The sequence below is a fragment of the Pseudomonas sp. GG8 genome (genome assembly GCF_052976945.1).
The window spans coordinates 3,514,898-3,557,500 of sequence record NZ_JBRIIP010000001.1; the positions used below are offsets into that span (position 1 = coordinate 3,514,898).

40 protein-coding genes, 2 rRNA genes and 1 pseudogene (2 of these 43 only partly in view) are annotated in these 42,603 nt (G+C 57.0%); 27 read left to right on the forward strand and 16 right to left on the reverse strand.

Annotated elements, in window-relative coordinates:
* The 5 genes in view from serS to ftsK are tightly spaced (at most 56 nt apart) and all read right to left on the reverse strand, a layout consistent with a single transcriptional unit that may run on beyond the window.
* A protein-coding gene (gene serS, locus ACVBEG_RS17065; protein WP_322178425.1) for a serine--tRNA ligase crosses the window boundary here: on the reverse strand, positions 1–147 show its 5' end (the start). The gene continues 1,134 nt to the left of window position 1, outside the view; the window shows 147 of its 1,281 coding nt (coding positions 1–147); its start codon is at positions 145–147; the stop codon falls past the left edge of the window.
* Positions 148–163: 16 nt separating this feature from the next.
* Positions 164–538 carry a fluoride efflux transporter CrcB gene (crcB, locus tag ACVBEG_RS17070; protein WP_219064433.1) on the reverse strand — a complete coding sequence of 125 codons (375 nt, stop codon included), beginning with the start codon at positions 536–538 and terminating at the stop codon, positions 164–166.
* Positions 538–1,860 (reverse strand): replication-associated recombination protein A, encoded by a 1,323-nt coding sequence (locus ACVBEG_RS17075; protein ID WP_322178424.1) that lies wholly within the window; start codon positions 1,858–1,860, stop codon positions 538–540. Before ACVBEG_RS17075 ends, crcB begins: the two co-directional genes overlap by 1 nt.
* A gap of 19 nt (positions 1,861–1,879) precedes the next feature.
* Positions 1,880–2,503, reverse strand: coding sequence for an outer membrane lipoprotein chaperone LolA (gene lolA / locus ACVBEG_RS17080; protein ID WP_322178423.1), 624 nt, complete (start codon positions 2,501–2,503; stop codon positions 1,880–1,882).
* 56 nt (positions 2,504–2,559) lie between these two features.
* Entirely contained in the window at positions 2,560–4,992 is a 2,433-nt protein-coding gene (gene ftsK / locus ACVBEG_RS17085) for a DNA translocase FtsK (protein WP_322178422.1), read from the reverse strand.
* A 239-nt stretch (positions 4,993–5,231) separates the two neighbouring features.
* Here ftsK and ACVBEG_RS17090 point away from each other — a divergent pair, with 239 nt between their 5' ends.
* The 4 genes from ACVBEG_RS17090 (at position 5,232) to infA (ending at position 7,173) form a co-directional block, all read left to right on the forward strand.
* The gene (locus ACVBEG_RS17090; RefSeq protein ID WP_330201770.1) at positions 5,232–5,405 is read left to right on the forward strand and encodes a hypothetical protein; all 174 of its coding nucleotides are present in this window, start codon (positions 5,232–5,234) and stop codon (positions 5,403–5,405) included.
* Between the two features lie 4 nt (positions 5,406–5,409).
* Positions 5,410–6,102, forward strand: a complete 693-nt coding sequence (aat, locus tag ACVBEG_RS17095) for a leucyl/phenylalanyl-tRNA--protein transferase (protein ID WP_447108142.1) — start codon at positions 5,410–5,412, stop codon at positions 6,100–6,102.
* 44 nt (positions 6,103–6,146) lie between these two features.
* Positions 6,147–6,854, forward strand: a complete 708-nt coding sequence (locus ACVBEG_RS17100; RefSeq protein ID WP_322217075.1) for an arginyltransferase — start codon at positions 6,147–6,149, stop codon at positions 6,852–6,854.
* Between the two features lie 100 nt (positions 6,855–6,954).
* Entirely contained in the window at positions 6,955–7,173 is a 219-nt protein-coding gene (infA, locus tag ACVBEG_RS17105; protein WP_322178418.1) for a translation initiation factor IF-1, read from the forward strand.
* A 149-nt stretch (positions 7,174–7,322) separates the two neighbouring features.
* Here the strand turns inward: infA and clpA are convergent, their stop codons facing one another.
* Together clpA and clpS are read right to left on the reverse strand one after the other, a co-directional pair.
* On the reverse strand, positions 7,323–9,593 hold the full coding sequence (gene clpA, locus ACVBEG_RS17110) for an ATP-dependent Clp protease ATP-binding subunit ClpA (RefSeq protein WP_219064426.1): 2,271 nt from the start codon (positions 9,591–9,593) through the stop codon (positions 7,323–7,325).
* A 29-nt stretch (positions 9,594–9,622) separates the two neighbouring features.
* Positions 9,623–9,982: an ATP-dependent Clp protease adapter ClpS gene (gene clpS / locus ACVBEG_RS17115; RefSeq protein WP_219064425.1), complete on the reverse strand. Its 360-nt coding sequence runs from the start codon at positions 9,980–9,982 to the stop codon at positions 9,623–9,625.
* A 220-nt stretch (positions 9,983–10,202) separates the two neighbouring features.
* On the opposite strand from clpS, the gene cspD reads away from it, so the two are divergent.
* Positions 10,203–10,490 carry a cold shock domain-containing protein CspD gene (gene cspD, locus ACVBEG_RS17120; protein ID WP_322178417.1) on the forward strand — a complete coding sequence of 96 codons (288 nt, stop codon included), beginning with the start codon at positions 10,203–10,205 and terminating at the stop codon, positions 10,488–10,490.
* A gap of 98 nt (positions 10,491–10,588) precedes the next feature.
* On the opposite strand, the gene icd is transcribed toward cspD, so the two are convergent.
* On the reverse strand, positions 10,589–11,845 hold the full coding sequence (gene icd, locus ACVBEG_RS17125; RefSeq protein WP_322178416.1) for an NADP-dependent isocitrate dehydrogenase: 1,257 nt from the start codon (positions 11,843–11,845) through the stop codon (positions 10,589–10,591).
* Between the two features lie 325 nt (positions 11,846–12,170).
* On the opposite strand from icd, the gene ACVBEG_RS17130 reads away from it, so the two are divergent.
* The 21 genes from ACVBEG_RS17130 to nuoN all read left to right on the forward strand — a co-directional run bounded on the left by ACVBEG_RS17130 (position 12,171) and on the right by nuoN (position 35,982).
* Positions 12,171–12,617 carry an NUDIX hydrolase gene (locus ACVBEG_RS17130; protein ID WP_322178415.1) on the forward strand — a complete coding sequence of 149 codons (447 nt, stop codon included), beginning with the start codon at positions 12,171–12,173 and terminating at the stop codon, positions 12,615–12,617.
* Positions 12,618–12,667: 50 nt separating this feature from the next.
* Positions 12,668–13,813: a tRNA 2-thiouridine(34) synthase MnmA gene (mnmA, locus tag ACVBEG_RS17135; protein WP_322178414.1), complete on the forward strand. Its 1,146-nt coding sequence runs from the start codon at positions 12,668–12,670 to the stop codon at positions 13,811–13,813.
* On the forward strand, positions 13,813–14,433 hold the full coding sequence (gene hflD, locus ACVBEG_RS17140; RefSeq protein ID WP_322178413.1) for a high frequency lysogenization protein HflD: 621 nt from the start codon (positions 13,813–13,815) through the stop codon (positions 14,431–14,433). The genes mnmA and hflD overlap by 1 nt, the downstream gene beginning before the upstream one ends.
* 143 nt (positions 14,434–14,576) lie before the next feature.
* Positions 14,577–15,947, forward strand: coding sequence for an adenylosuccinate lyase (purB, locus tag ACVBEG_RS17145; protein WP_322178412.1), 1,371 nt, complete (start codon positions 14,577–14,579; stop codon positions 15,945–15,947).
* 61 nt (positions 15,948–16,008) lie between these two features.
* Positions 16,009–17,175: a ribosomal protein uL16 3-hydroxylase gene (locus tag ACVBEG_RS17150; protein ID WP_322178411.1), complete on the forward strand. Its 1,167-nt coding sequence runs from the start codon at positions 16,009–16,011 to the stop codon at positions 17,173–17,175.
* Entirely contained in the window at positions 17,168–17,593 is a 426-nt protein-coding gene (locus ACVBEG_RS17155; protein ID WP_322178410.1) for a GNAT family N-acetyltransferase, read from the forward strand. The genes ACVBEG_RS17150 and ACVBEG_RS17155 overlap by 8 nt, the downstream gene beginning before the upstream one ends.
* A 174-nt stretch (positions 17,594–17,767) precedes the next feature.
* Positions 17,768–18,556, forward strand: a complete 789-nt coding sequence (locus tag ACVBEG_RS17160) for a secretin N-terminal domain-containing protein (protein WP_322178409.1) — start codon at positions 17,768–17,770, stop codon at positions 18,554–18,556.
* Positions 18,557–19,090: 534 nt separating this feature from the next.
* Complete coding sequence (gene aceA, locus ACVBEG_RS17165) at positions 19,091–20,416, forward strand: isocitrate lyase (RefSeq protein WP_322178408.1); 1,326 nt, start codon at positions 19,091–19,093, stop codon at positions 20,414–20,416.
* A gap of 615 nt (positions 20,417–21,031) precedes the next feature.
* A complete protein-coding gene (locus ACVBEG_RS17170; RefSeq protein ID WP_219064414.1) occupies positions 21,032–21,445 on the forward strand; it encodes an NADH-quinone oxidoreductase subunit A in 414 nt (137 codons plus the stop codon).
* A 10-nt stretch (positions 21,446–21,455) separates the two neighbouring features.
* The gene (locus ACVBEG_RS17175) at positions 21,456–22,130 is read left to right on the forward strand and encodes a NuoB/complex I 20 kDa subunit family protein (protein ID WP_219064413.1); all 675 of its coding nucleotides are present in this window, start codon (positions 21,456–21,458) and stop codon (positions 22,128–22,130) included.
* A 74-nt stretch (positions 22,131–22,204) separates the two neighbouring features.
* Complete coding sequence (gene nuoC, locus ACVBEG_RS17180) at positions 22,205–23,986, forward strand: NADH-quinone oxidoreductase subunit C/D (protein WP_322178407.1); 1,782 nt, start codon at positions 22,205–22,207, stop codon at positions 23,984–23,986.
* Positions 23,987–23,988: 2 nt separating this feature from the next.
* On the forward strand, positions 23,989–24,486 hold the full coding sequence (nuoE, locus tag ACVBEG_RS17185) for an NADH-quinone oxidoreductase subunit NuoE (RefSeq protein ID WP_322178406.1): 498 nt from the start codon (positions 23,989–23,991) through the stop codon (positions 24,484–24,486).
* On the forward strand, positions 24,483–25,841 hold the full coding sequence (gene nuoF, locus ACVBEG_RS17190) for an NADH-quinone oxidoreductase subunit NuoF (protein WP_322178405.1): 1,359 nt from the start codon (positions 24,483–24,485) through the stop codon (positions 25,839–25,841). Before nuoE ends, nuoF begins: the two co-directional genes overlap by 4 nt.
* A 137-nt stretch (positions 25,842–25,978) precedes the next feature.
* A complete protein-coding gene (gene nuoG, locus ACVBEG_RS17195) occupies positions 25,979–28,696 on the forward strand; it encodes an NADH-quinone oxidoreductase subunit NuoG (RefSeq protein WP_322217078.1) in 2,718 nt (905 codons plus the stop codon).
* The gene (gene nuoH, locus ACVBEG_RS17200) at positions 28,693–29,700 is read left to right on the forward strand and encodes an NADH-quinone oxidoreductase subunit NuoH (RefSeq protein ID WP_219064408.1); all 1,008 of its coding nucleotides are present in this window, start codon (positions 28,693–28,695) and stop codon (positions 29,698–29,700) included. The genes nuoG and nuoH overlap by 4 nt, the downstream gene beginning before the upstream one ends.
* A 12-nt stretch (positions 29,701–29,712) precedes the next feature.
* Positions 29,713–30,261 carry an NADH-quinone oxidoreductase subunit NuoI gene (gene nuoI, locus ACVBEG_RS17205; protein ID WP_219064407.1) on the forward strand — a complete coding sequence of 183 codons (549 nt, stop codon included), beginning with the start codon at positions 29,713–29,715 and terminating at the stop codon, positions 30,259–30,261.
* A 9-nt stretch (positions 30,262–30,270) separates the two neighbouring features.
* Positions 30,271–30,771: an NADH-quinone oxidoreductase subunit J gene (gene nuoJ / locus ACVBEG_RS17210; RefSeq protein ID WP_322178403.1), complete on the forward strand. Its 501-nt coding sequence runs from the start codon at positions 30,271–30,273 to the stop codon at positions 30,769–30,771.
* A gap of 4 nt (positions 30,772–30,775) precedes the next feature.
* Positions 30,776–31,084, forward strand: coding sequence for an NADH-quinone oxidoreductase subunit NuoK (nuoK, locus tag ACVBEG_RS17215; protein ID WP_219064405.1), 309 nt, complete (start codon positions 30,776–30,778; stop codon positions 31,082–31,084).
* Positions 31,081–32,934, forward strand: a complete 1,854-nt coding sequence (nuoL, locus tag ACVBEG_RS17220) for an NADH-quinone oxidoreductase subunit L (RefSeq protein ID WP_322178402.1) — start codon at positions 31,081–31,083, stop codon at positions 32,932–32,934. The genes nuoK and nuoL overlap by 4 nt, the downstream gene beginning before the upstream one ends.
* Positions 32,935–32,973: 39 nt before the next feature.
* Positions 32,974–34,506: an NADH-quinone oxidoreductase subunit M gene (nuoM, locus tag ACVBEG_RS17225; RefSeq protein ID WP_322178401.1), complete on the forward strand. Its 1,533-nt coding sequence runs from the start codon at positions 32,974–32,976 to the stop codon at positions 34,504–34,506.
* 6 nt (positions 34,507–34,512) lie between these two features.
* Entirely contained in the window at positions 34,513–35,982 is a 1,470-nt protein-coding gene (gene nuoN / locus ACVBEG_RS17230; RefSeq protein ID WP_322217080.1) for an NADH-quinone oxidoreductase subunit NuoN, read from the forward strand.
* A gap of 251 nt (positions 35,983–36,233) precedes the next feature.
* Here nuoN and ACVBEG_RS17235 read toward each other — a convergent pair whose 3' ends face one another.
* The 6 genes and pseudogenes from ACVBEG_RS17235 to ACVBEG_RS17260 all read right to left on the reverse strand — a co-directional run bounded on the left by ACVBEG_RS17235 (position 36,234) and on the right by ACVBEG_RS17260 (position 40,772).
* A complete protein-coding gene (locus ACVBEG_RS17235) occupies positions 36,234–37,076 on the reverse strand; it encodes a methyl-accepting chemotaxis protein (RefSeq protein WP_416350683.1) in 843 nt (280 codons plus the stop codon).
* A 15-nt stretch (positions 37,077–37,091) separates the two neighbouring features.
* Positions 37,092–37,916, reverse strand: a pseudogene (locus tag ACVBEG_RS17240) (cache domain-containing protein); the annotation flags it as partial.
* Between the two features lie 216 nt (positions 37,917–38,132).
* Entirely contained in the window at positions 38,133–39,485 is a 1,353-nt protein-coding gene (locus tag ACVBEG_RS17245; protein ID WP_322178398.1) for an ATP-binding protein, read from the reverse strand.
* Positions 39,482–40,150, reverse strand: a complete 669-nt coding sequence (locus tag ACVBEG_RS17250) for a response regulator transcription factor (protein WP_447108143.1) — start codon at positions 40,148–40,150, stop codon at positions 39,482–39,484. The genes ACVBEG_RS17245 and ACVBEG_RS17250 overlap by 4 nt, the downstream gene beginning before the upstream one ends.
* Entirely contained in the window at positions 40,150–40,464 is a 315-nt protein-coding gene (locus tag ACVBEG_RS17255) for a PepSY domain-containing protein (protein ID WP_322178396.1), read from the reverse strand. The genes ACVBEG_RS17250 and ACVBEG_RS17255 overlap by 1 nt, the downstream gene beginning before the upstream one ends.
* Positions 40,464–40,772, reverse strand: coding sequence for a PepSY domain-containing protein (locus ACVBEG_RS17260; RefSeq protein WP_322217084.1), 309 nt, complete (start codon positions 40,770–40,772; stop codon positions 40,464–40,466). Before ACVBEG_RS17260 ends, ACVBEG_RS17255 begins: the two co-directional genes overlap by 1 nt.
* Positions 40,773–41,004: 232 nt before the next feature.
* On the opposite strand from ACVBEG_RS17260, the gene queD reads away from it, so the two are divergent.
* Positions 41,005–41,361 (forward strand): 6-carboxytetrahydropterin synthase QueD, encoded by a 357-nt coding sequence (queD, locus tag ACVBEG_RS17265; RefSeq protein ID WP_322178394.1) that lies wholly within the window; start codon positions 41,005–41,007, stop codon positions 41,359–41,361.
* 200 nt (positions 41,362–41,561) lie between these two features.
* Here the strand turns inward: queD and rrf are convergent.
* Together rrf and ACVBEG_RS17275 are read right to left on the reverse strand one after the other, a co-directional pair.
* Positions 41,562–41,677: ribosomal RNA gene (gene rrf, locus ACVBEG_RS17270) — 5S ribosomal RNA — on the reverse strand.
* 146 nt (positions 41,678–41,823) lie between these two features.
* Positions 41,824–42,603, reverse strand: a 23S ribosomal RNA gene (locus tag ACVBEG_RS17275) (it continues 2,111 nt past the right edge of the window).

Here is a 42,603-nt window from a genome sequence, read left to right on the forward strand (position 1 = left end):
GGCCTGCAACTGTTCTGTGCGGGTCTGGACGGTCTTGCGCTGGTTTTCCAGCGCTTCGATGCGGGCCACGTCCAGGGTAAAACCACGGGACGCCAGGCGATCCGCTACGTCCTGAAGTTGGGTACGTAACAGTTTGGAATCGAGCATATCGTTCTCTCGTCTATCAAAGTTTGGTCAAGGACAGGCCAGCCCACGTCGCGAGCAGCCCGCCGAATACGGTGATTGCCGCGTAGCCCAGTGCCAGCGGCACCTGCCCGCTTTCCAGCAAGCGCAGCGTATCCAGTGAAAAAGATGAAAATGTCGTCAGGCCACCCAAAAAACCTACCATCAGGCCTGCACGAAGCTCGATCGGTACTTCGGGACGCAACAGGAACAGTCCGTACAGATAACCAATCAGCAAGCAGCCGACGATGTTAACGGCCAATGTTGCGGTGTAGAAGTGTCGCGGCCAGTTCGCCGAGATCCAGCTGGCGGTGGCGAAGCGCAATAATGTACCAGCGATACCCCCGGCGGATACTGCAAGAATCAATCGAATCACTACTTTCTCCGCTTACGTGGGCTTGCTTTGTCCAGTGCCGCCAGGTGATTAAGCTTTTCTCCGATCTTCAGCTCAAGGCCACGCGGTACCGGCTGGTAGTACTGGCGCGGCTCAAGATCGTCCGGAAAGTAGTCTTCGCCAGCGGCATAAGCGTCGGGCTCATCGTGGGCGTAACGGTATTCTTCGCCATAGCCCAGCTGCTTCATCAGCTTGGTCGGCGCATTACGCAGGTGCAGCGGAACCTCCAGCGAACCATGTTCGGTCGCTTCGCGCATCGCTGCCTTGAAGCCCATGTACACGGCGTTACTTTTTGGCGCGCAGGCCAGATAAACGATGGCCTGTGCCACCGCCAGCTCACCCTCGGGGCTGCCCAGACGCTCCTGCACATCCCACGCCGACAGGCATAACGTAAGCGCCCGAGGGTCAGCATTGCCGATGTCTTCACTGGCCATGCGCACAACACGGCGCGCCAGGTACAACGGATCGCAACCGCCATCGATCATCCGCGCGAACCAGTACAACGCCGCGTCAGGGTTGGAACCGCGAATCGACTTATGCAGCGCTGAAATCTGATCGTAAAACGCTTCGCCGCCCTTATCGAACCGACGACGACTGTCGCCAAGCAGGCTTTGCAGCAGCTCGACACTGATCTCGGTGCCATCTTCGGCGAGGTCGGAAGCGTTCTCCAGCAGGTTGAGCAAACGCCGGCCGTCACCATCAGCCGCAGCCAGGAGCATCTTGAAACCTTCGTCGCTCAGGCTCAGTTGATGTTTGCCCAGACCACGCTCTTCCGTCAGTGCACGCTGCACCAGTTTGTACAACGCCGCTTCGTCGAGGCTTTTCAGGACATAAACCCGCGCACGGGAAAGCAAGGCGTTGTTCAGTTCAAAAGACGGATTCTCAGTGGTCGCGCCGATAAAAATCAGAGTGCCGTCTTCTACGTAAGGCAGGAAGGCGTCCTGCTGCGACTTGTTGAAACGATGCACTTCGTCGACGAACAGAATGGTTCGGCGACCGTATTGCCCCGCCTGCTGCTTGGCAATCTCGACGGCTTGACGGATTTCCTTGACCCCGGCCAACACTGCCGAGACCGTTTCGAAATGCGCATCCGAGACTTTCGCCAACAGCCGTGCCAGCGTGGTTTTACCCACGCCCGGCGGCCCCCAGAAGATCATCGAATGCAAAGCGCCCTGCTCAAGCGCCTCACGCAGAGGCTTGCCATGAGCGAGCAGATGTTCCTGACCGACGTATTCATCCAGATTGGCCGCACGCAAGCGCGCGGCCAAGGGCTGAGCTATCGGATCGCTACGAAACAAGTCCATGGGCCGCGGTTAAAACCTCTTATTCCTGAATGACATCAGCGCCTTTCGGGATATTGAATTTGAATTTGCCGGCAACAATCGGCTCGTTGGCTTTCACGCCCGTGAACAGGATATTGGTGCGCTGGCCGACGCTGTCAATCAACTGCATGTCATTGATGACGCCATTGCGAAAAGACAGCCGCAGGCTGTCGAACAGTGTGTCCTTGGTCTTGGGTTTGAGCACAAAGTCGATCACGCCGCCGGCTTCCTTCGCGCTGATGTCAAAGCTTTCGCTGATCTTGGACACATCACCGGACAACAGCAATGCAGGGGTCTGGGTCAGCCGCTGGTCGAGGGTCTTGATTGTCACCTGTTCCAGATCCGGGTCCCACAACGAGACTTTTTTCCCGTCGGATACCATCAACTGTTCCTGAGGCGCGTCTGTATGCCAATAGAACAGGCCTGGACGCTGCAACGCCATGTCACCGGCTGTTTCCTGCAATTGGGTACCGCCGCCGTCCAGTGTCAATTGAGAAAACCGGGCGGTCAGGGTTTGTGATTTTTCAAGCAACTGAGTGAGTCGCGCGACATCTTTGCTATCGGCATAGGCCGGGATAGCGGAAAAAGCCAGTGCAGATACCAACAGCATGCGGATAAGACGCATGGGAGTCCTCATTGAATTCAGTGGAGCCCAGACAGCGCACTGTCGCGCTGTCTGGGTTAGTCGCGCATTGGGCTCGGTGCGATGACCTCACGCGAGCCGTTGGTGTTCATGGACGTCACAACGCCCGCCATTTCCATTGCTTCGATCATTCGGGCGGCGCGGTTGTAACCGATCTTCAGCTTGCGCTGCACCGCGGAAATGGAAGCGCGGCGGCTTTCCAGGACGAAACGTACCGCTTCGTCATACAGAGCATCGCTTTCGCTGTCATCCGAGCCTTCGCTGCCGCCATCAAAGCCACTACCGGGCTCTTCAACGCCCGCAAGGATGTCTTCGTTGTAGTCAGGTGAGCCACGCAACTTCCAGGCCTCCACGACGCGGTGGACCTCTTCGTCAGACACAAAAGCACCATGGACACGAATGGGCAGACTGGTACCCGGCGGCATGTACAGCATGTCACCGTGACCGAGCAGTTGTTCGGCGCCGCCCTGATCGATGATGGTCCGCGAATCGATCTTGCTCGATACCTGAAACGCCATGCGAGTAGGAATGTTGGCCTTGATCAAACCAGTGATCACGTCCACCGATGGCCGCTGGGTCGCGAGAATCAAGTGAATACCAGCTGCCCGGGCTTTCTGGGCGATTCGGGCGATCAGCTCTTCGACCTTTTTGCCGACGATCATCATCATGTCGGCGAATTCGTCGACCACTACCACGATGGTCGGCAATTTGGTCAGCAGCGGCGCTATGTCGTGCATGCTTTCGCGTTTGTACAACGGATCTTCGAGCGGCGTGCCGGCGTCTTGAGCTTCTTTGACCTTGTGATTGAAACCCGACAGGTTACGCACCCCCATCTTCGCCATCAGTTTGTAACGCCGCTCCATCTCGGCGACGCTCCAGCGCAGGGCGTTGGCCGCGTCCTTCATGTCGGTGACGACAGGGCACAGCAGATGCGGAATGCCTTCGTAGATCGACAGCTCAAGCATTTTCGGGTCGATCATGATCAGTTTGGCGTCTTCCGGCCCCGACTTGAACAGGATCGACAGGATCATCGCGTTGACCCCCACCGACTTACCGGAACCGGTAGTACCGGCCACCAGCAGGTGCGGCATCTTCGCCAAGTCGGTAATCACCGGCCTGCCGCCAATGTCATGCCCCAGGGCCAGAGTGACCGGGGACTTGGCGTCATCGAATTCCGGAGTGGACAACACCTCGGAGAAGCGCACGATCTGCCGGTCTTCGTTAGGAATCTCGATGCCGACGGTGGTCTTGCCCGGGATGACTTCAACCACACGCACACTGGTCACGGCCAGCGAACGCGCCAGATCCTTGGCCAGGTTGGAGATTCGACTGACCTTGACCCCGGCGGCGGGCTGAATTTCGTAGCGCGTGATCACCGGTCCCGGATGAATGGAGTCAACGGTGACTTCCACACCAAACTCTTTGAGTTTGATTTCCAGAAGATGACCGACGGCAGCCAGCGATTCGGGGGAGTAGTTGAGCTTTTTCTTCTCTGCCGGATCAAGGATCGAAATCGGCGGCAAGGTACCTTCCACCGCGCTGTCGATGAACAATGGCGCCTGTTTCTCTTTCTGCACGCGCTTGCTCGGCTCCACCACTTTGGCCGGCGCCGGAGCAATCACCGCGGGTACGTGATTTGCGCGCTCGGTCATGTGTTTGCTGAGGGCTTGTTCGCGCTCGATCAAACGCTCTTTGGCCTTGGCCTGCTCCCGGCGATCAGGGGCGACAGGCGCCACCACTTCACTGACACGGGTATCAACCTCACGCAGTTGCGCAACCATCTGCTTGCGCTCGCCACGGGCCGTCCACCAGCGATTGGCCGCGCCCTGAAACAACTCGAACAGGTCAAGCGTGATCTTGCCGGTGACATCCATCACCTTGAACCACGAAAGATCGGTAAAAACCGTCAGGCCAAACAGAAACAGCGCAATGAACATCAGGGTGCTGCCCTGGATATTCAACGCGTTTTTTGCCAGATCGCCCAGACTTTCGCCCAGCGCACCACCGGCCGATGCTGGCAGGCCCGCAGTGAAGTGAAAGTGAATATGGGCCAAGGCCGCACCAGACAATACCAGGAAGACCAGGCCGATCAGGCGCCAGGAGAACAACCAACCGCTCCACTGCCACGGCTCATGACGCTGACGAAAGATTTGATACGTCTTGACCGCCAACAACAGCGGGAAGATGTACGCAAAATAACCCAACACCATGAACAATATGTCAGCCGAGAATGCGCCAGCGCGCCCCGCAGCATTCTGCACCTGCCGGGCACTACTGGTATGGCTCCAACCGGGGTCGGCCTGATCGTAGGTCAATAACGCCATCATCAGATACAGGCACAGGGCGCCGATAGCGATCAGCGCACCTTCCTTGAGCCGGTAGTGCAACTGTTGACGCCAGAGCGGAATGGAACTGGATGCTACGGTGGATTTCTTCAAAACGCTTCTTTTCCTGCGCCTTAGCGCGAACATCTGATGATTGACTACGAAATACTGCTGTCTAGCGTTCGGTAAAAATGAAACAAATGGATACGCTTATCTACAACCCGGCTAATCACTTGAAAAAACACCAATAAGGGCGGCATTGTACGGGTTTGCACCGCCGTTGCCACGCTAGTCTGGCTTGCGTGTAGCATATCTTCAAGCGCCGGACGAACGACTCAATTTGAGCATGCATTGTCTTTCGTGACAAAGGCTTATGGAGTGTTTTTATGAACGACATCAAACATCCGGATCCTGCCGTGTCGCACACCCAAGCCATTGATTGCATCGTTTGGCTACACACATCGGCCTCAGGTTTCGTCAACGGGACCGTCTACGACCACACCGACGCCATAGAGTTGCAGCCGTCGAGTGTACCGCCCTCCCCCTTCGATAAGTCTTGATACCATGCTGACCTGGTTACAACGTAACGACCTGACCTTTCCTCCACTGGAAAAAGCCATGCGTGAGCCGAACGGCTTGCTGGCCGCAGGCGGTGATCTATCCGCCGACCGCTTGATTCAGGCTTATCGTCATGGCTGCTTTCCCTGGTTTCAGGAGGGACAGCCGATCCTGTGGTGGTCACCAGATCCGCGCACGGTATTATTTCCCGAGGAACTGCACATTTCTCGCAGTTTGGGCAAAGTGTTGCGCCAGGGGCGCTACCAGGTGACATTTGATCAGGATTTCACAGCCGTCATTCAAGCGTGCGCCGCGCCGCGCGATTACGCCGATGGCACCTGGATCACCGACTCGATGCAATCGGCCTACCTTGAACTGCATCGACGCGGCTATGCCCACAGCGTGGAGGTTTGGGAGCAGGATGCCTTGGTCGGAGGCCTTTATGGCCTGGCAATAGGCCGGCTGTTTTTTGGCGAGTCCATGTTCAGTCGGGCGGACAACGCCTCGAAAGTCGGCTTTGCCACGCTGGTCGAGCGCCTGAAGGCGTGGGGTTTCGTACTGATCGACTGCCAGATGCCAACCGAACATCTGCACAGCTTCGGCGCCAGAGCGATTACCCGCACCACATTTGCCGACTACCTTCGCCAGCACCTGGATCAACCTAATATCGCCGACTGGCTGCCTAGGCGAGTTTCATAGCCTGACATACACTCTTAACTAGAGATTTTATCCGAGGGTTGATCATGACAGAGCTGGCGCGGCTTAAGTTTTATGCCACTCAACCCCATTCCTGCAGCTATTTGCCTGAGGAACAAGCGACGACGCTGTTTCTGGACCCTAGCCAGCCGATGGATGTTCAGGTGTACGCCGATCTTTCCGACATGGGTTTTCGCCGCAGCGGAGACCATCTTTACCGGCCTCACTGCCAGAATTGCAGCGCGTGCGTTCCTGCTCGCATTCCTGTGGGACTGTTTGTTCCAGATCGTCAGCAAAAGCGCATTTTCAAGCGCAATGCCGATCTGCAGGTGACCCCGACTCAGCCACGATTCAGCGAAGAGTACTTCGACCTGTATCAGCGCTATATCGAGCAGCGGCATGCTGATGGCGACATGTACCCCCCTAGTCGTGACCAGTTTTCAACATTTCTGGTACGCGACCTGCCTTTCTCGACATTCTACGAATTTCGCCTCGACGAACGCCTCTTGGCAGTCGCCGTTACTGACCTTTTACCCACCGGCCTTTCGGCGGTTTATACATTCTATGAACCAGGCGAAGAGCGCCGCAGTCTGGGCCGCTACGCGATTCTCTGGCAGATCGCCGAGGCGACCAGATTGCAGCTCCATGCGGTCTACCTGGGCTACTGGATAAAGAACTGTAAAAAGATGAATTACAAAACCCAATATCGGCCCATTGAGCTGCTTACGAACCAGAGATGGGTCACTCTTTATTGAAGCACTTGGCTTAACCCCTATTTTTCGGGCACAATGCACGCCGCTTTTGCCTGGAGCAGTTGCACCAGGCCACTCATCGGATACCGAGGCCTTTTACTACATGGCGAAAGAAGAAGCTTTTGAACTGGAAGGCACGGTCGTCGACACCCTGCCCAACACCATGTTCCGTGTGGAGTTGGAAAATGGGCACATTGTCACCGCGCATATTTCCGGCAAAATGCGTAAGAATTACATCCGTATTCTTACCGGCGACAAGGTCCGCGTCGAGTTGACGCCCTACGACTTGAGCAAAGGGCGTATCACTTACCGCGCCCGCTAACAGGTCTTAACAAAAACGCCCGGCCTGTGCCGGGCGTTTTTGTGTGAGCGGGATTTGGCTTCCCGCACTGTCGCGCAACACAGATTTCGCCCATGAAAAGCCCCGTACCACCCGATCAAAGGTGAGATACAGGGCTTTTTGGTTTTGGCTTAAGCCATTTCTGCCGTTGTTTCGAAGTCGAAGGTCATTTCTCCGTCCTTGACGTCGATATGCACCACGCCACCGTGCTCGGCCAACTCACCGAAGAGAATCTCTTCAGCCAGCGGACGCTTGATCTTGTCTTGGATCAAACGAGCCATGGGTCTTGCACCCATCTGCGCATCGTAGCCACTTTCAGCCAACCAGGTTCTGGCGGCGTCAGTCACTTCAAGCAGCACACGCTTGTCTTCCAGCTGCGCCTGCAGTTCGGTAAGGAACTTGTCCACCACACTTTTGATGACCTCATGATTGAGGCGACCAAACTGGATAATGGTGTCCAGACGGTTACGGAATTCCGGCGTGAAACTTTTCTTGATCACTTCCATTGCATCGGAAGAGTGATCCTGATGCGTGAAGCCAATCGAGGCACGCGCAGCAGTTTCTGCGCCAGCGTTGGTGGTCATGATCACGATCACGTTGCGGAAGTCCGCCTTGCGCCCGTTGTTATCAGTCAGCGTACCGTGGTCCATGACCTGCAGCAGCAGGTTGAAGACTTCCGGATGCGCCTTCTCGATTTCATCGAGCAGCAGTACGCAATGCGGCTGCTTGGTAATCGCCTCGGTCAGCAAACCACCCTGATCGAAGCCAACATAACCCGGCGGTGCACCGATCAAGCGCGAAACGGTATGACGCTCCATGTACTCGGACATATCGAAACGCACAAGTTCAATGCCCAAGGCTTTGGCCAACTGCCTAGCCGCTTCGGTCTTGCCGACCCCCGTAGGACCTGCAAACAGGAACGAACCGACCGGTTTATCCGGCGATTTCAGACCGGCGCGCGACAACTTGATCGCGGTCGACAGCGAATCAATCGCTGCATCCTGACCAAACACGGTCATTTTGAGGTCGCGCTCAAGATTACGCAGCAGTTCCTTGTCGGAGCTGTTGACATGCTTAGGCGGAATACGCGCAATCTTGGCAACGATATCTTCAACCTGAGCCACTTCGATACGCTTCACGCGCTTCTCGATGGGCTGCAAGCGCTGATAAGCCCCGGCTTCGTCGATAACATCAATGGCCTTGTCCGGCATGTGCCGATCATTGATGTAGCGCGATGCTAGCTCGGCAGCGGCGCGCAATGCCTCGTCGCTATACTCGATACCATGATGCTGCTCGAAACGCCCCTTGAGCCCTCTCAGGATGCCAATGGTGTCTTCCACGGACGGTTCGGACACATCAACCTTCTGGAAACGCCGCGCCAAAGCCCGATCTTTTTCGAAGATCCCGCGAAATTCCTGGAACGTTGTCGAGCCGATGCAGCGGATATCCCCCGAAGACAGCAGCGGCTTGAGCAGATTCGATGCATCCATCACACCACCAGAAGCAGCACCTGCGCCGATGATGGTATGAATTTCGTCAATGAACAAAATCGCCTGCGGACGCTTTTTCAGCTCATTGAGCAACGCTTTGAAGCGCTTCTCGAAGTCGCCACGGTATTTGGTCCCGGCCAAGAGCGCACCCAGGTCGAGGGAATACACCACGCTATTGGCGAGCAGGTCAGGCACTTGATTGTCGACGATACGCTTAGCCAGACCTTCGGCGATGGCGGTTTTACCCACCCCGGCCTCACCGACAAGCAGCGGGTTGTTTTTGCGACGACGCGCCAGAATCTGCGCCACACGCTCGACTTCCATCTCACGTCCGACCAATGGATCAATCCGGCCCTGACGCGCCAATTCATTCAGGTTGCTGGCGTAGGCATCCAGAGGATTGCCTGAAGAAGAAGACTCGCCGCCCTCGTCATCCTGCATATCTTGCTCACCTTCCGAGTGATCGCCATGCCCTGGCACTTTGGAAATACCATGAGCGATGTAATTGACGACATCAATCCGTGCAACGCTCTGCTGTTTGAGCAGAAACACTGCCTGGCTTTCCTGCTCGCTGAAAATGGCAACCAGAACGTTAGCGCCAGTGACTTCACGCTTGCCCGAGCTTTGGACGTGAAAGACAGCACGTTGCAGTACCCGCTGAAAGCCCAGGGTCGGCTGGGTTTCGCGATCCTCGTCATGGACAGGAATCAACGGTGTCGTGGAGTCGATGAACTCCTGCAGATCATGCTTGAGTTTGTCGAGGTTTGCGCCACAAGCGCGCAAGACGGTCGCGGCAGCCTCATTATCCAAAAGAGCCAGCAAGAGATGTTCAACCGTCATGAATTCATGACGCTTGGAACGTGCCTCCTTGAAGGCAAGATTGAGGGTGACTTCGAGCTCACGGTTCAACATAGCTTCACCTCATACCCAAGTGGTCGGCGTTAACCGTCCTTCTCGATCTCACAGAGTAGCGGATGCTGGCTTTCCCTGGCGTATTGGTTGACCTGCATTGCCTTGGTCTCGGCGATATCGCGGGTAAACAATCCACATACTGCCCGTCCCTCTGTATGGACGGCCAGCATGACCTTCGTCGCCAGCTCGCGATTCAGGTTAAAAAACACCTCGAGCACTTCGACGACGAAATCCATCGGTGTGTAATCATCATTAAATATAACCACCTTGTACATCGGTGGCGCCTGCAGTGCTGGCTTGGCCTCCTGTAGCACCACTCCAGCAGCACCATCCTCGTGTGTCGGACGGTCCTGATTGAATGTTAGTCGAATCTGGCTGAATGCATGCATGGAAAGAAAGGTTCGTAGGTGGGCGGGTTCAGTAATTAGTCGCAGTCTGACCGGTTTTCAAGTGGACCGCCGCATGACCTTGACTATCGGCAAAACGGTGTTACAAAGAATAGAACCCACATTGGGTAAAAAGGGTCCGTGCAGTCAACCAAATTTTTTTCGGTCCGGCGGATGAGGTGGATCATACTCCAGACGGAGTCCTTTGCAGAGGGATGTGAGCATGGCAAGCAGTAACCCCAAGCGCGGCAAGGTTAAGTGGTTCAACAACGCAAAAGGCTACGGATTCATTATTGAAGACGGCCAGAGCGAGGATTTGTTCGCCCATTACTCGGCGATAAAGATGGACGGCTACAAGACCTTGAAAGCAGGTCAGGCCGTTAATTTTGACATCATTCAGGGGCCCAAAGGTTTGCACGCTGTAGAGATTGCAGCTGCGAGCGAGACCCAAACCTCCTCCCCTGTCGACGTTCCAAATCTGACCCATCAACCGCTGGATGTAACTGCCTGATTCGTCAGCAATCAGGCCGCTAAACCAAAAACCAGCCGAAAAAAAACCGGCCAGTTCAAGTTAATTGAACTGGCCGGTTTTGCTTAGCGCCGATCAGCTCACATGTGAGAGATCAGGGCATCGCCGAACGCAGAAGAAGACAGCAGTTTAGCGCCATCCATCAGACGTTCGAAGTCATAGGTCACTGTCTTGGCCGAGATTGCGCCGTTGGTGCCTTTGATGATCAGGTCAGCAGCTTCGACCCAACCCATGTGGCGCAGCATCATTTCAGCAGACAGGATCAACGAACCTGGGTTCACCTGATCTTTGCCAGCGTACTTCGGTGCAGTACCGTGGGTCGCTTCGAACATCGCAATGGTGTCGGACAGGTTAGCGCCCGGAGCGATGCCGATACCGCCAACTTCAGCAGCCAGTGCGTCGGACAGGTAGTCACCGTTGAGGTTCAGGGTCGCGATCACGTCGTATTCGGCCGGGCGCAGCAGGATCTGCTGAAGCATGGCGTCGGCGATGGCGTCTTTAACGATAACGTTCTTGCCGGTTTTAGGGTTCTTGAACTGCATCCAAGGACCGCCGTCAAGCAAGGTAGCGCCGAATTCTTCAGCAGCCACTTCGTAGGCCCATTCTTTGAAGGCACCTTCGGTGAACTTCATGATGTTGCCTTTGTGCACAATGGTCAGCGAGTCACGGTCGTTGTCGACGATGTACTGCAGAGCCTTGCGTACCAGACGCTTGGTGCCTTCCAGAGAAACCGGCTTGATGCCGATACCGCAGTTTTGATCAAAGCGGATCTTGGTAACACCCATTTCCTCTTTGAGGAACTTGATGATCTTGATCGCTTCCGGCGAACCGGCTTTCCACTCGATGCCAGCATAAATATCTTCGGAGTTTTCACGGAAGATAGTCATGTCGACGTCGCCTGGCTTCTTGACCGGGCTAGGCACGCCTTCGAACCAACGCACTGGGCGCAGGCAGACGTACAGGTCCAACTGCTGACGCATGGCAACGTTCAGGGAACGAATGCCGCCGCCGACTGGAGTGGTCAGCGGGCCCTTGATAGAAACGACGTAGTCTTTAACAGCGTCCAGGGTTTCCTGAGGCAGCCAGGTATCCTGATCGTAGACTTGAGTGGCCTTCTCGCCAGCGTAGACTTCCATCCAGGAGATTTTGCGCTCGCCGCCGTAAGCCTTTTTAACTGCAGCATCAACAACTTTCATCATGACCGGGCTGATGTCGACGCCGATACCATCACCTTCAATGAAAGGGATGATCGGGTTGTTCGGCACATTAAGAGAATGGTCTGCGTTGACGGTGATTTTGTCGCCGACTGCTGGAACCTGAATCTTCTGGTATCCCATGCTGGACTCCGTTTCTTTCGTGGTCTGACATCTGCTGCGCGGATAGCGCAACGGATGGATATTTGGGTCGCGAAAAGGCGCATCATTCTTGTAGCTTTTCTACAGAAAGTCACGCACTTTTCCATCGTCCGATGTCACCCTCACCTGCTACAACCCCCTGAATGCAGGGCATGTAGCCACACTACAAAGCGACTACATCGCTGCTTTGGATGAGCTGACATCACTCCAGAACCAAACGTCGGTTCGCTGAAAAACAGGGCGAACAGCTATTATGGCTCCTCTCGCGGCCAAGCGACGCCGCTTAATTAAAGGAGATCCACCTTTCATGCGTTTTATTCCGCACGTGACCGTGGCAACCGTCATCGAAGACGAGGGCCGTTTCCTGATGGTCGAGGAAGTCGCTGAGGGCCGAGCCGTATTTAATCAGCCTGCCGGGCATTTGGAAGCCGACGAAAGTCTGATCCAGGCCGCTCTACGCGAAACACTGGAAGAAACCGGCTGGGATGTGGAGCTGACCGGCGTGATCGGCATCTACCTGTACACCGCCCCCAGCAACGGCGTGACTTACCAACGCGTCTGCTTCGCCGGCAAGCCATTGCACCAACGACCCGATTACACGCTCGACGAGGGCATCATTGGACCACGCTGGCTCACTCGAGAAGCGCTTATGGAGCAGCGCGACCGCTGGCGCAGCGAACTGGTGATGCGCTGCATCGACGATTATTTGACCGGCGAACGCTTCGGTTTAGGCTTACTGCGTGAGACTGCTTGATCACGGCCTGTTAGAATTGCGTCCTTTTTGAAGCCACCCATTGAATTCCTATGCGTGATCCAGCCCCCCACGATCCAGCTCCTCATGATCCAGAAAGGACCCGCGTCATTGTCGGTATGTCCGGCGGCGTGGACTCTTCCGTCTCTGCCCTCCTGCTGATTGAGCAGGGCTATCAGGTGGAAGGCCTGTTCATGAAGAACTGGGAGGAAGACGACGGAACCGACTATTGCACCGCCCGCGAAGACCTGGCCGATGCGCAGGCCGTGTGCGACAAAATCGGCATCAAACTGCACACCGCCAACTTTGCCGCCGAGTACTGGGACAACGTGTTCGAGCATTTCCTGGCTGAATACAAAGCCGGACGTACGCCCAACCCGGACATCCTTTGCAACCGCGAGATCAAGTTCAAGGCATTTCTCGATTACGCCATGATGCTCGGCGCAGACCTGATCGCTACAGGCCATTACGTCCGTCGTCGCGACATCGACGGCCGCACCGAACTGCTCAAAGGCCTGGACCCGAACAAGGACCAGAGTTACTTCCTGCATGCTGTGGGCGGCGAGCAGATCGCCAAGACCCTGTTCCCGGTCGGCGAGCTGGAAAAACCTGCCGTGCGCGCCATCGCGGAAAAACACGAACTGGCCACAGCAAAGAAAAAAGACTCCACCGGCATCTGCTTCATCGGTGAGCGTCGTTTCAGCGACTTTCTCAAGCAGTACCTGCCCGCCCAGCCCGGCGAGATCAAGACGACCGAAGGCGAAGTCATCGGCCACCATCATGGACTGATGTATCACACCATCGGCCAGCGCCAAGGGCTCGGCATCGGCGGTTTGAAAGACGCGAGCGACGACCCGTGGTACGTACTGGCCAAGGACCTGGAAAACAACGAGCTGATCGTCGGTCAGGGCAATGATCATCCGTGGCTGTTCTCCCAGGCACTGACGGCGTCGGAAATTTATTGGGTCAACCCGATCGATCTGAGCACCCCACGTCAACTGACCGCTAAAGTGCGTTATCGCCAAAGCGACCAGAAATGCACGCTTGAACAGACAGCCACCGGCTACCGCGTCACGTTCGAAGAACCCCAGCGCGCAGTCACACCAGGCCAGTCCGTGGTGTTTTACGAGGGCGAAATCTGCCTGGGAGGCGGCGTCATCGAAGTGGCCGAGCCTTGGCACAGCAAGGACAAGCGCTGATGACTCCGATGCAAGAGCAACTGGTCGCCTTGGGCGGTGTATTCCAGGCGGCCGTGCTGGTCGACAAGATTGCCAAAACTGGCCAGGTCAGTGAAGCGGCGCTCGGCTGCATGCTGGGTAGCCTGCTGGTCATGGACCCCAAAGACACACTGGAAGTCTACGGCGGTGACGACCTGAACCTGCGCGAGGGTTATCGTTCGTTGGTCAGCGCACTGGAAAGGGACCCGACCAGCCTGCAACGCGAACCACTGCGTTATGCCCTGTCGATGCTGGGCCTGGAGCGGCAATTGGCCAAGCGTGACGACCTGCTAGAAGTAATCGGCAAACGCTTGCCGCAGATCAAGTCCCAGGTTGAGCATTTCGGCCTGGTTCACGACAACGTAATTGCCGCGAGCGGCGCGCTTTATCAGGACACACTGAGCACATTGCGCCAACGAATTCAGGTTCATGGCGACATGCGTAATCTGCAACAACCCAACAATGCGTCGAAAATTCGCGCCCTGCTGCTGGCCGGTATTCGCTCCGCGCGATTATGGCGACAGCTGGGCGGTCATCGCTGGCAATTGGTCATCAGCCGTCGCAAGCTACTCAAAGAGCTTTACCCGATGTTGCGCGGCTGATTCGCAACGCTGTACGGCTACCCCTTGAACACCGACACTATTAACTATTGCGCGCTCTACGCTGGTCAGTCCGAACAGAACTGACCAGCATTTCATGTATGATATGCGCCCCTTTTCGTTGCCCGACTGTCCGAGAGCACCCCATGCAGCTTTCTTCGCTCACTGCGGTTTCCCCTGTTGACGGCCGCTACGCCGGCAGAACCCAGGCCCTGCGCCCGATTTTCAGTGAATACGGCTTGATCCGTTTTCGCGTCATGGTTGAAGTACGCTGGCTTCAGCGCCTGGCTGCTCATCCGCAAATCACTGAAGTTCCGGCCTTTTCGGCTGAAGCCAACGCGATCCTCAATACGCTGGCCGAGGACTTCTCCACCGTCCACGCCGAACGCGTCAAAGAGATCGAGCGCACCACCAATCACGACGTCAAGGCCATTGAGTACCTGCTCAAGGAACAGGCCGCCAAGCTGCCTGAGCTGGCCAATGTCAGTGAGTTCATCCACTTTGCCTGTACCAGTGAAGACATCAACAACCTGTCCCACGCGCTGATGCTGCGCGAAGGTCGCGACGGTGTGTTGCTGCCACTGATGCGCCAGATCGCCGAATCCATTCGCGAGCTGGCCGTACGCTTCGCTGACGTACCGATGTTGTCGCGCACCCACGGCCAACCAGCATCTCCGACCACTCTGGGCAAAGAGCTGGCAAACGTGGTCTATCGCCTGGAGCGCCAGATCGCTCAGGTGGCTGCTGTTCCGCTGCTGGGCAAGATCAACGGCGCAGTCGGCAACTACAACGCGCACATCTCGGCTTACCCGGACATCGACTGGGAAGAGAACGCACGCGCGTTCATCGAAGACGAGCTGGGTCTGGGCTTCAACCCCTACACCACGCAGATCGAACCGCACGACTACATCGCCGAGCTGTTTGACGCGATCGCTCGTTTCAATACCATCCTGATCGACTTCGACCGCGACATATGGGGCTATATCTCCCTGGGGTATTTCAAGCAGCGCACCATCGCTGGCGAAATCGGCTCATCGACCATGCCGCACAAGGTCAACCCTATCGACTTCGAAAACTCCGAAGGCAATCTGGGTATCGCCAACGCTCTGTTTCAGCACCTGGCCAGCAAGTTGCCGATTTCCCGCTGGCAGCGCGACCTGACCGACTCCACCGTTTTGCGTAACCTGGGCGTGGGCTTCGCCCATAGCATCATCGCGTATGAAGCCAGCCTTAAAGGCATCAGCAAACTGGAACTCAACGCGCAAAAAATCGCCGCCGAACTGGATGCGTGCTGGGAAGTGCTGGCCGAACCGATTCAAACGGTCATGCGTCGCTACAACATCGAGAACCCGTACGAAAAGCTGAAAGAGCTGACGCGGGGCAAGGGCATCAGCGCTGAAGCACTGCAAACTTTCATCGACGACCTGGAAATGCCTGCGCAAGCCAAGGCTGAGCTGAAAAAGCTCACCCCGGCCAATTACATCGGCAATGCCGTGGCTCAAGCCAAGCGCATTTGACCCGCAACAACTTTTGCACACGCCCGGCTGTGCCGGGCGTTTTCATTTCAAGGGCTTACAAATGAATCCTGATATTCCTCTTCAACTTCTGGGCGGCATCAGCGCGCGTGAATTCCTGCGTGACTACTGGCAGAAAAAACCGCTCCTGATCCGTCAGGCGCTGCCGGACTTCCAGAGCCCGATCGACGCCGACGAACTGGCCGGCCTCGCCCTGGAAGAAGAGGTTGAGTCCCGTATAGTTCTCGAGAATGGCGAGCGCCCTTGGGAACTGCGTCGCGGTCCGTTTACCGAAGACGAGTTCAGCAAGCTGCCAGAACGCGACTGGACCCTGCTGGTGCAAGCGGTTGATCAGTTCGTACCCGAAGTCAGTGAGCTGCTGGAGAACTTCCGATTCCTGCCCAGCTGGCGCATCGACGACGTCATGATCAGCTTCGCCGTGCCAGGCGGAAGCGTTGGCCCGCACTTTGATAACTACGATGTGTTTCTGCTGCAGGGCCAGGGCAAACGCCACTGGCAGATAGGCCAAATGTGCGATTCCGAGACCCCACTGCTGAAACACGCAGACCTGCGCATCCTCTCGGGCTTCGAAGTCACTGATGAGTGGACCCTGGAACCGGGCGACATGCTGTATTTGCCGCCGCGCTTGGCCCATTGTGGCGTCGCCGTGGATGACTGCATGACCTATTCGGTCGGTTTCCGCGCGCCAAGCGCAGCTGAGGTGCTAACGCACTTCACCGACTTCCTCAGCCAGTTCCTGCCGGACGAAGAACGCTACACCGACGCTGACGTACAGCCGGTCAGCGATCCGCACCAGATCCAGCGTGACGCCCTCGACCGTCTGAAAAGCTTGTTGGCCGAGCACATGAGCGACGAGCGGTTGCTGTTGACCTGGTTTGGCCAATTCATGACCGAGCCACGCTATCCCGAGCTGGTCGTCGGCCCCGAACTGGAAGAAGAAGACCTGTTCCTCAGCCTGGAGCAAGGGGCGATACTGATCCGTAACCCGAGCGCGCGCCTCGCCTGGTCTGAAGTCGATGACGACCTTCTGTTATTTGCCAGCGGTCAGAGTCGGCTGTTGCCGGGTAATCTGCGCGAACTGCTCAAACTGATCTGCGCTGCCGACGCATTGCACAGCGAAAACCTCGACCCATGGCTGGCCGATGAATATGGACGCAACCTGCTCTGCGAGCTGGTCAAACAAGGAAGTCTGGGGTTTGCCGATGAATAAGATCTCCGTACGTGTCGCCGATTGGCAGAAAGATAACGCCGACATTCGGCGTATCCGGGAAGCCGTTTTTATCGCAGAACAATGCGTACCACCTGAACTGGAATGGGATGCCGAAGACGCCAGTGCAGTGCACTTTCTGGCATTTGAGGGTGACTTTCCCATTGGCACTGCCCGCTTGCTGCCTGACGGTGAAATCGGGCGCCTATCGGTGCTCAAAGACTGGCGCGGCCTGAAAGTCGGTGATGCACTGATGGAAGCAGTGATTGGCGAAGCCGAGCGCCGCGGCCTGAAGCAACAGATGCTCAGCGCACAGGTCCAGGCCACACGCTTCTATGAGCGCCTGGGCTTTGTCATTGTCAGCGGAGAGTTTCTCGAAGCCGGGATCCCTCACGTCGACATGGTGCGCGGCGCAGCGTAATCGCTAGACTTAGCGAAGATGCATCCCTGACGCCCCGCCCGCTTCACCCTAGGCTAACTATGCTGAGGTCGAAGATGTCGGGGCGTTTTTTTGCCTGCGATTCAACCTGGCCCAACCCGGGCCGATAACTGTCAAACTCACGCCTTTACGCGCTCAATTGCGGAGATAACGGACATGTTCCTACGCACCCTGTTCACGTCACTGCTGCTGGCCTGCAGCTTTAACGCCATTGCCGCGACGGAAGTCGTCCCCCTGAACTATCGCACCAGTGACGACCTGCTGCCGGTGGTCAGGTCTTTTCTGGGCAATGAAGGCACGGTCAACGCTTACAACAACCAACTGATCGTTAATGCCGAGCCAGAAAAAATTCAGGCGTTGCGCAGCCTGCTCTCGCAATTGGACAAGGCGCCCAGACGGCTGCTGATCAGCGTCGACACCAGCGACAGCAACGCCCAAAACGACCAGGGCTACGCCACCAATGGCACCGTGCAGACGCAAAACGGCGATGTCAGCGTCCGCAGCCAGACCCGTATCATCCATAGCGGCACTGACAGCCGTGACGGCGGCGTGCAACAGGTTCAAGCCAGCGAAGGCACGCCTGCGCTTATTCAGGTAGGCCAGTCCGTCCCCCTGACGACGACCCAGACCGACGCCTATGGGTACACGCAAAGCCAAACCCAATACCGCAATGTCACCCAAGGCTTCTACGTCACTGCCAGTCTGACGGGCGAGACTGTGCACCTGAGCATTAGCACCAACCACGATCGCATGAACCAGGAACAGCCTGATGTCGTTAACGTGCAAAGCACCGACACCCAGGTCAGCGGTCGGTTGGGCGAGTGGATTACCCTTGCCAGCGTCAGCGAGCAATCCCGGGCAGATCAACAGGGACAGGTGCAGCGCTATATCACACAAGGCCGGAGCGATATGACGTTGCGCGTGAAAGTCGAGACACTGGACTGATACTCTAGACTGAACACCGAGACCAAAGCACCCCAAACTGACTGCCTGGTCGTATTAGACCAAAGATGTAGTGCTCTACAAAAAGCACTACAAAACATTTGACGGGTCAAAATTCACGAGGCATGATTGCCCCGCTCCCGCTTATCAGAGGCTCTGCAAAGAGCTTTCGAATCGCCGCTCTAACTTACACACCTGAGCCGATTCGTGTCTGGACCGCCCACAAGGCAGTTTGACGAGGTTGCGACTGGATCGAAGTTGTCCCGAGGGACGGAAGCGTAATACGGTAGATCGGCAATACCTCTGCATGATCGCATCAAGGCATCCACGAGCCAAACTGCGAACATCAGACATGCCCTCAGCCTCACACTCTTCCCCTCTCGAGCTTCTCGACCTTCTGTCGCGCCCTGCCAAACCCCAGCTCGACCGCTTAAGTTTCTGACAAGCGAGCAGCCAGCAACGCGCCCTCTGAAAACCAGGGCGTTTTGGCGGAGCAAGAATTTTCCACCCAAAACCTATGCGACGAGGTTTATCTCCATGGCACTGACACGCGAACAGCAAATTGCAGCTCTTGAAAAAGACTGGGCTGAAAATCCACGCTGGAAACACGTGACCCGCAATTACTCGGCCGCTGACGTTGTCCGCCTGCGTGGCTCGGTTCAGCCTGAACACACGCTCGCCAAGCTGGGCGCTGAAAAGCTATGGAATCTGGTCACCCAAGGTGCCAAGCCTTCCTTCCGTCCCGACAAAGATTTCGTCAACTGCATGGGCGCCCTGACTGGCGGCCAAGCAGTGCAACAAGTCAAGGCTGGCATCCAGGCGATCTACCTGTCTGGCTGGCAAGTAGCTGCGGACAACAACTCCGCCGAATCGATGTACCCTGACCAATCGCTGTACCCAGTGGATTCGGTTCCAACCGTGGTCAAGCGCATCAACAATTCGTTCCGTCGTGCTGACCAGATCCAGTGGAAAGCCGGCAAGAACCCAGGTGACGAAGGCTACATCGACTACTTCGCACCAATCGTTGCAGACGCTGAAGCCGGTTTCGGCGGCGTACTGAACGCTTACGAGCTGATGAAAAGCATGATCGAAGCTGGCGCTGCTGGCGTTCACTTCGAAGACCAACTGGCATCCGTGAAGAAATGCGGCCACATGGGCGGCAAGGTTCTTGTGCCAACCCAGGAAGCCGTACAGAAGCTGACCGCTGCCCGTCTGGCTGCGGACGTTGCTGGCGTACCGACCATCATCCTGGCCCGTACCGACGCTAACGCTGCTGACCTGCTGACCTCCGATTGCGACCCTTACGATAAGGAATTCGTGCTTGGCGAACGTACTCCAGAAGGCTTCTACAAGGTTCGCGCCGGTCTGGACCAGGCTATCTCCCGCGGCCTGGCTTACGCACCGTACGCCGACCTGATCTGGTGCGAAACCGCCAAGCCGGATTTGGCCGAAGCACGTCGCTTTGCCGAAGCGATCAAAAAGGAATACCCGGACCAACTGCTGTCCTACAACTGCTCGCCTTCCTTCAACTGGAAGAAAAACCTGGACGACGCGACCATCGCCAAGTTCCAGCGCGAACTGTCGGCCATGGGCTACAAGCACCAGTTCATTACTCTGGCTGGCATCCACAACATGTGGCACAGCATGTTCAACCTGGCGCACGACTACGCCCGCAACGACATGACTGCCTACGTGAAACTGCAAGAGCAAGAGTTCGCTGACGCCGCCAAGGGTTACACCTTCGTGGCTCACCAGCAAGAAGTCGGCACTGGCTACTTTGACGACGTCACCACCGTGATTCAGGGTGGCGAGTCCTCCGTGACCGCGCTGACCGGCTCGACTGAAGAAGAACAGTTCCACTGATACCGCTTAGCCACCTAAGCAAGCGGCCATTCCAGACCGTTTAAAGAGCAACTGGAATGCCACATGACTAACGCCCCGACTGGTTCGGGGCGTTTTTTTTGCTGAAGCTTTTGTGGCAGCCTCAGCCGAGCGTGATACCGGCCCAATCGTTGAAGCAGGTCCTGACCTACCCAGGAGGAGCAGCACTCGCACGAGGCATCACGTGAGTCCTTAAACATTGATCCAGAGCGGTATTTAACGCCTAAAAAAGAGTAAAACAGCGAATCTCGCAACTGCGATACACGGCATATAAAGACAACTTCTCCGCTTTAACCATGAGCAACAGTTTAAAAACCCCCACAGATGACATCAATTATCATTTGTGCGTGTCGACCTTCATTACACCCCTGACAAAACACATTCAACAAAACTCCGGCTAATGCCCGCAGCGTATGGCCTGCGCCTGTTTTTAAGGTCTCAATGTCCTAAAGTATTAGAATAATTTCGCTATAGAAAATTTACTTGCTACCTGTTTACCCATAAAATCATCGCGATAGATTTCGATGCGACATATCGTCACTGCTTTATTTCTTTATCAAGCTCAGAGACCTTTGCTCTCTGCCAAGGATTACCAGAATGCCCGAATCGACAGGTCTGATCGCCCATAACTGGGGCTTCGCCATTTTCCTTTTGGGTGTTGTCGGCCTCTGCGCCTTCATGCTCGGCGTATCCAGCCTCCTGGGCAGCAAAGCCTGGGGGCGCAGCAAAAACGAACCGTTTGAATCCGGCATGCTGCCCACGGGCGGCGCCCGTCTGCGGCTTTCGGCAAAATTCTATCTGGTCGCGATGCTTTTCGTGATCTTCGACATTGAAGCCCTCTTTCTCTTTGCCTGGTCTGTGTCCGTCCGCGAAAGCGGCTGGACCGGATTCGTCGAAGCACTCGTTTTCATAGCAATTCTGTTGGCAGGTCTTGTCTACCTATGGCGGGTTGGGGCGCTCGATTGGGCTCCTGAAGGTCGTCGTAAGCGGCAAGCGAAGCTAAAACAATGAGGCTTTGTCGATGCAATACACTCTCACCAGGATCGACCCGGATGCGCCTAATGAGGAGTATCCAATCGGTGAACGGGAAACCGTTTCCGATCCGTTAGAAGATCAAGTCCACAAAAACATCTACATGGGCAAGCTTGAAGACGTGCTGAACGGTGCGGTCAACTGGGGGCGTAAAAACTCCCTGTGGCCGTACAACTTCGGCTTGTCGTGCTGCTATGTGGAAATGACCACCGCCTTCACGGCGCCCCATGACATCGCCCGCTTCGGTGCCGAGGTTATCCGGGCATCACCGCGCCAGGCGGATTTCATGGTTATTGCCGGGACCTGCTTCATCAAGATGGCGCCGATCATCCAGCGCCTCTACGAGCAAATGCTCGAGCCCAAGTGGGTCATCTCCATGGGTTCGTGTGCTAACTCCGGTGGCATGTACGACATCTATTCAGTGGTCCAGGGGGTCGACAAGTTCCTTCCCGTGGATGTCTACGTGCCTGGCTGCCCGCCACGCCCCGAGGCTTTCCTGCAAGGATTGATGCTGTTGCAGGAGTCTATCGGCCAGGAGCGTCGCCCCCTTTCCTGGGTCGTCGGTGATCAAGGCGTCTATCGCGCCGAGATGCCGTCGCAAAAGGAACAGCGCCGCGAACAGCGTATCCAGGTTACTAACCTGCGCAGCCCCGACGAAGTCTGATCCCACTCTTTCTTTTTACAAAAGAGACAAGACTCTGGGTTCATTCTTTACGTTGACCGAAAGCGATCGAGACCATGACTGCAGGCACCGCTCTGTACATCCCGCCTTACAAGGCTGACGACCAAGACGTCGTCGTTGAATTGAATACCCGTTTTGGCCCTGAGACGTTCACCGTCCAGTCAACCCGTACCGGCATGCCGGTGCTATGGGTTGCGCGTGCCAAACTGGTCGAAGTGCTGACCTTTCTGCGCCAGCTGCCAAAACCCTACGTCATGCTGTATGACCTGCACGGTGTCGACGAACGCCTGCGCACTCATCGCCACGGCTTGCCGGGTGCCGACTTCAGCGTGTTCTACCACCTGCTGTCGATCGAGCGTAATAGTGACGTAATGATCAAGGTGGCCTTGTCTGAGGGCGACCTCAGCTTGCCGACCATCACCGGCATCTGGCCTAACGCCAACTGGTACGAGCGTGAAGTGTGGGACATGTTCGGCATCGACTTTGCCGGCCACCCGCACCTGACCCGGATCATGATGCCGCCGACTTGGGAAGGTCATCCGCTGCGCAAGGACTTCCCGGCTCGCGCTACCGAATTCGATCCGTTCAGCCTGACTCTGGCCAAACAACAGCTCGAAGAGGAAGCCGCACGTTTCCGCCCTGAAGACTGGGGCATGAAGCGTTCGGGCGCGAATGAGGACTATATGTTCCTCAACCTCGGCCCGAACCACCCTTCGGCTCACGGCGCATTCCGCATCATCCTGCAACTCGACGGTGAAGAGATCGTCGACTGCGTTCCGGACGTCGGTTACCACCACCGTGGCGCCGAGAAGATGGCCGAGCGTCAGTCATGGCACAGTTTCATTCCGTACACCGACCGTATCGACTACCTCGGCGGCGTGATGAACAACCTGCCGTATGTCCTTGCGGTCGAGAAGCTGGCCGGTATCAAGGTGCCGGAAAAAGTCGACACCATCCGCATCATGATGGCCGAGTTCTTCCGTATCACCAGCCACCTGCTATTCCTGGGGACATACATTCAGGATGTGGGCGCAATGACCCCGGTGTTCTTCACCTTCACCGACCGCCAGCGCGCTTATACCGTGATCGAAGCCATCACCGGCTTCCGTCTGCACCCGGCCTGGTACCGCATTGGTGGTGTCGCTCACGACCTGCCACGCGGCTGGGAAAAACTGGTCAAAGACTTCGTTGAATGGCTGCCCAAGCGCCTGGACGAATACCAGAAAGCCGCTTTGGACAACAGCATCCTGCGCGGCCGGACCATCGGCGTTGCGGCATACAACACCAAGGAAGCGCTGGAATGGGGCGTCACTGGCGCCGGCTTGCGTTCCACCGGTCTGGACTTCGACCTGCGCAAGGCACGCCCTTACTCGGGCTACGAAAACTTCGAGTTCGAAATACCGCTGGCCGTCAATGGCGATGCCTATGACCGCTGCATCGTGCGTGTCGAAGAGATGCGCCAGAGTATCCGGATCATCGACCAGTGCATGCGCAACATGCCGGAAGGGCCGTACAAGGCGGATCACCCGCTGACCACGCCGCCGCCGAAAGAACGCACCTTGCAGCACATCGAAACCCTGATCACGCACTTCCTGCAAGTTTCGTGGGGCCCGGTCATGCCGGCCAACGAATCCTTCCAGATGATCGAAGCGACCAAGGGTATCAACAGCTATTACCTGACGAGCGACGGCGGCACCATGAGCTACCGTACCCGGATTCGCACCCCAAGCTTCCCGCATCTGCAACAGATCCCTTCGGTGATCAAAGGCAGCATGGTCGCGGACTTGATTGCGTACCTGGGTAGTATCGATTTCGTTATGGCCGACGTGGACCGCTAAGCATGAACAGCACGCTTATCCAGACAGACCGTTTCGCATTGAGCGAAACAGAGCGCTCGGCCATCGAGCACGAGATGCATCACTACGAAGACCCGCGCGCGGCGTCTATCGAAGCACTGAAGATCGTCCAGAAGGAACGCGGCTGGGTGCCTGATGGCGCTGTTTATGCTATTGGCGAAATCCTTGGCATTCCGGCCAGCGACGTTGAAGGGGTGGCGACGTTCTATAGCCAGATCTTCCGTCAGCCTGTCGGCCGTCACATCATTCGCGTCTGCAACAGCATGGTTTGCTTCATCGGTGGCCACGAGTCAGTGCTCAGCGAAATCCAGACTTCACTGGGTATCGGCTTGGGTCAGACCACCGCTGACAACCGCTTCACCTTGCTGCCCGTCTGCTGTTTGGGCAACTGTGACAAGGCTCCGGCCGTGATGATCGATGACGATACTTTCGGCGACGTGCAGCCTGCTGGCGTAGCCAAAATGCTGGAGGGTTACCTATGACCATCACGTCTTTCGGCCCCGCCAACCGCATCGCGCGTACGGCAGAAACTCACCCGCTGACCTGGCGCTTGCGCGATGACGGCGAACCGGTCTGGCTTGATGAATATCAAACCAAAAACGGTTACGCCGCCGCACGCAAGGCTTTCGCCGAGCAGTCGCCTGACGAAATCGTTCAGGCAGTCAAGGACTCCGGCCTCAAGGGTCGGGGCGGCGCAGGCTTTCCCACGGGGGTGAAGTGGGGCCTGATGCCCAAAGATGAGTCCATGAACATCCGCTACCTGCTGTGCAACGCGGATGAAATGGAGCCCAACACCTGGAAAGACCGGATGCTGATGGAGCAACTGCCCCATTTGCTGGTCGAGGGCATGCTGATCAGCGCCCGGGCGTTGAAAGCCTATCGTGGCTACATCTTCCTGCGCGGCGAGTACACCACTGCGGCCAAGAACCTCAGACGCGCCGTGAAAGAAGCAGAAGCGGCCGGTTTGTTGGGCAAGAACATTCTGGGCACCGGTTTTGATTTCGAACTGATCGTCCACACCGGCGCCGGGCGTTATATCTGCGGCGAAGAAACCGCACTGATCAATTCCCTGGAAGGCCGCCGCGCCAACCCACGCTCCAAACCGCCCTTCCCGGCCGCTGTCGGCGTCTGGGGCAAGCCGACGTGTGTCAATAACGTCGAGACTTTGTGCAACGTGCCAGCCATCGTCGGCAACGGCAACGACTGGTACAAATCCCTGGCCCGTGCGGGCAGCGAAGACCAAGGCACCAAGCTGATGGGCTTCTCCGGCAAGGTTAAGAACCCTGGCCTGTGGGAACTGCCTTTCGGCCTGCCCGCACGCGAGTTGTTCGAAGACTACGCAGGCGGCATGCGCGATGGCTTCAAGCTCAAGTGCTGGCAGCCAGGTGGCGCCGGTACTGGCTTCCTGCTCCCTGAGCACCTCGACGCCCAAATGTACGCCGGTGGCATTGCCAAGGTCGGCACGCGGATGGGTACGGGTCTGGCCATGGCCGTCGACGACAGCGTCAACATGGTTTCCCTGCTGCGCAACATGGAAGAATTCTTCGCCCAGGAGTCCTGTGGATTCTGCACCCCCTGCCGCGACGGCCTGCCGTGGAGCGTGAAGATCCTGCGCGCTATCGAACACGGCGAAGGCCAACCGGGCGATATCGAAACGCTGTTGGGGTTGGTCAACTTCCTCGGCCCTGGCAAGACCTTCTGTGCCCACGCACCGGGCGCAGTGGAACCTCTGGGCAGCGCAATCAAATACTTCCGGCCGGAATTCGAGGCGGGTATCGCGCCACAGCGTGATGCCAACGCGACCCTGGCCCAACGCCCGATTGTGGTTGGCGCATAACAAGACAGAAAAGGTCGGTAGCCCATAAAGCCGCCGACCTCATACCCGATGACGCCTTACAGGCTGTTTGATACGGGTAGCACCGAGATTCCATTAGCCACGCCCGCTGACAACGGGCCAACGAAGAACTTTGAACCATGGCCACTATCCACGTAGACGGCAAAGCGCTCGAGGTCGATGGCGCAGACAACCTGTTACAGGCATGTCTGTCGCTGGGCCTCGATATTCCTTATTTCTGCTGGCACCCCGCCCTTGGCAGTGTTGGCGCTTGTCGCCAATGCGCAGTCAAGCAGTACAGTGACGAGAACGACAAACGTGGTCGTATCGTCATGTCCTGCATGACCCCCGCCACTGACGGCAGCTGGATTTCCATCGACGACGAGGAGGCCAAGGTCTTCCGCGCCAGCGTCGTCGAATGGCTGATGACCAACCACCCGCACGACTGCCCGGTCTGCGAAGAAGGCGGTCATTGCCACCTGCAAGACATGACCGTAATGACCGGTCACAACGAGCGTCGTTATCGCTTCACCAAACGGACTCACCAGAACCAGGAACTCGGCCCGTTCATCGCTCACGAGATGAACCGCTGCATCGCCTGCTACCGTTGCGTGCGCTTCTATAAAGACTACGCTGGCGGCACTGACCTGGGTGTATTCGGCGCCCACGACAACGTGTACTTCGGCCGGGTCGAAGATGGCGCACTGGAAAGCGAGTTCTCCGGTAACCTCACCGAAGTCTGCCCGACCGGTGTGTTCACCGACAAGACTCACTCCGAGCGCTACAACCGCAAGTGGGACATGCAGTTTTCGCCAAGCATCTGCCATGGTTGCTCCAGCGGCTGCAACATCAGCCCTGGCGAGCGCTACGGTGAGATCCGTCGTATCGAAAACCGCTACAACGGTTCGGTCAACCAGTACTTCCTGTGTGACCGTGGTCGTTTCGGTTATGGCTACGTCAACCGTGAAGACCGTCCACGCCAGCCACTGTTGGCTGATGGCCACGTCAAACTGAGCCTCGACACTGCGTTGGACAAGGCTGCAGATTTGCTCCGCGGCCGTAACATCGTCGGTATCGGCTCACCCCGCGCCAGCCTGGAAAGCAACTTCGCCCTGCGCGAACTAGTCGGTGCCGAGCACTTCTACTCGGGTATCGAAGCCGGTGAGCTGGAACGCCTGCGTCTGATCGTCAAGGTGCTCAATGAGAGCCCGCTGCCGACCCCGACAATGCGTGACATTGAAGATCACGATGCGATTTTCGTCCTCGGCGAAGACCTGACCCAAACTGCAGCACGTATGGCCCTGGGCCTGCGTCAAGCCGTCAAGGGCAAGGCCGAAGACATGGCTGCGGCGATGAAAGTCCAGCCGTGGCTCGATGCCGCAGTGAAGAACATCGGTCAGCATGAATTGAACCCGCTGTTCATCGCGAGCCTCGCCGAGACCCGTCTCGATGACATCGCCGAAGAGTGCGTTCACGCAGCCCCCGACGACCTGGCGCGAATCGGCTTTGCCGTCGCCCACGCCCTGGACGCCAGCGCGCCCGCAGTCGAAGGCCTGGACACCCAAGCCCTCGAACTGGCCCAGCGCATCGCCGCTGCCCTGCTCGCAGCCAAACGTCCGCTGATCATCTCTGGCAGCTCCCTGGGCTCGACCGCACTGATCGAGGCCGCAGCCAACATCGCCAAGGCATTGAAGCTGCGCGACAAGCAAGGCTCAATCAGCCTGATCGTCCCGGAAGCCAACAGCATGGGCCTGGCAATGTTCGGCGGTGATTCCCTCGACGACGCGTTGCAGGCTGTGATTTCCGGCAAAGCTGACGCCATCGTGGTGTTGGAAAACGATCTGTACCACCGCGTCGACGCTGCCACGGTCGATGCTGCGTTCAACGCTGCGAAAGTCGTGATCGTCGCTGACCATCAGAAAACCCCGACCAGCGATCGCGCTGATCTGGTACTGCCGGCCGCCAGCTTTGCTGAAGGCGACGGTACCCTGGTCAGTCAGGAAGGTCGCGCCCAGCGCTTCTTCCAGGTGTATGACCCGACTTATCTGGACGCCAGCATTCTGGTCCACGAAGGCTGGCGCTGGTTGCACGCCCTGCGCAGCACCCTGCTGAACAAGGCAGTGGACTGGACGTTGCTCGATCACGTCACCGAAGCCTGCGCAGCCAGCACCGCGCAATTGGCCGGGATCGTCAACGCGGCACCGTCTGCGGCGTTCCGGATCAAAGGTTTGAAACTGGCGCGTGAACCATTGCGTTACAGCGGCCGCACGGCCATGCGCGCCAACATCAGCGTGCATGAACCGCGTACTTCACAAGACAACGACACCGCGTTCTCCTTCTCCATGGAAGGTTATTCGGGTTCGGCAGAACCTCGTCAGCAGGTGCCTTTCGCCTGGTCGCCGGGCTGGAACTCGCCACAAGCCTGGAACAAGTTCCAAGACGAAGTCGGCGGTCACCTGCGTGCAGGTGATCCGGGAACTCGCTTGATCGAAAGCAAGGGTGATGGTCTGTCCTGGTTCGCCAGCATACCGGGCGCATTTTCCCCGGCTCGCGGTACATGGCAAGTAGTGCCGTTCTATCACCTGTTCGGCAGCGACGAAACATCGTCCAAAGCCGCACCGGTTCAGGAACGCATTCCAGAAGCCTACGTGGCGCTGGCCAAATCCGAAGCGGATCGTCTGGGTGTCAATGATGGCGCCATGCTCAATCTGAGTGTTGCCGGTCATACCCTGCGTCTGCCGCTGCGGATCAATGAAGAGTTGGGCGCCGGTCTCGTGGCCCTGCCTGCCGGTCTGACTGGAATCCCGCCTGCGGTGTTCGGCAAAACCGTTGATGGTCTGCAGGAGGCAGCGCTATGACCTGGTTTACCCCTGAAGTGATCGACTCGATCATCTCGGTCGTCAAAGCCATTGTGATTCTGCTGGCCGTCGTGGTCTGCGGCGCGCTGCTGAGCTGGGTCGAGCGTCGTTTGCTCGCCCTTTGGCAGGACCGTTATGGTCCGAACCGGGTTGGCCCTTTCGGTGCTTTCCAGATCGCTGCCGACATGATCAAGATGTTCTTCAAGGAAGACTGGACACCACCGTTCGCCGACAAGGTGATTTTCACCCTGGCACCGGTCGTGGCCATGAGCGCCTTGCTGATTGCGTTCGCAATCATCCCGATCACCCCGACCTGGGGCGTGGCGGATCTGAACATCGGCTTGCTGTTCTTCTTCGCCATGGCCGGCTTGTCGGTCTATGCGGTGCTGTTCGCCGGCTGGTCGAGCAACAACAAGTTCGCCCTGCTCGGCAGTCTGCGGGCTTCAGCTCAGACCGTGTCCTATGAAGTGTTCATGGGCCTGGCGCTGATGGGCATCGTGGTGCAGGTTGGCTCGTTCAACATGCGCGATATCGTCGAGTACCAGGCACAGAATCTGTGGTTCATCATTCCGCAGTTCTTCGGCTTTTGTACGTTCTTTATCGCAGGCGTTGCGGTGACTCACCGTCACCCATTCGACCAACCGGAAGCAGAACAAGAGTTGGCCGATGGTTACCACATCGAATATGCCGGCATGAAGTGGGGCATGTTCTTCGTCGGCGAGTACATCGGTATCGTGCTGATCTCGGCGCTGCTGGTGACCTTGTTCTTCGGCGGCTGGCATGGCCCGTTCGACATCCTGCCTTCGCTGTCGTTCTTCTGGTTCGCCCTGAAGACCGCGTTCTTCATCATGCTCTTCATTCTGTTGCGCGCCTCTATCCCGCGTCCACGGTATGACCAGGTGATGGATTTCAGCTGGAAATTCTGCCTGCCGCTGACCCTGATCAATTTGCTGGTGACCGCTGCGATCGTGTTGTTGAACACGCCCGCTGTCGCGGCTCAGTGAGGATAAAGACCCATGCTCAAGTATCTGTTTGACATCGTGCATGGCACCTACACCCAGCTTCGCAGCCTGGTGATGGTGTTCTCCCATGCATTTCGCAAGCGCGACACGCTGCAGTACCCGGAAGAGCCGGTGTACCTGCCGCCGCGCTACCGCGGCCGTATTGTCCTGACCCGCGACCCTGACGGTGAAGAGCGTTGCGTAGCCTGCAACCTGTGCGCCGTGGCCTGCCCGGTTGGCTGCATCTCGTTGCAGAAAGCCGAAACCGACGACGGTCGTTGGTACCCGGAGTTTTTCCGCATCAACTTCTCGCGCTGCATTTTCTGTGGCCTCTGCGAGGAAGCCTGCCCGACCACCGCGATCCAGCTGACACCGGATTTCGAAATGGCCGAGTTCAAACGTCAGGATCTGGTTTACGAGAAGGAAGATCTGCTGATCTCCGGCCCTGGTAAAAACCCTGATTACAACTTCTATCGCGTTGCCGGTATGGCCATCGCCGGTAAGCCTAAAGGCTCCGCGCAGAATGAAGCCGAACCGATCAATGTGAAGAGCTTGCTGCCTTAAGGAAGAAAGATGGAATTCGCTTTCTATTTCGCATCCGGCATCGCTGTTGTGTCCACCCTTCGGGTGATCACCAACACGAACCCGGTGCACGCCCTGCTCTACCTGATCATTTCGTTGATCGCCGTCGCCATGACCTTTTTCAGCCTCGGTGCTCCCTTTGCCGGCGTACTGGAAGTCATCGCTTACGCAGGCGCCATCATGGTCCTGTTCGTGTTTGTGGTGATGATGTTGAATCTGGGCCCTGCCTCGGTGCAGCAAGAACGTACCTGGCTCAAACCCGGTATCTGGATCGGCCCGATGGCGCTGGGCGTAGTGCTGCTCGCCGAGCTGCTCTACGTGCTGTTCGCCAATCCGAGCGGCGCTGCCATCGGTCACACCACGGTGGATGCCAAAGCGGTAGGTATCAGCCTGTTTGGTCCTTATCTGCTGGTGGTGGAACTTGCCTCGATGCTGCTCCTCGCAGCAGCGGTAACGGCATTCCATCTCGGCCGCAACGAGGCGAAGGAGTAAAGCCATGAATGCAATCCCTCTTGAACACGGTCTGGCGGTCGCCGGCATCCTGTTCTGCCTCGGTCTGGTCGGCCTGATGGTACGGCGCAACATCCTCTTCGTGCTGATGAGCCTGGAGATCATGATGAACGCGTCTGCTCTGGCGTTCGTCGTTGCCGGTAGCCGTTGGGCGCAGCCGGATGGACAAATCATGTTCATCCTGGTGATCAGCCTTGCAGCCGCCGAGGCCAGTATCGGCCTGGCGATCCTGATGCAGCTGTATCGCCGCTTCCACACTCTCGATATCGACGCTGCCAGCGAGATGCGCGGATGAACCTTCTCTTTCTGACTTTCGTATTCCCCCTGATCGGTTTCCTGTTGCTCGCGTTCTCCCGTGGACGCATCTCGGAAAACCTTGCCGCGCTGATCGGCGTTGGCTCCATCGGACTGTCGGCCATCGTGACAGCCTGGATCATCTGGCAATTCAACGTCGCACCGCCTGAGGGTGGTCACTACACCCAACTGCTGTGGCGCTGGATGTCAGTGGACGGCTTCGAACCGAACTTCGCCCTGTACCTTGATGGTCTGTCCGTGACCATGATGGGTGTGGTGGTGGGTGTAGGCTTCCTGATCCACCTGTTCGCTTCCTGGTACATGCGCGGTGAGGCCGGTTACTCGCGCTTCTTCGCCTACACCAACCTGTTCATCGCCAGCATGCTGTTCCTGATCCTCGGCGATAACCTGTTGTTCCTGTACCTGGGTTGGGAAGGCGTGGGCCTGTGCAGCTATCTGTTGATCGGTTTCTACTACAGCAACCGCAACAACGGTAACGCCGCGCTCAAGGCCTTTGTCGTCACCCGCATCGGCGACGTGTTCATGGCCATTGGCCTGTTCATCCTGTTCCAGCAACTGGGTACGCTAAATATCCAGGAGCTTCTGGTGCGTGCACCGGAGCATTTCAGTGCCGGTGATTTCTGGATTGTGCTGGCAACCTTGATGCTGCTCGGTGGTGCGGTCGGTAAATCCGCGCAACTGCCGCTGCAAACCTGGCTGGCAGATGCAATGGCGGGCCCAACGCCTGTGTCGGCATTGATCCACGCCGCGACCATGGTGACCGCCGGTGTCTACCTGATCGCACGGACCCACGGTCTGTTCGAACTGGCACCCGATGTCCTGCATCTGGTCGGTATCGTCGGTGGCGTAACGCTGGTGTTGGCAGGTTTCGCGGCATTGGTGCAAACCGACATCAAACGTATCCTTGCCTACTCGACGATGAGCCAGATCGGCTACATGTTCCTGGCGCTGGGTGTGGGTGCCTGGGAAGGCGCGATTTTCCACTTGATGACTCACGCCTTCTTCAAGGCGCTGCTGTTCCTCGCGTCCGGTGCGGTGATCGTTGCCTGCCACCACGAGCAGAACATCTTCAAGATGGGCGGTCTGTGGAAAAAACTGCCACTGGCCTACGCCAGCTTCATCGTCGGTGGCGCTGCGTTGTCTGCCCTGCCACTGCTGACCGCCGGTTTCTACTCCAAGGATGAGATTCTTTGGGAAGCCTTCGCCAGCGGTAACCATGCGCTGCTGTATGCAGGCCTGGTCGGCGCGTTCATGACGTCCCTGTATACCTTCCGCCTGATCTTCATCACCTTCCACGGTGAAGCGAAGACCGAAGCGCACGCCGGTCACGGTATTGCTCACTGGCTGCCGCTGTCGGTGCTGATCATTCTGTCGACCTTTATCGGCGCACTGATCACCCCACCCTTGGCCGGTGTCTTGCCGCAGAGCGTCGGCCATGCCGGTGGTGAAGCCAAGCACAGTCTGGAAATCGCCTCGGGGGCCATTGCCATGGCCGGTATCCTGCTCGCGGCCATGCTGTTTCTCGGCAAGCGTCGCTTTGCTACTGCTGTCGCCAACAGCGCTCCGGGGCGGTTCCTTACGACCTGGTGGTTCGCGGCATGGGGCTTCGACTGGCTGTACGACAAGCTGTTCGTCAAACCTTATCTGATGATCAGCCATGTGCTGCGCAAAGACCCACTCGACCACACCATTGGTTTGATCCCGCGTCTGGTCAAGGGCAGTCATAACGCCCTGAGCCGCACCGAGACCGGCCAACTGCGTTGGTACGCTGCCTCAATGGCTGCAGGCGCTGTATTGGTGCTAGGCGCCATCGTGCTGGTTGCGGTCTGACATGAACCTTGCGAATTTGCGAAAGGAATTGAGCCCGTCATGATTCTGCCTTGGCTAATCCTGATCCCCTTTATCGGCGGCCTGCTGTGCTGGCTGGGTGAGCGCTTCAGCTCTACCCTGCCACGCTGGATTGCGCTGTTGACCATGTCTCTGGAACTTGCCCTCGGCCTCTGGCTGTGGACCCATGGAGACTTCCACTTTGCTCCGGCGCCTGGCGTCGACCCCACATGGGTTGTCGAATTCAAGCATCAGTGGATCGAACGCTTCGGCATCAGTGTGCACCTGGCCCTAGACGGCCTGTCGCTGCTGATGGTGTTGCTGACCGGCCTGCTCGGCGTGCTGTCGGTGTTGTGTTCGTGGAAAGAGATCCAGCGTAACGTTGGCTTCTTCCACCTCAACCTGATGTGGATCCTGGGCGGCGTGGTTGGCGTGTTCCTCGCCATCGACCTGTTCATGTTCTTCTTCTTCTGGGAAGTGATGCTGGTGCCGATGTACTTCCTCATCGCGCTCTGGGGTCATAGTTCATCGGACGGCAAGAAGACCCGGATCTACGCGGCGACCAAGTTCTTCATCTTCACTCAAGCCAGCGGCCTGATCATGTTGGTGGCGATCCTGGGTCTGGTGCTGGTCAACTTCAACACCACCGGTGTGATCACGTTCGACTACACCGAGCTACTCAAGACGAAGCTGGCACCCGGCACTGAATACATTCTAATGCTGGGCTTTTTCGTCGCCTTCGCGGTGAAGCTGCCAGTCGTGCCGTTCCACTCCTGGCTGCCGGACGCTCACGCTCAAGCACCGACCGCAGGTTCCGTCGATTTGGCCGGTATCCTGCTGAAAACAGCTGCTTATGGCTTGCTACGCTTCGCCCTGCCGCTGTTCCCCAACGCATCGGCAGAGTTCGCGCCCATTGCCATGACCCTGGGCCTGATCGGTATCTTCTATGGTGCGTTCCTCGCGTTCGCCCAGACCGATATCAAGCGCCTGGTCGCGTTCTCCAGCGTCTCGCACATGGGGTTCGTGTTGATCGGTATCTACTCCGGTAGCCAGCAAGCCCTGCAGGGTGCCGTGATTCAGATGCTCGCTCACGGCATCTCGGCAGCCGCACTGTTCATCCTCAGCGGCCAATTGTACGAACGCATGCACACCCGTGATATGCGCGAAATGGGAGGGTTGTGGTCACGCATCGCTTACCTGCCAGCGATCAGCCTGTTCTTCGCGGCCGCGTCCCTCGGCTTGCCTGGCACCGGTAACTTCGTTGGCGAGTTCCTGATTCTGATGGGCACTTTTGTCAGCGCGCCCTGGATCACCGCGATTGCAACGTCTGGCCTGGTACTCGGCTCGGTCTACTCGTTGATCATGATCCACCGCGCCTACTTCGGCCCTTCCAAGTCGGATGCAGTTCTGGCCGGGATGGATGCACGTGAATTGATCATGGTGCTGGGGCTGGCGGCACTGCTGGTCTGGATCGGCATTTACCCGCAACCGTTCCTCGATACCTCTGCCGCTACGATGCATGGCGTGCAGCAATGGCTCGGCACCGCCTTCACTCAACTTGCTTCGGCCCGGTAGAGCATTATGGACCTGACGATTCAACACTTTATTGCGCTTGCGCCGCTGCTGATTACCAGCGCCACGATTGTCGTGGTGATGCTGGGTATCGCTTGGCGTCGCAATCATTCGCAAACATTCCTGCTCACCGTGGCCGGACTCAACCTGGCACTCCTGTCGATCTACCCGGCGCTTAAAGTTGCGCCACTGGTGGTGACACCTCTGCTGAAAATCGATAATTTCGCCTGCTTGTACATGGCGCTGATTCTGGCCTCGACCTTGGCGTGCGTGACCTTGGCGCACGCCTATCTCGGCGAGAAGGCTTCGGGCTACCCCGGTAACCGCGAAGAGCTTTACCTGCTGATTCTGCTGGCGTCTGCCGGTGGTCTGGTATTGGTCAGCGCGCAACACCTGGCAGGCCTGTTCATCGGTCTGGAACTGCTGTCGGTGCCGGTCTACGGTCTGGTGGCTTACGCCTTTTTCAACAAGCGCTCACTCGAAGGCGGCATCAAGTACATGGTGCTGTCGGCCGCAGGGTCTGCATTCCTGTTGTTCGGTATGGCGCTTCTGTATGCCGAAGCTGGCAGCTTGAGCTTCAGCGGTATCGGTTTGGCCCTTGCGGCGACCGGCCTGCCTAGTCCGATTGCGACATTGGGCCTGGGCATGATGTTGGTGGGCCTGGCATTCAAGCTGTCACTGGTGCCATTCCACCTGTGGACCCCGGACGTTTACGAGGGTGCCCCTGCACCGGTGGCGGCTTTCCTGGCCACCGCGAGTAAAGTTGCAGTGTTCGCTGTCCTGGTGCGACTGTTCCAGATATCCCCGGCGGCCAGCAGTGGCGTGCTCCACGATGTGCTGGCGGTCATTGCAGTCGCTTCGATTCTGATCGGCAACCTGCTGGCGCTGACTCAGACCAACCTCAAGCGTCTGCTCGGTTATTCGTCTATCGCCCACTTCGGCTACCTGATGATCGCACTGGTTGCCAGCAATGGCATCGCAGTCGAGGCGATCGGCGTGTACCTGGTGACCTACGTGATCACCACACTCGGCGCTTTCGGTGTCGTCACCCTGATGTCCTCGCCTTACAGCGGTCGTGACGCAGACGCTCTGTTCGAATACCGTGGCCTGTTCTGGCGTCGTCCGTACCTGACTGCAGTGATGACCTTGATGATGCTATCGCTGGCGGGTATCCCGCTGACGGCCGGCTTCATCGGTAAGTTCTACATCATCACCACGGGCGTCGAGTCGCACCTGTGGTGGTTGTTGGGTTCGCTAGTCATCGGCAGCGCCATTGGCGTGTTCTATTACCTGCGAGTGATGGTCACACTGTACCTGGTCGAGCCCAAGCTGCACCGTCACGATGCTCCATTCAACTGGGCACAACGTGCCGGCGGTGTGATGCTGCTGGTGATTGCAGTCCTGGCCTTCGTTCTGGGTGTCTACCCACAACCATTGCTGGACATGGTGCAACACGCAGGCCTGCAACTGGTCAGCTGATACGTTGAAGTACAAAAAACCCTGCTCACGCAGGGTTTTTTTTTGCGAGAAATCTAGCCAGGCAAACGCATGGCCCACTTGGCCCGACAAACAAACCCCAGCGGCCACCACTGGCGCGATGACAAACCCGAACACCCCGAACGCCTTGCCAAATCATGCCGCTGAGCAGGATGTAAGCCGCCGTTCGATCAACCAGGTCATGGGGTATCGCGAAAGCGGGATAAGGCCGTTGCGGCCTTATCCCGAGCAGGTCAGATGCGGAACTGCCCAACCAGTTTGCCCAAGCGTTGACCCAGGTCTGCCAGACTGCGCGAAGTCTGTGCGCTTTGCTGGGTTTGGTCGGCGACACTGTCCACCGATTGGGCTATCTGATGCACGCTGCGGTTGATCTCTTCAGCCACTGCGGTCTGCTCTTCGGCGGCGCTGGCAATCTGCGCGTTCATTGAGTTAATCGTACCGATCAGCGCCGCAATCGTGTCCAGCGAGACACCTGCTTCATTGGCTCGCGCCGACGTACCATCGCCCGCCTCACTGGAGCGACGCATGGAGTCTACGGCGCCCTGCGTGCCCAATTGCAGACGATCGATCATGCCCTGAATCTCTTGGGTACTCTGCTGGGTCCGGCTGGCCAACGCACGCACCTCATCTGCTACCACGGCAAAGCCTCGTCCGGCCTCCCCAGCCCTCGCGGCCTCAATCGCCGCGTTTAGCGCCAGCAAATTGGTCTGATCAGCAATCGAGCGAATCACTCCGAGCACACTCACAATCGAAGACACATCATTCTGTAGGCTGTCCAAGGACGTGCCGCTGCTACGGATGTCATCAACCAACGCATGGATCTGCTTGATACTGCCATCCACCACACGCTTGGCCGCCTGGCCTTCCACGTCGGTCTGTTGGGCAGCTACTGCGGCGCCTTGTGCACTTTTAGCCACCTCATGAGCCGCTGCGGACATTTCGTTGATCGCGGTAGCTACTTGATCGGTTTCGTGACGCTGACGCTCCATCGCTTGCTCAGAGCGATGGGCCTGGTCGGATACTTCGCTGACCAATCCTGTCAGTTGCGTGGTCATTTCGGTAATTTGACGGACCATCCCATGAATTTTGTCGACGAAGCGGTTAAATGAGCTGGCCAGATCGCCTAACTCATCCCCGCTAGTGACCACCAGGCGACGAGTCAGATCGCCTTCGCCAGCGGCAATATCGTCTAGATTGGCTTTCATCAAACTCAATGGACGCACAATGGTGCCCGCCAGGACCGCCCCAACAATGGCAATCAACACCAGCAGCAGCAGAGCAACGCCGATGATGCTCAGCAATATCTCCTCCAGGCGCGCATCAACGTTCTTCTTGACCTCCATGACCTGAGCTTCGATCCCATCCAGATTGACGGCGGTACCAATGACCATATCCCACTTGGGCAGGTATTCGGTGTAAGCGAGCTTGGGAATCAATACTTGAGAGTTGCCGGGCAACGACGACGAGTATTGTACGTAATGGGTGGCTGCCTTGCCGACCGCGACCAGTTCGCGGTTGACATAGACCCCATTGGGATCGCGGGCGTCTTTGAAGCTTTTACCAATGTCTTCCGGGCTGCTTCCCTTAAACAGACGTACCGCTTCCGAGTCGTAGCCGAAGAAGTAACCGTCCTTGCCATAGGTAATAGTGGAAAGCATTTTCACCACCTGCGCTCGCACGGCCACGTCCCCAGGGGCCGCCGCGTCATACAAAGGCTTGATGGTACCCAGCGCGACGGCGACGTAGCTTTGCAGTGTGGCTTTGGTTTCGTTGAGCAGACGCTGTCGGGTGTCCTCGACCTCCTTTTTTGCCTGTCCCTGCAACATCAACACCGTGGTAGCGCTGATTACCAGAGCAAAAATCAACACCGGCAGGACTGCCAATGACAGTACTTTGGTCTTCAAATTAAGACGCATAAGTTTCCACTCTTATTGGTATTCCAATGTTTAGGTCGCAACGTTTTATTGGTTAGCGGCCCCAACCCTAAAAAGTTGAGAAGCGTCCGTCAGCTTTGTAGCCAAAAGCGTCTTTTATTGTCGGGATGAAGAAAAAATGTGAATCGCAGATAGCGATAAAATCTCCCGCTCTATCCGCTGGAAAGATATCTCCATGTCGCTCAGTCAGCGTTCCATTCAATGGAAATTAACGGTGGTACCCGAGTGATCGAGCATCGTTCGCTCGGGAAGATCAATGTGTACCTGAAGCCCGCCCAGAGGGCTGGACAGCAACTTCAGCTGACCGCCCCATGCATCGACAATGTCACGCACGATACCTAGTCCCAAGCCGTGGCCGTTGACCTGTTCATCCAGCCGTGACCCACGGCCGAGCACCTCGTCGCGACGAGTCTCAGGAATACCAGGGCCGTCATCATCGATCAGCAAACAATAACTCTTCGACCGGTGCGTAATACTCAGACGCACCACGCTGTCGGCCCACTTGCAGGCGTTGTCCAGCAGATTGCCCATCAATTCAAGAAGATCCTCCCTGTCCCATGGCAAACGCAGGCCGGGCGTAACCACCCAGCTCATTTCCAAGTGATCGCCATGGATCATACCCAGTGTTGCGAACAGCCCCGGCAACTCGGCGTCACAATCGAACTGCGCACCGGGCAAGGCGTCTCCAGACAGGCGTGCACGGTTCAATTCACGGGTCAGGCGCTGTTGAATCTGCTCCAGTTGTTCGCGCAACGTACTGCGCAAGGCTGGGTAAGCATCAAGCGTTTCACTGGCAGCCAGACTCACCAGCACCGCGAGAGGCGTTTTCAATGCATGCCCCATGTTGCCGAGAGCATTGCGTGAACGCTTGAGGCTGTCCTCGGTATGAGCGAGTAAGTGGTTGATCTGCGCAACCAACGGCTCAAGCTCGACCGGCACTTGATCATCAAGCTGTGAGCGCAGCCCCTGCTGCAACTGGGCGATCTGCTCTCGCGCATTCTCCAGTGGCCTCAGCGCACGACATACTGTGAGGCGCTGCAGGACGAGGATCAAAATCAACGCCGCACCCCCCAAACCCAGGCCAATTTGCTGCACACGCTGAAAGCTGGCTTCCACCGGCGTGTAGTCTTGAGCCACGGTAATGGAAATCACCTGTCCGAATCGACGGTAGTCCGCACGCAGAACCAGCAATGACTGACCGCTTTGTCCCAGCTCGAAATTGGTGTGCAGACCCGGCGTTTCCGGGGTGGGGAACTCAATATCCCACAGCGAGCGGGAGCGCCAATGCCCTCCCGGAAAGTCGACCTGGAAATAATGGCCCGAATAAGGCTGCTGGTAGGCAGGTGTCAGGTGACGCTCATCCAGCTGAAGGCCTTCTGGACCCCGCGCAAGTGCTACCAACAGGTTCTGGCTTTCATTGCGCAGCCCTGATTCCAGGTAGCGCTGCAATCCCAGCTCAAACAACCACAAGCTGGTCTGAGCCAATACCAGCCCTATGATAAGCAGCACACTGATCAATCCCAGACTGAGACGAGCCTGTATGGACCTCACTCGACTTCCTCACCGAAGCGATAGCCTTGACCACGACGCGTCTCGATCACCGTGCGGCCAAGTTTGCGCCGCAGGTGATTGACATGAACTTCGATCACATTTGAGTCGCGTTCGCTTTCACCGTCGTAGAGATGCTCGGCCAAATGGCTTTTGGACAATATCTGCTCGGGATGCAGCATGAAGTAGCGCAGCAAACGAAATTCAGCTGCGGTCAGCTGAATTTCAACGTTGCCCTGGGCCACGCATTGACGGCCCTCATCCAGATGCAAACCCGCTGCCTCTAGCCTGGGCTTATTGGCCAGGCCATGTGACCGCCGCAGCAATGCTTGAATTCGCAGCTGTAGCTCTTCAGGGTGAAAAGGTTTGCTCAGGTAGTCATCGGCACCCGCCTTGAGCCCTTCAATGCGCTCAGCCCATGAGCCTCGGGCGGTCAGAATCAAGACCGGGGTAGCCAAACCACTGGCACGCCATTGCTGAAGTACGTCGAGACCCGGCAAACCGGGAAGCCCCAGGTCCAGGATAATCAAATCATAGGGTTCACTGCCCCCCTGATACACCGCGTCACGTCCATCGGCAAGCCAGTCTACTGCATAGCCCTGGCGTTTAAGCCCGGCGACCAGTTCATCTGCCAGCGGCACATGGTCTTCAACCAGTAACAGCCGCATCAATCATCTTCCTTGTCCTTTAATAATCGACTGTCGCGAGCGTCGAACTTCAACTCCCGAACCACACCTTCCACAGTCAGCAACTCTATGTCATAGAGGTATACGCCGTGTTTCTCCTCAAGCTCAGCCTCCAACAGCTTTGAGCCTGGGTAACGCCCCAGAGCTAGCCCTATCAGTTGATCGAGCGGCTGGATCACTCCTTGCTGGCGTAATTTCAGCGCTTCGTCCTGATCCAGGTCCCGCGCGCACAGCTCAGAGCAGAACAGAGCCAGGAGCAATGCGAAAAACCTGTAAGGATGCTCGCTTACTTTCATTACGTGTCCTGATGGTCCTTGAGAACCTGGCCGCTGGCGGCGTCCACTTCCACATCCCAATCAACGCCCTGCAGGTCACGCAGTTCGACCTGATAGACATGCTTGCCGTATTCCTCTTCAAGCCCGGTATCGGTAATCGCTGAGCCAGGGTGTTTAGCCAACGCGTCAGCATCAAGCTTTTCGAATGACTGAATAGTACCCGCATCTCTTAACTTCAACGCCTCACCCGGGCCTAAATCCCGAGCCAGGGCGATACCTGCGGTAAACGTAAGAGCTGCGACAGTGAGCAGTGCTGTGACGGCTTTCATATCAGGCCTCCTTAGAAATAAATGCTTTGCACGACTACAAAGATAAACAGCTCAACTTAATTGAAGCTGAATTTATCTGGCCAGGTGCCATCATCCATCAGGCGTTCAAGCAAGCAGCTTACAGCGTACTGGCCTGCGGTTTGTTTTAGCGCATAGGACAAACCATTGCTGCTAAACTGCTCGCCTGCTTTTATCGCCCTGGCGATAGCCACTTTCTAGAGTCGAATACACTGTGGAAATTTTCAAAGAGTTCACCTTCGAATCCGCACACCGCCTGCCCCACGTTCCTGAGGGCCATAAGTGCGGACGTCTGCATGGGCATTCATTTCGCGTGGCCATCTATTTGGCGGGAAAAGTCGACCCTCATACCGGTTGGATTCGTGACTTTTCCGAAATCAAAGCGATCTTCAAGCCTCTCTATGAGCGTCTCGATCACAACTATTTGAACGACATTCCGGGCCTTGAAAATCCAACCAGCGAAGTCTTGGCAAAATGGATTTGGGATCAGCTGAAGCCTTTGCTACCAGAACTCTCAGCCATTCGTATTCATGAGACCTGTACAAGCGGTTGTGAATACCGCGGCGACTGAGCTGAATTCAGCCATAAAAAAACCACCAGATAGGTGGTTTTTTTATGGCTATCGATTTTGTACCGCATGCAAGTGCAGGCTCTCGATGCGAGCGGACTGAAGCTTTTCGATGGTCGCCGTAAGCAACTCTTGAGCCCTATTTTCCTCGCACACAAACAAAACCCCTGTTTGCGTAAGCAAACAGGGGTTTCGGAATTTAATCTTGACGATGACCTACTCTCACATGGGGAAACCCCACACTACCATCGGCGATGCATCGTTTCACTGCTGAGTTCGGGATGGGATCAGGTGGTTCCAATGCTCTATGGTCGTCAAGAAATTCGGCTGCCGGATCGTCGTGCTTGCGCGCAACGGGCCAACTAATGGGGATGTGATAGATCTGTGGTTTGTTGCCAATTTTCGGTTTGTGTCGTCTTCACACACCGCAATCTGCTCTTTCGACGCAAATTGCTTGGGTGTTATATGGTCAAGCCTCACGGGCAATTAGTATTGGTTAGCTCAACGCCTCACAGCGCTTACACACCCAACCTATCAACGTCGTAGTCTTCGACGGCCCTTCAGGGGACTCAAGGTCCCAGTGAGATCTCATCTTGAGGCTAGTTTCCCGCTTAGATGCTTTCAGCGGTTATCTATTCCGAACGTAGCTACCCGGCAATGCCACTGGCGTGACAACCGGAACACCAGAGGTTCGTCCACTCCGGTCCTCTCGTACTAGGAGCAGCCCCTCTCAAATCTCAAACGTCCACGGCAGATAGGGACCGAACTGTCTCACGACGTTCTAAACCCAGCTCGCGTACCACTTTAAATGGCGAACAGCCATACCCTTGGGACCGGCTTCAGCCCCAGGATGTGATGAGCCGACATCGAGGTGCCAAACACCGCCGTCGATATGAACTCTTGGGCGGTATCAGCCTGTTATCCCCGGAGTACCTTTTATCCGTTGAGCGATGGCCCTTCCATACAGAACCACCGGATCACTAAGACCTACTTTCGTACCTGCTCGACGTGTCTGTCTCGCAGTCAAGCGCGCTTTTGCCTTTATACTCTACGACCGATTTCCGACCGGTCTGAGCGCACCTTCGTACTCCTCCGTTACTCTTTAGGAGGAGACCGCCCCAGTCAAACTACCCACCATACACTGTCCTCGATCCGGATAACGGACCTGAGTTAGAACCTCAAAGTTGCCAGGGTGGTATTTCAAGGTTGGCTCCACGCAGACTGGCGTCCACGCTTCAAAGCCTC

Excerpts from the sequence above, each read along its gene's own strand:
- mnmA (WP_322178414.1), top strand. The coding sequence starts at position 12,668 with ATGCGTGATCCAGCCCCCCACGATCCAGCTCCTCATGATCCAGAAAGG.
- aceA (WP_322178408.1), top strand. The coding sequence starts at position 19,091 with ATGGCACTGACACGCGAACAGCAAATTGCAGCTCTTGAAAAAGACTGG.
- nuoE (WP_322178406.1), top strand. The coding sequence starts at position 23,989 with ATGAACAGCACGCTTATCCAGACAGACCGTTTCGCATTGAGCGAAACA.
- ACVBEG_RS17250 (WP_447108143.1), bottom strand. The coding sequence starts at position 40,150 with ATGCGGCTGTTACTGGTTGAAGACCATGTGCCGCTGGCAGATGAACTG.
- nuoF (WP_322178405.1), top strand. The coding sequence starts at position 24,483 with ATGACCATCACGTCTTTCGGCCCCGCCAACCGCATCGCGCGTACGGCA.
- nuoI (WP_219064407.1), top strand. The coding sequence starts at position 29,713 with ATGCTCAAGTATCTGTTTGACATCGTGCATGGCACCTACACCCAGCTT.
- nuoG (WP_322217078.1), top strand. The coding sequence starts at position 25,979 with ATGGCCACTATCCACGTAGACGGCAAAGCGCTCGAGGTCGATGGCGCA.
- clpS (WP_219064425.1), bottom strand. The coding sequence starts at position 9,982 with ATGCATGCATTCAGCCAGATTCGACTAACATTCAATCAGGACCGTCCG.
- ACVBEG_RS17175 (WP_219064413.1), top strand. The coding sequence starts at position 21,456 with ATGCAATACACTCTCACCAGGATCGACCCGGATGCGCCTAATGAGGAG.
- ACVBEG_RS17150 (WP_322178411.1), top strand. The coding sequence starts at position 16,009 with ATGAATCCTGATATTCCTCTTCAACTTCTGGGCGGCATCAGCGCGCGT.
- aat (WP_447108142.1), top strand. The coding sequence starts at position 5,410 with ATGCTGACCTGGTTACAACGTAACGACCTGACCTTTCCTCCACTGGAA.
- lolA (WP_322178423.1), bottom strand. The coding sequence starts at position 2,503 with ATGCGTCTTATCCGCATGCTGTTGGTATCTGCACTGGCTTTTTCCGCT.
- ACVBEG_RS17075 (WP_322178424.1), bottom strand. The coding sequence starts at position 1,860 with ATGGACTTGTTTCGTAGCGATCCGATAGCTCAGCCCTTGGCCGCGCGC.
- ACVBEG_RS17260 (WP_322217084.1), bottom strand. The coding sequence starts at position 40,772 with ATGAAAGCCGTCACAGCACTGCTCACTGTCGCAGCTCTTACGTTTACC.
- ACVBEG_RS17160 (WP_322178409.1), top strand. The coding sequence starts at position 17,768 with ATGTTCCTACGCACCCTGTTCACGTCACTGCTGCTGGCCTGCAGCTTT.
- purB (WP_322178412.1), top strand. The coding sequence starts at position 14,577 with ATGCAGCTTTCTTCGCTCACTGCGGTTTCCCCTGTTGACGGCCGCTAC.
- nuoJ (WP_322178403.1), top strand. The coding sequence starts at position 30,271 with ATGGAATTCGCTTTCTATTTCGCATCCGGCATCGCTGTTGTGTCCACC.
- ACVBEG_RS17090 (WP_330201770.1), top strand. The coding sequence starts at position 5,232 with ATGAACGACATCAAACATCCGGATCCTGCCGTGTCGCACACCCAAGCC.
- nuoN (WP_322217080.1), top strand. The coding sequence starts at position 34,513 with ATGGACCTGACGATTCAACACTTTATTGCGCTTGCGCCGCTGCTGATT.
- nuoC (WP_322178407.1), top strand. The coding sequence starts at position 22,205 with ATGACTGCAGGCACCGCTCTGTACATCCCGCCTTACAAGGCTGACGAC.
- ACVBEG_RS17235 (WP_416350683.1), bottom strand. The coding sequence starts at position 37,076 with ATGGTCCGTCAAATTACCGAAATGACCACGCAACTGACAGGATTGGTC.
- icd (WP_322178416.1), bottom strand. The coding sequence starts at position 11,845 with ATGGGATACCAGAAGATTCAGGTTCCAGCAGTCGGCGACAAAATCACC.
- hflD (WP_322178413.1), top strand. The coding sequence starts at position 13,813 with ATGACTCCGATGCAAGAGCAACTGGTCGCCTTGGGCGGTGTATTCCAG.
- nuoL (WP_322178402.1), top strand. The coding sequence starts at position 31,081 with ATGAACCTTCTCTTTCTGACTTTCGTATTCCCCCTGATCGGTTTCCTG.
- nuoH (WP_219064408.1), top strand. The coding sequence starts at position 28,693 with ATGACCTGGTTTACCCCTGAAGTGATCGACTCGATCATCTCGGTCGTC.
- nuoK (WP_219064405.1), top strand. The coding sequence starts at position 30,776 with ATGAATGCAATCCCTCTTGAACACGGTCTGGCGGTCGCCGGCATCCTG.
- infA (WP_322178418.1), top strand. The coding sequence starts at position 6,955 with ATGGCGAAAGAAGAAGCTTTTGAACTGGAAGGCACGGTCGTCGACACC.
- nuoM (WP_322178401.1), top strand. The coding sequence starts at position 32,974 with ATGATTCTGCCTTGGCTAATCCTGATCCCCTTTATCGGCGGCCTGCTG.
- ACVBEG_RS17100 (WP_322217075.1), top strand. The coding sequence starts at position 6,147 with ATGACAGAGCTGGCGCGGCTTAAGTTTTATGCCACTCAACCCCATTCC.
- ACVBEG_RS17170 (WP_219064414.1), top strand. The coding sequence starts at position 21,032 with ATGCCCGAATCGACAGGTCTGATCGCCCATAACTGGGGCTTCGCCATT.
- ACVBEG_RS17130 (WP_322178415.1), top strand. The coding sequence starts at position 12,171 with ATGCGTTTTATTCCGCACGTGACCGTGGCAACCGTCATCGAAGACGAG.
- ftsK (WP_322178422.1), bottom strand. The coding sequence starts at position 4,992 with ATGTTCGCGCTAAGGCGCAGGAAAAGAAGCGTTTTGAAGAAATCCACC.
- ACVBEG_RS17255 (WP_322178396.1), bottom strand. The coding sequence starts at position 40,464 with ATGAAAGTAAGCGAGCATCCTTACAGGTTTTTCGCATTGCTCCTGGCT.
- clpA (WP_219064426.1), bottom strand. The coding sequence starts at position 9,593 with ATGTTGAACCGTGAGCTCGAAGTCACCCTCAATCTTGCCTTCAAGGAG.
- cspD (WP_322178417.1), top strand. The coding sequence starts at position 10,203 with ATGGCAAGCAGTAACCCCAAGCGCGGCAAGGTTAAGTGGTTCAACAAC.
- ACVBEG_RS17155 (WP_322178410.1), top strand. The coding sequence starts at position 17,168 with ATGAATAAGATCTCCGTACGTGTCGCCGATTGGCAGAAAGATAACGCC.